Genomic DNA, 56,666 nt, shown 5'->3' on the forward strand with positions numbered 1-56,666 from the left:
GCGATTGAGGCGCGGGGGTCCGGGGGGCGGAGCCCCTGGTGGGCCGCGCCCCGGGCCCGGCGTCCTCAATCGCCGGACGGGCTTGAATTCACCCCCGGCGTCCGGGGGCGTATACATGGCGGGTATACACACCGTGTACAGTGCAGCGCATGTCAATCGGTCACACCCTCCTCGGGCTCCTGGAGTCCGGCCCCCGCCACGGTTACGACCTCAAGCGCGCCTTCGACGAGAAGTTCGGGCACGATCGGCCGCTGCACTACGGTCAGGTCTACGCGACCATGTCCCGCCTGCTCAAGAACGGGCTCGTCGAGGTCGACGGGGTCGAGACGGACGGCGGGCCCGAGCGCAAGCGGTACGCCATCACAGACGCCGGCATCACCGATGTCGCCACCTGGCTGGCGCAGCCCGAGAAGCCGGAGCCGTACCTCCAGTCGACCCTGTACACCAAGGTCGTCCTGGCCATGCTCACCGGCCGCAGCGCCGCCGACGTACTGGACGCGCAGCGCTCCGAACACCTGCGTCTGATGCGCCTCCTCACCGACCGCAAGCGCAAGGGCGACCTCGCCGACCAGCTGATCTGCGACCACGCCCTGTTCCACCTCGAAGCCGATCTGCGGTGGCTGGAACTGACCGCCGCCCGGCTCGGCAAGCTCGCCGAGGTGGTGGCCCCGTGATCCCCGCCGGCTCCCTGCTCACCGCCCACGACCTCCACAAGGCCTACGGTTCGACGCCCGCGCTGGACGGCGCCTCGTTCTCCGTCCACCCCGGCGAGGTCGTCGCCGTGATGGGCCCGTCCGGCTCCGGCAAGTCGACCCTGCTGCACTGCCTCGCCGGGATCATCACCCCCGACTCCGGCACCGTCACCTACGCCGGACGTGACATGTCCTCGATGTCCGACGCCGAGCGCAGCGCGTTGCGCCGCAGCGAGTTCGGCTTCGTGTTCCAGTTCGGCCAGCTCGTCCCCGAGCTGACCTGCGTGGAGAACGTCGCCCTGCCGCTCAGGCTCAACGGCACCCGGCGCAAGGCCGCCGAGCGCACCGCGCTGGAGTGGATGGAGCGCCTGGAGGTCGACGACCTCGGCGCCAAGCGCCCCGGCGAGGTCTCCGGCGGCCAGGGCCAACGCGTCGCCGTGGCCCGTGCGCTGGCCGCCTCCCCGAAGGTGATCTTCGCCGACGAGCCGACCGGCGCCCTGGACTCCCTCAACGGCGAGCGCGTCATGCAGCTGCTCACCGACGCGGCCCGCTCCGCCAACGTCGCCGTCGTCCTGGTGACGCACGAGGCCCGCGTGGCCGCCTACTCCGACCGCGATGTCACCGTCCGCGACGGCCGGGCCCGCGACCTGGAGCACGCCGTATGACGCTGCTCGACCGGAAGGAGGCCCCGGCCGTCCCGGCGGACCCGCCCGGCCCCTCCCGTACCCCCGCCTGGCTGCGCGACCTCGCCCTCGGCGTCCGCTTCGCCGCCGCCGGCGGACGCGAGGGCTGGACCCGCACCCTGCTCACCGCGGTCGGCGTCGGCCTCGGGGTGACGCTGCTGTTCCTCGCCGCCTCCGTGCCGCACGCGCTCGACGTGCGCAACGCCCGCGACCAGGCCCGCAGCGAGACCAAGATCTCCGAGAACCCCGACGCGCAGGCGAAGAAGTCGGACAGCACGGTCCTGCGGATCTCGTCGGACACCGAGTACCACGACCGCTCCATCACCGGCTATCTGATGCGCGCCGACGGCGACCACCCGGTCCTCCCGCCGGGCATCGACGCCATGCCCGCGGCCGGCGAGATGGTGGTCTCCCCCGCCCTCAAGGCCCTCCTCGACTCCCCGGACCACGCCCTGCTCAAGGAGCGTTATCCGTACAAGGTGACCGGCACGATCACGGACGAGGGGCTGCGTTCCCCCGGCGAACTGTGGTTCTACGCCGGCAGCGACACCCTGACCACGGCCACGGGCGGCCACCGGGTCACCGGATACGGCGACCCCGGACCGAACCCCCCGCTCGCGCCGCTGCTCATCGTGCTGGTGATCGTGGTCTGCGTGGTGCTCCTGGCGCCCGTCGCCATCTTCATCGCCACCGCCGTACGCTTCGGCGGCGACCGCCGCGACCGCCGTCTGGCCGCGTTGCGGCTGGTCGGCACGGACATCCGGTCGACCCGCCGGATCGCGGCCGGCGAGGCCCTCTTCGGCTCGGTCCTCGGCCTTCTCATCGGGCTGGCGCTGTTCCTGACGGGACGCCAGTTCGTCGGTTACGTGGAGATCTGGGACGTCAGCGCCTTCCCCGCCGACCTCGCCCCCGACCCACGGCTGTGCCTGCTCATCGCGCTCGCCGTCCCGCTGACGGCGGTGCTGGTCACGCTGACGGCGATGCGCTCGGTGGTCATCGAGCCGCTCGGCGTCGTACGCAACAGCCGGGCCCGCAAGCGCCGCCTGTGGTGGCGACTGCTGCTCCCGCTCGCGGGACTCGGTGTGTTCGGGCTGACCGGCAAGGCCGGCGAGTACGAGGTCGTCAACCCGTACGCCATCGCCGGCGGCGCGGTCCTGGTCCTCGTCGGGCTCGCCCTGCTGCTGCCGTGGCTGGTCGAAGCCTGCGTGAACCGGCTGCGCGGCGGCCCGGTGCCCTGGCAGCTCGCCACCCGCAGGCTCCAGCTGAGCAGCGGCGCGGCCTCCCGCGCGGTCAGCGGCGTCACCGTGGCGGTGGCCGGCGCGGTGGCCGTGCAGATGCTGTTCGCCGCGATGAACGCCGACTTCAACAAGGCCACCGGGCAGGACACCACCCGCGCCCAGTTCTACGCCTCGTCGGAGCAGGTCAGCGGGGACGCCGCCATGCGGACGATCAAGGAGTTCCGCGCCACCGAGGGCGTCACCCAGGTCATCGGCATGGTCGAGGCGTACGCCACCAAGCCGGGGAAGTACGCCGAGGACGACATCCAGCCCACCACCTCGTTCAGCGTCGGCGACTGCGCCACCCTGCGCGAGGTCGCCCGCATCGACTCCTGCGAGGACGGCGACACCTTCGTGGTGCACCCCAGGGGTGACAAGGAGATGGCGGGCTGGGTGGACCAGACCGCCCGCAAGGGCAAGGTGGTCCAGTTCGACTCGGGCAGCGGCGCGTCGCTGCGCTGGACGCTGCCGGCCGACGCGAGGACCGTGCTGAGCCGGAAGGACCCGGTCGGCGAGGACCGCTGGGGGATCATGGTCACCCCCGGGGCGATCGACGCGACCACCCTGCCGGGCGCGAGCACCGTCTCGCAGATCCGCATCGACGACAGCGTCCCGGACGCCGCCGAGCACGTACGCAACACGGCGGCCCGCATCGACCCCGGCATGCGCCTGGTCACGATGACGTCCGTCGAGCGCGACCGGCAGTACGCGAGCATCCAGACCGGCCTCCAGGTGGGCGCCACCGCCACCCTGTTGCTGATCGCCGCGTCCATGCTGGTCTCCCAGCTGGAGCAGCTCCGTGAGCGCAAGCGGCTGCTGTCGGTCCTGGTCGCCTTCGGCACCCGGCGGGCCACCCTCGGCTGGTCGGTGCTGTGGCAGACCGCGGTCCCGGTGGTCCTAGGGCTCGCGGTGGCGGTGGCCGGCGGCCTCGCCCTCGGCGCCACCCTGTGCTGGATGGTCCGCAAGGAGGTGTCCGACTGGTGGCTGTTCCTGCCGCTGGCGGGCGCGGGCGCGTCGCTCATCCTGCTGGTCACCCTGCTCTCCCTGCCGCCGCTGTGGCGCATGATGCGCCCCGACGGGCTGCGCAGCGAGTAGCGGTCGGCGGAGGGCGGCCGGACCGTGGTTCAGGTCCGGCCGCCCTCCGCCACGCGTACCGGCAGGGTCCCCATCGCCCCGCGCAGCGCGGCCGCGAGCTCCTCGAACTCCTCGTGGCGCGCCGAACCCGTCCGCACGGCCAGCGCCACCTGCCGTGAGGGCGCCGGGTCCGTGAAGTACCCGGTGGACAGGGCCTCGTTCCGCCCGGTCTCCACCGTCACCGCCGTACGCGGCAGGAGCGTCACCCCGAGCCCTCCCGCGACGAGCTGGACCAGGGTGGAGAGCCCGGCCGCGGTCGTCGTCACCGGCGCCCCCTGGGTGCGCCCCGCCTCCCGGCAGATGTCCAGCGCCTGGTCACGCAGGCAGTGCCCCTCGTCGAGCAGCAGCAGCGGCAGGTCGCGCAGCGTCTCGCGCGGCAGGGCGGTGCGCCCGGCGAGAGCGTGCTCCTTCTCCATGACGAGCACGAAGTCCTCGTCGAAGAGCGGGAGTTCCGTGACCCCGGGCACCCCGAGCGGCACGGCGAGCAGCAGCAGGTCCAGCCGCCCGGCGGCCAGCCCCTCCAGCAGCGAGGAGGTCTGCTCCTCGTGGACCTGGAGGTCCAGGTCCGGGTAGCGCTCATGGACCAGCCGGAGCACGGCCGGCAGCAGATACGGCGCGACCGTCGGGATCACACCGAGCCTGAGGACCCCGGTGAACGGCGCGCGCACCGCCTCGGCCTCCTCCATCAGCTCGCCGAGCGCCTCCAGCACCACCCGGCTCCGCACCGCGAGGCGCTCCCCCGCCGGTGAGAGCAGCACCTTGCGCGTCGTACGCTCGATGAGCTGGACACCCAGTGCCACCTCCAGCGCGGACACCGCTCCGGAGAGTGCCGGCTGACTCATCCCGATTGCTGCCGCCGCATCCCGGAAGTGGAGATGCTCCGCCACGGCCGCGAAGGCGCGCAGCTGCGCGAGGCTGGGCTGCTTGACCCTAATAGCCTGATTTACATACGCCACTGATAGGCACCTCCGATCATCCCGACCGAGTGTAGCTATTTCCGTGATCAATGCACTCTGTGCCAAGGTGGGGGCAGTCCAACCCCCAGGAACGCCCCCAAAAGGGGATTTCCTATGCAGCAAGGAGTGCGCGTGCTCACTGTCGGTGACAAGTTCCCCGAGTTCGACCTGACCGCTTGCGTGTCGCTGGAGAGCGGCAAGGAGTTCGAGCAGATCAACCACAAGACCTACGAGGGTCAGTGGAAGATCGTCTTCGCGTGGCCGAAGGACTTCACCTTCGTGTGCCCCACCGAGATCGCCGCCTTCGGCAAGCTGAACGACGAGTTCGCCGACCGTGACGCGCAGATCCTCGGCTTCTCCGGTGACTCCGAGTTCGTGCACCACGCCTGGCGCAAGGACCACCCGGACCTGACCGACCTGCCCTTCCCGATGCTGGCCGACTCGAAGCACGAGCTCATGCGTGACCTCGGCATCGAGGGCGAGGACGGCTTCGCGCAGCGCGCCGTCTTCATCGTCGACCAGAACAACGAGATCCAGTTCACGATGGTGACCGCCGGTTCCGTGGGCCGTAACCCCAAGGAGGTCCTGCGGGTCCTCGACGCCCTGCAGACCGACGAGCTCTGCCCCTGCAACTGGACCAAGGGCGAGAACACCCTCGACCCGGTCGCGCTCCTCTCGGGCGAGTGAGCTGATACGACATGGCACTCGATGAACTGAAGTCCGCCATACCGGACTTCGCCAAGGACCTGAAGCTGAACCTCGGTTCGGTCATCGGCAACAGCGAGCTCCCCCAGCAGCAGCTGTGGGGCACCGTCCTGGCCTGCGCGATCGCCTCGCGCTCGCCGAAGGTGCTGCGCGAGCTGGAGCCGGAGGCCAAGGCCAACCTCTCCGCCGAGGCGTACACCGCGGCGAAGTCGGCCGCCGCCATCATGGCGATGAACAACGTCTTCTACCGCACCCGGCACCTGCTGTCGGACCCCGAGTACGGAAACCTCCGTGCGGGCCTGCGGATGAACGTCATCGGCAAGCCGGGCGTGGAGAAGGTTGACTTCGAGCTGTGGTCGCTCGCCGTCTCCGCGATCAACGGCTGCGGCCAGTGCCTGGACTCCCACGAGCAGGTGCTGCGCAAGGCGGGCGTGGACCGTGAGACCATTCAGGAAGCCGTCAAGATCGCCTCGGTGATCCAGGCGGTCGGCGTGACCCTCGAAGCCGAGGCCGTGCTCGCCGAGTAGTACCCCATGAACGAGAAGGGCCCCGAGGACGACCGACCGTCCCCGGGGCCCTTCTTATGTCACTTCTCCGGCTCGTCCACCGGGCGCTCGTCCCCGCCCGCGGGCTCCTCCGTCTGCCGGGCCGAGGGCGGTTCGGTGGGCGGTATGGCCGACAACGCCGTGGCGCCGTGCGGCCCCGGCCCCTGGAGCACGGCCGGGTCCTGTCCGTACGAGCGCAGATAGCCGACCACCGTGTTGGTCACCGCGACCAGGGGTACGGCGACGACCGCACCGCCGATGCCGGCGACCATGCCGCCCGCCGCGACGGACAGCACGACGGCCAGCGGGTGGACGCGTACGGCGCGGCCGAGGATGAAGGGCTGCAGGATGTGGCCCTCGATCTGCTGCACGGCGAGCACCACGATCAAAACCATCAGCGCGGTGAACACGCCCTGGGTGACGAGCGCGACGACCACGGCGAGGGCGCCGGAGACCACCGCGCCGACCAGGGGGATGAACGCGAAGAGGAAGATGAAGACGGCGAGCGGCACCGCCATCGGCACGTCGAGGAAGTAGATCCCGAGGCCGATGAAGATCGCGTCGATCAGGGCCACGATCACCGTGCCCCGCACATAGGCCGTCAGCGTCCGCCAGGCGCGCGGCCCGGCGCCCGCGACGCCCGGCCGGGCCTGGGCGGGGACCAGCTTGAGCACCCACTGCCAGATGTGCTTCCCGTCGTACAGCAGGAAGAGCGTCGAGAACATCGCCAGCAGCATCCCGGTGAGGACCTCGACCATCACGGTAACGCCCTGGAGCCCCGCGGAGGTGATCTCCTCGGTGTTGGTGCCGATGGTGTCGCTGAGGTTCTTCGCGATGTCGTTGATCTGCGACTCGGTGACATGGAACGGGCTGTCGAGGAGCCAGCGCTTCAGCTCGTCGATGCCGTCACGCACCTTGTCGGAGAGCGTGTCCAGGTTGTCCATCACCTGCCACACGACGAACCAGCCCACCAGGCCCATCACGACGAAGCCGAGCACCGCGGTGACCGCGGTGGCCAGACCGCGCGGCAGCCCGGTCCGCCTCAGCCGTACGACGGTCGGCTGGAGCAGCGCGGTCACCAGCAGGGCGGCGACGAACGCGAGGACGACCAGCTGGACGGCGCTGATGATCCGCATGAGCACCCAGAGCGTGCCGGCCAGGACCAGCAGCCGCCAGCCCGCCTCGGCGGCCACCCGCATCCCCCAGGGGATCGCGGCGACCGGGTCGGGCTTCGCGGCCACGGAGGGGGCGTAGGAGGGCGGGGCCGGGACCTGTTCGGCGACGACCGTGGAGAGCGTCGACGACGAGCCGCTCATGGCATCCGCCTCGGCACGGCGTTCGTCCTCGGCGCGGCGTTCTTCCAGGCGCGCCCCGATCTCGGTGAGTTCGGCGCCCAGCCGGCCGAGCCACCCCGGAAGTTTCGACATGGATCTTCCCTTCCCCCATTCGCCCCGCGCACGCCCCCGGGGGTGTCCGGACGACCGTACACGCGGGAAGCCCCGCACCGTAGGACGGTGCGGGGCTTCCCGGAGTTGAGCGAACCTCGCGGGGTTCTAGTACCAGTTGTTGGCCTGCCAGAAGGACCAGGCGCCGCACGGGCTGCCGTAGCGGCCGTCCATGTAGCTGAGGCCCCACTTGATCTGGGTGGCCGGGTTGGTCTGCCAGTCGGCACCGGCGGACGACATCTTGGAACCGGGCAGCGCCTGGACCAGACCGTACGCGCCCGAGGAGGGGTTGCTCGCCTGGTAGTTCCAGCTCGACTCGTGGTTCACGATGTTGCTGAAGCACTGGAACTGGTCGGCGGGGATCATCTGGCGGGCCATCGCCTGTACGTCGGCCACGCTGTAGGAACCCTGCGCCGAGAACGAGGTGGCGTCCCGGACGGAGTCGCGGCTCGCGCGCTCGGCGTCGTCCTTGGCCTTGCGCTCCGCCTCCAGCTTGTCCTCGGCCGCCTGCTTCTTCGACTTGGCGTCCTTGGCGGCCTGGATGCGGGCCGTCTCCTCGGCGGACTTCTTCGCCGCCGCGTCGGCCGCGGACGCCTGGGCGTCGGCCTGCTGCGTCAGCGAAGCGGTCTGAACCTGGGCCTGCTGGCCCGCGGGGATGTCTGCGAGCAGCGTGGTGTCGGCTGCGGCCGCCTCGAAGTTGTTGTCGTCCGCAGCGGGAGTGCTGCCCGACGCAACGCCTACGACGGCGCCTACGGTGGTGACCGCGGTGGCAGATGCCACGGCGAACCCCCGGACCGAGATCCGGCTCACACGGTGTCCTTCCAGCATCGCCCGCTTAGGTGACCTCGCGGGCGCAATCGTGCCCCTGACACTGGCCTCCCTACTGCTTGGGTCACGGGAGGCACGGGCCCGGTGGGCGACTTCCTCTCGGAAGCGCCGCGTGGTTCTCGCGGGCGGCATACGGACGGCGTTTGTTGAGTTGTGTGGTGCGTGGCGCCTCTGGAGGTGCCCAAGTGCCGTATGCGGGGCCTGACGGAAGCAAGACTCTGCCGGACGGACACGGCCTGTTGCAATTCTGTGTTGCGTGGGAAAGGTCACACCCCGTTTGGCGCACCACTTTTTCGGAAATGACGGCGCAGCACAATGCCGCCCGGCTAAGCTCCTTGGCTCGCCGGGCGGCATCTATGGGGTGTTACGGGTCAGATGTGACCGTCCTCCAGCATTTCGGTCACCAGCGCCGCGATCGGCGACCGCTCGGAGCGGGTGAGCGTGACGTGCGCGAAGAGCGGATGCCCCTTCAGTTTCTCGACCACGGCGACGACTCCGTCGTACCGGCCGACCCTGAGGTTGTCCCGCTGCGCCACGTCGTGCGTGAGCACCACCCGCGAATTCGCCCCGATACGGGACAACACGGTCAGCAGGACGTTCCGTTCCAGCGACTGCGCCTCGTCCACGATCACGAACGCGTCGTGGAGCGAACGCCCCCGGATGTGGGTGAGCGGAAGGATCTCCAGCATCCCGCGCCCCAGCACCTCTTCGATGACCTCGCGCCCGGCGACCGCCGACAGCGTGTCGAAGACGGCCTGCGCCCAGGGGCTCATCTTCTCGGCCTCGCTGCCGGGGAGATAGCCGAGCTCCTGCCCGCCGACCGCGTACAGCGGACGGAAGACCATCACCTTCTGGTGCTGACGGCGCTCCAGCACGGCCTCCAGGCCCGCGCAGAGCGCCAGGGCCGACTTGCCCGTGCCCGCCCGGCCGCCCATGGACACGATGCCGACGTCCTGGTCGAGGAGCAGATCGAGGGCGATGCGCTGCTCGGCGCTGCGGCCGTGGATCCCGAAGGCCTCCCGGTCGCCGCGCACGAGACGCACGTTGCCCTCGGCCGTGACCCTGCCGAGCGCCTTGCCCCGCTCGGACTGGAGGACGAGCCCCGTGTGCACGGGGTACTCGGCCGCCTCGGGGATGAACAGGCTCTCCTCACCGAACAGCAGGTCGACCTGTTCCGCGGCGAGGGTGAGCTCCGCCATCCCGGTCCAGCCGGAGTCGGTGACCGCGAGCTCGGCGCGGTACTCCTCGGCGAGGAGGCCGACCGAGGACGCCTTGATCCGGAGCGGCAGGTCCTTGGAGACGACGGTGACGTCGTACCCCTCGGCCTGCAGATTGCGTGCGACCGCGAGGATCCGTGAGTCGTTGTCCCCCAACCGGTAGCCGGCGGGGAGCACGCCGGGGTCGGAATGGTTGAGTTCGACACGGAGCGACCCGCCCAGATCCCCGAGCGGGATCGGGGCGTCCAGCCGGCCGTACCTGATCCGGAAGTCGTCCAGCAGACGCAGGGCCTGCCGGGCGAAGTATCCGAGCTCGGGGTGGTGCCTTTTGGCCTCCAGCTCCGTGACCACGACGATCGGCAGCACGACTTCGTGCTCGTCGAACCGGGTCATGGCTTTGGGGTCGGCCAGCAGGACGCTGGTGTCGAGAACATAGGTGCGCCTGTCGGGCATGCGGCGCTTAGTGCTGGTCACCACGGAAGGACGTACCCCCTCGGACGAGGTCGGGGAGTGCGACGGACGCCGCGCAACTTCCCGAAGGGAGAGGACGGACCGGGTTCGGGCCCCGTGCGCGGGCCGAACACCGGCCCTCCGCGTCGGCCGCACGGTGTGCGGTCCTTCGTGTGCAAAGGGCCTCCCGGGCGAGCGGGCTGGGTGCCGCTCACTTGGCTGCGACGTCCGCCCGGTTACTGACCGGACGTCGACCTGAGAGCTGTATTCCCTCGAACACGCGAAGCCATGCCCCTGCCTGCGACAAGGGTCTTCCGTTTGGATCAGCCCGGACCGGGGGACCGGGGGGCGGCCCGGCGCCGCTCAGGCGCCGTAGCGCCGGTGGCGCGCCGCGTAGTCACGCAGGGCGCGCAGGAAGTCGACCTTGCGGAAGGCCGGCCAGAAGACCTCGCAGAAGTAGTACTCCGAATGGGCGCTCTGCCAGAGCATGAAGCCCGACAGCCGCTGCTCCCCGCTCGTACGGATCACGAGGTCCGGGTCGGGCTGTCCGCGGGTGTAGAGGTGCTCGGAGATCAGATCCGTGGAGACGACCTCGGCGAGCTCCTCGAAGGTGGTGCCCCGGGAGGAGTGCTCCAGCAGGAGCGAGCGGACGGCGTCCGCGATCTCCTGGCGCCCGCCGTAGCCGACGGCGACGTTGACGATTATCCCGTCGACGCCCGCCGTGGCCTCCTGGGCCTCCTTGAGGACCGTCTGGGTCCTGGAGGGCAGCAGATCGAGGGTGCCGACGTGGTGGACGCGCCACCGGCCGTCGGACGCCAGCTGGCGCACGGTGTTCTCGATGATGCCGAGCAGCGGGATGAGCTCCGCCTCCGGCCGGTCGAAGTTGTCCGTGGAGAGCAGCCAGAGGGTGACGACCTCGACATCCGTCTCGCTGCACCAGCCGAGCAGCTCCGAGATCTTGTCCGCCCCGGCCTGGTGTCCCTGCACGGCCGAGCCGCCGGACGCCTTCGCCCACCGCCGGTTGCCGTCGAGGATGACTCCGATGTGCTTGGGCACCTGGTCGTGGTCCAGGCGGCCTCCCACCCGGCGTGCGTAGAGCCCGTACACCAGGTCGCGCAAGTTCACTGAGTTCACCCTCTCGGTTCCGTACGGGCCCTGGCCCGTCCTCCCCCTCACGGGGGGTCCGGGGCCGCCCCCCGGGGGATCGCCGCGCGGTCCGCACACCGCGCGTCTCGCGCAGCGGATCGGCATGTCCCGAAGCCGCCACATTACTGCGGCGGGGTCACAGGGGCCCAACCCGGTCTGTCACAACTCCGTGATAAGGAGTGAAACGTGACTGATTCCTTCTCCTACCTCCCCGAAGCGTCGCGCTACGACTCCATGGAGTACCGCCGCACCGGCCGCAGCGGGCTCAAGCTGCCGGCCGTCTCACTCGGCCTCTGGCACAACTTCGGCGACGACCGCAGCCTCGGCTCCCAGCGGGCGATCCTGCGCCGCGCCTTCGACCTCGGCGTGACCCACTTCGACCTGGCCAACAACTACGGGCCGCCGCCCGGCTCCGCCGAGCTGAACTTCGGCAAGCTCTTCCGCCAGGACTTCGCCCCGTACAGGGACGAGCTCGTCATCTCAACCAAGGCCGGCTATCTGATGCACCCCGGCCCGTACGGGGAGTGGGGGTCCCGCAAGTACCTGCTGTCCTCGCTGGACGCCTCCCTGCGGCGCATGGGCCTCGACCACGTCGACATCTTCTACTCCCACCGCTTCGACCCCGCCACCCCGCTCGAGGAGACGATGGGTGCGCTCGCCTCCGCCGTGAACCGGGGCAAGGCGCTGTACGCGGGCGTGTCCTCCTACAACGCGGAGCAGACCGCCGAGGCGGCGCGGATCCTCAAGGAGATGGGCGTGCCCGCCCTGATCCACCAGCCGTCCTACTCGATGGTCAACCGCTGGGTGGAGGCCGACGGGCTGCTGGACACGCTGGAGACGGCCGGGATGGGCTGCATCTCCTTCGCACCGCTCGCCCAGGGCCTGCTCACCGGGAAGTACCTGGCGGGCATCCCCGAGGGGTCGCGCGCCAGCCAGGGCAAGTCCCTGGACCCGGACCTGCTGTCCGACGAGATGGTGCGCCGGCTGCGGGGGCTGAACGAGATCGCGCGCGGGCGTGGGCAGTCCCTGGCGCAGCTGGCGCTCAACTGGGTCCTGCGCGACAGCCGTATGACGTCGGCGCTGATCGGCGCGTCGAGCGTGAAGCAGCTGGAGGAGAACGTGGCCGCGCTCGGCGCCCCGGCGCTGACCGCCGCCGAGCTGAAGGAGATCGACACCTTCGCCGTGGACACCGCGAGCACCAACATCTGGGCCAACCGAGGCTGACCCGGGGCGCCCCGGCCCGGGACCTGGGTCCGGGCACAAAAAAACGGGCCGGTCCGTGGGGGGGGGTACGGACCGGCCCGAGGGGGGGTTTCCACCATAACCCTTCGTAAGTGCTGCTGCGTGCCACGCCACGAAATAATCACTCTCCGAATTCGCCGGACTGCGCTGCGGGCACACCCCACGGGGTCTTTCCAGGTGCCGGGAGGCGGCCTACAGGACAGTTTCCGTCCTGTACGTCTCCTACATTCGGCCCATGACGACACGAGCCCGCACGACCACCGTCAGCTGGAACGGGGCGAACGCCCGGCGCCTGGACCGGCAGTTCCTCTCCGGCGGCGCCCCGTCCACCGGCTCCCCCGCCCAGGACGTCACCGCGGCCGTCGCGGCGATGCTCGGGGCGCACGCGCAGGTGCTGTCGGCCGCCGAGCTCTCGGCCGGGCTCCGCGCGCCGGGAACGACCCGTACGGATGTGCGGACGGCGCTGTGGACGGACCGGTCCCTCGTCAAGACGTTCGGCCCGCGCGGCACCGTGCACCTGCTGCCCGCCGAGGACCTGCCGATGTGGACGGGCGCCCTGTCGGCCGTGCCGGCGGGCAGCAGCCCGTTCTCCAAGGACGCCCGGATGACACCGGAGCAGGTCGAGGCGGTCGTCACCGCCGTGGGCGACGCCCTGACGGGTGCCGAGCTCACGGTCGACGAGCTCTCCGACGAGGTGATCGCCCGCACCGGCCCCTGGGCGGGTGACCTGGTGATGCCCGCGTTCCAGGGGATGTGGCCGCGCTGGCGCCAGGTGCTGCACCTGGCGGGCCACCGGGGCGCCCTGTGCTACGCGCCGAACCGGGGCCGGAAGGCCACGTACACCAACCCCGGGACCGTCCCGATGCCCGCCCGGGAGGCGACGGCCGAGCTCGTACGGCGCTATCTGCGGGCGTACGGTCCCGCGACCCCGGTCCACTTCGCCCAGTGGCTCGCGGCACCGCGCGGCTGGGCCGGCCGGGTCTTCGAGGAGCTGGCCGGGGCCGGCGCGATCGAGGAGGTGGAGTTCGAGGGCTGGGGGGCGGCCTGGGTGGCGGCGGGCGACACGCTCTTCCCCTCGGCCGCGCCGCGCGGTGTGCGGCTGCTCCCCTACTTCGACGCGTTCGGCATCGCCTCGCGGCCCCGCGAGCGGCTCTTCCCCGGGGCGGCGTACGGGCGGGCGCTGGCCGGCGGCCAGGCGGGCAACTTCCCGCTGCTGCTGGTGGACGGCACGGTCGCCGGGGTGTGGCACCAGCGCCGCTCGGGGAGGCGGATCGCGGTGACCGTGGAGCCCCTGAGCCCGCTGGACGCGGGGCGGACACGGGCGCTGGAGGAGCAGGTGGCGGCGGTGGGCCAGGTGCTGGAGGGGAATCCGGAGCTGACGGTGGGAGAGGTGACGGTGGGCGGCCACGCGTAGGGGCTGGGGCTCCCGGAACGCCGTGCGGGGCGCAGCGCCCCGGCACTCAGCAGGGTACGAAGCGGATCGCCACCGTGTCGCCGCCGACGATCACGAAGTCCCCGTTCTCGCACCGCAGCACCGCCTCGCGCACCTCGCCGTGCTCGTCGCGCCGCTCCCGCGTGCCGACGACGGTCCACGCCCCGCCGTAGGGAGGGGGAGGCAGCCTGCTCAGCTGCTCGAACTGCCACTGGCCGGCCGGCACACACCAGTCGGGGAGGCCGGGCCAGGCACCGGAGGTGATGCTCAGCGTGTGGTCGGAGGCGCAGGTCAGCAGCACCGACTGGCCGCCCTCCAGCACGAATTCGACGGCTTCCGGCTCCCCCGCGCGCCCCTCGGGACGGTAGAACAGGCCCTGGACGGAGGTGATCCGCGCACCCGTGAGCCAGTCGGCCTTCCCGTGGCGCGGCCGGCCGGCCGGCGGGCTGATCTCTCCGCCCGGCATTTCCCTTCCCACCGACATGACCTGCTCCTTCACTGTGCGCTCAACCACCAGGGTCGCACTACTGATGGGTAGGACGGAGGGGCAGGTGATCCCGTTGCATCCGGCCGGTGAAGCCGCCCTCAGCGTAGGCCCGTTGACGGCCGGCCAGTTTTCCGGGCCTCGATCAGGAAGCGCGCGCTGTACGCGACGAACGGCCCTTCCTCCTCGATCTTCCGGTGGAGGGACCGCAGTTGGGGCAGGTAGGCGTCGACGGTGAATCCCGGCACCATCCAGATGACCTTCCGCAGGAAGTGGACGACGGCGCCGATGTCCAGGAACTCGACGCGCAGCCGTTCGGCGCGCAGATCCGTCACCTCCAGCCCGGCGGCCTCCGCGTCGTCCCGGGCGCGTCCCGGGTCGCGGGCGCCGCGTTCCTCGGGGGTCCGCGGGCCGAGGAACCACTCGACGAGCTCGAACACGCTCGCCGGTCCGACCTGCTGGGAGAAGTACGTCCCTCCGGGGGCCAGGACCCGGGCGATCTCGTCCCACCACGTCGTCACCGGATGCCGGCTGACGATCAGGTCGAAGGCGCCGTCGGCGAAGGGCAGCGGCGGCTCGTCGGAGTCCGCGACGACGGCGGCGCCGCGCGGATGCAGCAGGGCGGTCGCACGGGCGACGTTCGGCGGCCAGGACTCGGTGGCCACCGTGAGCGGCGCCAGCACCGGCGCGGAGGCCAGGACCTCCCCTCCCCCGGTCTGGATGTCGAGCGCGGCCCCGGCCCGGGCCAGCCGGTCCGCCATCGCGCGCGCGTACCCCCAGGAAGGGCGCTGCTCGGTGGCCCGCCCGTCGAACCACGAGAAGTCCCAGCCGTCGACGGACGCGGCGGCGGCCTCCGCGACGAGGGCGTCGAAGCGCGCCTCGGAAGCGGAGGACGAGGAGGACGAGGAGGAACGGGGGGAACGGGGGGTACGGGGGGAGGGCGGGTCTGAGGGTGCGGACGATCCGGTCATACGGGAAGGGTGTCAGCCGGCCGGCACCGGGCGCGACCGGATATTCCGTACATCCGTGTGCCGGGTGAGGTGCGGGGGGTGCGGGGCGGTGTCATGCGGCGAGGCCTCCGAACAGCAGGCCGGTCAGCGCGCCGGCGATCATGAACGGGCCGAACGGGATGCCCGTCTTGCGCCCCGCGCGCCGCACCAGCATCAGCCCGGTCCCGTACAGCGCGCCGAACAGGAACCCGGCGAAGCCGCCCGCGCAGAGCACCCCCCAGCCGTACCAGCCGAGCGCGATGCCCAGGGCGAGGGCCAGCTTCACGTCGCCGAAGCCCATGCCGTTCGGGTTGATCAGGAAGAGCAGCAGGTAGAAGCCACCGAGCGCCGCGCCGCCGAGCAGGGCCGACGTCCAGGACCCGCCGTGCTCGGGCAGCAGCGCCGCGCCGCCCAGCAGCACGGCGGCGGCCCCGGCCAGGGGCAGCGTCAGGGCGTCGGGGAGCCGGTGGACCCGGCGGTCGATGACGGCGAGCAGCACGGCGACGGGGGCCAGCAGGAGCCAGACGACGGCCTCGGGGCGGGCCCCGGTGGCGGCGGCGAGGGCCACGCAGGCGAGCACGGTGACGACCGGGGCGAGCACGGCGGGGGCGTAGCGGCCCCGCACGGCCGGTCCCGGGGCCTCGGGGGCGGCGCCGTCCGGGAGCGAGGGGACGGTCACGGCGCACGCCGCGCACCTGGTGGGGCCGAGCCACCCCCCGGCCGGCCCCGTGAGCGCGTGCCCGGCGGGGCAGGCGTCCCTCCAGGGCTCCTCGGGCTCGACGGAGAAGCGGTACGCGGCGCGCGGGAGAAGCAGTCCGGCGGCGGCGCCCCAGAGCGCGGCCACGGCAATCAGTGTGGCGTCCACGGTGGCGACCCTAATCGGGGCCGCACGGCGGGGTCTTGGGCCCGGGGGCCCACTGCCGGCCGTTCCGGACCCACACGCCGGCCGCGCCCGCTACGGTCGTCTCCCATGGGGAAATGGCGGGACGGCGGCGGGACACTGACGGTCGGGGCGGACTCCGAGGTGCGGGAGGTGCCGCTGCGCATCGCCGCCTCGTACCGGGCGCGGACACGGGGGCTGCTCGGCGCCGACGGCGTCGAGGGCGCGCTGCTGATCACCCCGTGCGGGGGTGTCCACACCTTCCGGATGCGGTTCACCATCGATGTGGCGTACCTGGACCGGAAGTTCAACGTGCTGGCGGTCCGCACGATGAGGCCGGGCCGGCTCGGGCTGCCCAGGATCCGTGCCCGTCATGTGGTGGAGTCGGAGGCCGGGGCGATGGAGCGGTGGGGCCTGCGGCCCGGGACGCGGGTGCGGGTCTCCGTACCGGTCACGGAAGTTTCGCCGCCTGCGCGGTGACGAGCGCGGCCGGGACCTCCGGTGCCGTCTCCGTCAGGAAGTTCGCCGCGTAGAAGGTGACGACCGTCGACCCGGTCCGTACGAGGTGGAAGACGAGCGGCACCCTGACGCCCTCCAGGCTGCCCGTCACCTGGTAGGCGAACGACTCCTGGCCCGCCCCGGGCGCGGGCAGCGTCTTCACCCCGGTGTAGGTGGACGGGCCGTCCTCGCTCGTCGTCCGGAACCCGCCGGCGCAGGCCCGTGCGGCCTCCCGGACCGAGCGCAGCAGCTCCTCGGCGCCGCCCTTCGGGTGCGAGGTGAGGATCTCGGTGACGACGGTCTGGTCGTCCTTGCCCTCCTCCGCCGTGTCCATGGCCGTACGGAAGACGGTGGCGGCCGGGGCGGGTTCGGGCGAGCCGTTGATGATCGCGGCGATCGGCCGGCAGGCCTCGTCCTCCGGCTTCTCGGTGCCGCGTTCGTCGGTGCCCTCCAGGGGCGCGACCTCGTAGCCGGGCACCTCGCCCGTGGTGAGGGCCACCTTCGCGAGTTCGGCCTCGGTGAGGGTCCTGCCGTCGCTGGTCGGGGTGGGAGAGGCGGCGGCCTCGGGCGCGGCGGCGGAGGCGGAGGCCGGTGGCTGCGAGGTGGCGGCCTTCCCGGACCCCTTGCCGTCCTTGTCGCCCGCGCCGTCGTCGCCGCAGCCCGCGACCGCCAGGCAGAGGACGAGCGCGCTCGCCGCCACGACCGTGGTCCGTACCCTCATCGCTCACCGCTCCTGACCGACGTGCACCGGACCAGCACGCTAACAACCGGGCCGGTCCCGGCGCGTGGGCCCGTGGGCCCAACTCACGGCGGGCCGGGCCCCAGCAGCGTCCAGGCACCGTACGCGGCGGAGCCGACGGCGAGCGCGGCGAGCACCGCGCCCGTACGCACCGTCGTGCGCAGCCCCGCCAGTGCGACGGCCGGCGGCAGGAGGAGGGGGAACGCGGGCATCATCAGGCGGGGCCTGGACCCGAAGTAGCCGGAGCCGATGAGCGAGACGACGACGATCGCGATGCCGTACACCAGCACGGGCAGCGGCTGTCGCTGCCGTACACACAGGAACACCAGCCACCCCAGCAGTCCCAGCGCGGCGCAGAGCCCGAGCGCGGCGGGGAGCGGCAGCCCGGCGATGAACCCGGCGAGCGCCCGGCCGCCGTCGATGCTGTTGCCCCACTGCGCCTGGACCTCGAAGTACGCGAACGGGCCGCCCTGCCGTACGGCGACGAACACCACGTAGGCCAGCCACCCCAGCGGCGCCAGGCAGACCCCCAGCAGCATGCGCCCGTTCCTGCGCAGCAGGCCGCGCCGGCCGCCGGCGCGCCCTTCCCGTACGAGGACGGCGGCGGCGGTGAGCGCGAGCGCCGCGATGAGCGCGGCCGCCGAGGGCCGGGTCAGCCCGGCCAGGACGCACAGGGCACCCGCGGTGATCCAGCGGTCCCTGAGCACGGCGTACAGCGACCAGGCGGCCAGCGCGGTGAACAGGGTCTCGGTGTACGCCATCGACTGCACGAACGCCGTCGGGTACGCGCCCCACAGCGCGGCCAGCACCACTCCGGTCCGCCGCCCGTGCAGCCGGGCCCCGACGGCGTAGATCCCCCAGGCGGCGAGGAGCCCCGCCAGCCAGGCGACTGCGATCCCTGCGCCCTGCACGGTGAACGGGGTGACGGCGGCGAGGCCGCGTTCCAGGGCCGGGAGGAGCGGGAAGAAGGCCAGGTCCGGGTGGACGCCGCCGTCGGGGAGGGTGACGGTGTGGCCGTAGCCGTGGGCGGCGATCCGCTGGTACCAGACGGAGTCCCAGCGCCCGCCCAGCAGGTGCAGGGCGTCCTTCCCGGCGGCCGAGGCCCACACCTGGAACACGAGGAGCCCGACGGCCCTGACCGCCGCGTAGGCGCCCAGGGCGGGCGCGGCGGCGGTGAGCAGGGCCCTGGCGCGGGGCACGGCGGCGCGGGTGTCGGGCGCCGCCGGGCGGGGGCGCGTCTGCTGAACGGGCATGCCGCTGATTATGAGCCCGCCGCCGGGACGGACCACGGGCCGGGCCCCGCGCGCACCACCGGGCGGGGGCGTCACCTGTCACGGCGGGCGTACGGGGACGGCGGTGCGGGCCTTCACGCGGGGCGGAGGTGAGGGCCGTGCGGGGTCACCAGGCCGGGGCGGGTGGTGGGCCTCCGCCGGCCCGCAGGACCTCCGTGTGCGGTTCCTGCCGGGTGCCGAGGCCCCGGCCGACCAGCGGGCTGACCGTGCGGATCAGCTTCAGCTGCGCCGAGCGCAGGACGCGCAGGGTGGTGTCGTCGGGCCAGCCGGTCGTGGTGGACCATTCGTATCCCGAGCCGACCAGCTCGCTGACGAAGGCCAGCTCGGTCGCCAGCAGGGCCCGCGCCCAGTCCATCGGCTCCAGCGCCGCCCTCTCCGCGAGGGCGCTGCGGATCGACATGCCGCGGAGACTCAGGTCCTGGGCGCTGTCGAAGCCCATGGCGACGGCGAACTCCTCCGTGCAGCGGGCGGGGCCGCACCATTCCATCAGCCCTTGCTGGAGGAGACGGGACTCCTCGTCGGTCAAGGTCAGCTGCTCAGCCGTGGGCACGCGCCGTCACCTTCCGGTTGCGGCCCGGCCCGGCGCCGTGGGGGTGCGCCGGGACGGGCGTCGATCACCTGCGGCACAGACGCTAGGGGTACGGCGGCGTCCCGTCTTGGGCCCAGGGGCCCAAGACGGGGCCTCAGCCGTCCTGCCGGGCTTCGACGATGCGCTCCACCCGGGCCCATGGCAGCTGGGCGACTGCTCTCTCGACGGCGTCGACGGTGAAGACGGGGCGCCCGTCCCCGTCCGTACCCCCGTCCAGCACCCGGGCCCGTGTCCTGATGCCGTCCGGAGTGGCGGCCCAGTACGCCGACGGGCGCACCCCGTGGGCCGGATGGAGCACGGTCGTGCCGAGCCGGGCCGCGAGCCGCAGGGCCGCCTCGGCCTCGTCCGGCGGCGGGGGCTCGACACGGGGTGACACATGGACGTCCCAGGCGAGCGCCAGGTCACCGGCCAGACTCATGCGGTCCCACAGCACCACGGCCGCCCAGTCACGGTGTCCCACCGACTCGTCGGCGACGTCCACATCGGCCGCCGTCACCCCGACCGCCCCGGCCAGGGCCACCGCCATGGCGGCCGCCGAGGGCTGGTGCACGGTCAGGAAGGTGTACCCGGCCACCGGCGATCCCCCTCAGCGCTTCGTCAGGCCCGCGGGCCGGCCTTCCCGATCTCCGCCAGCGACTCGGTCGCGGTGCGGCGGATCTTCTTCGTCCTGCCGTGCCCGGCCAGCAGCTCCAGGACGTGCCGGTGGCCCTCCGTACGGGTCTGCGCCACACGCAGCTGCAGCCAGTCCGACCAGGACCCGACGTCCTCGGCGCCGTAGCCGGCGGCGTGCCGGTCCAGGGAGTCGAGCACCGCCAGTTCCTCCGAGCGCCGTTCGGCGAACTCCCGGACCTCGGGATCCAGGGCCGCGGTCCAGCTGCCGTGCTCCGCGACGGGCGTCCTCTCCAGCATCAGGACCACGACGGCCGAGGAGAGGGGCCCGTCGCTCTCCGCCCGTACGGCGTCCAGGAGGAGCGCGTGTGCCGCGGGCTGCTCCGCGGCCCGGCGGTAGAGCTCCCACCGGGCATGGCCGTCCTCCCAGGAGGCCTTGCCCGGGGGTGCCGTGTCCCCGTTCACCGCCGCGTCCAGCGCGGACAGACGTGCCGGCAGATCGTGCTCGGACTCAGCAGCCACGGTTCACGAGTCCGGCCCGTACCTCTGGGTCAATCGCCCTCCAGATGGAGTTCCGTGGAGGAGTCCTCCTGGCAGATCCTGGCCAGACGACCGACCTCGTCCAGAGCCGCTCGCTGCGACGCCTCGGTGACACCCCTGCGCGTCGCGTCGATCTCGGAGAGCAGTTGCGCCATTTCGACGGCTGTCAGGACCAGTGTTCCGTAGGGGTCGACCCGGGACAGCATCGGCAGACCGCTCCCGGTACAGAGCCGCGCGAACAGGTCCGCTTCGTCCACGAAGACATCGACCTGGGTCAGCCGGCGCCGTCTCGGACCGGTGCCGGGCTGTTCCACCCGCATCAGCACTGCGTCGACGCCCATGGGCCACCTTCGTCTCTCATGTCTCACCGTCAGAGTCATCGTCACGGGCCCGCCCTACGGCGCTGCGGACGGGAACGCGGTGATGAGTTTCCCATCACGCACGACCACTCGGATGTAGTACTGGGGATCTCCCGACGCAGTCTTGCCGATGGCCGAGTTGAACTTGTGGTAGTACGTCCCGTCGCGTGTCTCGCCGTTGAGGGCACGCTTGATCATCTTCTCGATCTTGGGCTTGCTCGTGGTGGTGAACTTGCTCTTGTTCGGGTACTTCGACCGATTCACATGGCGATCCCAGATGTGGTCCCATCGCCCCTTCGAGATCGGAACGCCACAGTCGGTGTTGTGCACCAGGACCGCCTCGGACCCGGCGACCACGTAGTACGTGTGGATGCCGGAGACGGTGAGGTCGTACGTCGTCCGCCGCTCCGTGTAACGGGAGACGGAAGCCACCGTCAGCGTGGTGCCGTCCGCTGTGCGCAGATCTGCTCCGGGCCGGATGTCTCCCGCGTCGAGCCACCGCCCCTTGTCGAGCTGCCAGAAGGGGTGGGTGTCGGTCGCCGTGACGACTGCGGGACCTGCCGGCGTACGGAACGTCAGCCGGGTGAAGTGTTTGTCGTCGTGTGTGGTGATCAGCCGCTCGACAGCACGGGGCTCGGACAATCCGGTGTCCGGGTCCGTCGCGTACACCAGGGAACCGGCGGTGACCTTCTCGATCCCGATGCGACGACCGTCCGCCAGCAGGACCCGCGTTCCCGGAGGGAAGCTGTGTGCTGCCGGGCACGTGGTCGGTTTGCCGTCCGGCTTGTCGTCCTTCTTCGGCGGGTCCTTCTTCTCGGTGTCGAGCTTCTTCTTCGCGTCGGCGAGCTTCTTCTCGGCGTCCTTGACCTTCTTACGGTTCTTGACCAGGCCCTTCAGCCCGTCGTACAGGTCCCCGCCGTGCTTCTTGAGGGCCTTGATGAGCTTGGCGGCCTTCTTCCACTTCCACGGGGCCCCGTACTTCGCCGCGAGTTTCCCGACCGCGCCGCCGATCAGGCTCAGCAGCACGTTGATCAGCGTCTCCGTGCAGGCGCCCATGTCGCCCTTGGTGATGCAGTCCAGCGCGTCGGTGATCCCCAGCTCCTCGGCCAGGATCTTGGCGAGCTCCTTGGCCGCCTCCAGCGCCTTGTCCGAGCTGGTCTTCTCCGCGCTCTGCGCGTCCTGGAGCTCCTTCAGCGCGGCGTCGTAGTCGATCTGCGACTGGGACTTGGGCGTGCCGTCGTCGGCCAGGGGCTTGCCGTCCCCCGGGGAGTTCTGCGCCTCCGGGTTCCCGCCGCCACCGCAGTCGCCGCCCCCGGTGACCCGGCAGATCTGTACGCCGATCTTCTCCGAGAGCTCCGCACCGATCCCCGTCGCCACCAGCGCACCGACGATCGCCGCGACGACCATGACCAGGCCGACGTACTCGATCGCACCCTGACCGCGCTGCCCCCCGCGCGCACGCCTGAGCCCCAGCAGGCGCACCCCCGTTCGCGGCACCTTCTTCCGCGACCAACGGCGCAACCGACGACGCACATCCCCCGGACCAGTCATACCCGCGACGCTAATGACCGTACGGCTCCCAGGTCTTGGGCCTGCGGACCCAAACCGGCCCCGCCCGCACCCAAAGGCGCCTCAGGGGCCACCTCACCCCAAACCGCCGTCCGTGCAGCCCCGTTGGGCCCGTCTTTGGGGCCGAGGGCCCAGGTCAGGCGTGTCGCCCGGCCGTACATTCACCCCCGAGAGGCAGCAGGGCAGGTGACGGCGAGAGGGTGAACCGTGAGTGGTGGCGGCGGCTGGGGGGACAGGAGCACGGGCCATATACCGCCGAGCGCTCCAGGTGGCGGGTGGTTCTTCCCGCTGAGCCGCAGCTGGGCGGCCGGCGCGCTCGTCTACGTCTTCGGCGGGTACCTGATGGCGCGGGCACTCGTCGAGACCCTCGCGACCGACGAACGGCTCGAACTCTTCGGCTGGCGGCTGGCGCTGCTGCATCTGCCCGGCGTCCTCGTCACCGTGCTGACGGTCCTGGCGGCCGCCCGCACCCTCCCCGCCCGCCACCGGGACTCCCGCCTGCTGTACCTCCTCGGCTCGCTCGCCGTCCCCGTCGCAGGGCTCGCGTACGGCTATGCCGTGGCCTGGGACGTGGTCGGCGCCGAGGGCCTTGTGATGCCCGCGGTCGCCATGGTCACGGGCGCAGCCGTGGGACTGGCCCTGGACCGGCTCATCGAGGACCGGGACGACGACACCGCGAACCCGTCGGCGTACACACGCTCGTACGACTGGCGTGACGGCGGGGCCACGGCGACCGAGTACCTCGGCGTCATCGTCCTCGTCGTCGCCCTGATCGGCGCGCTCGCCCTGGCCGGGCTCGGAGGGCGGATCGGGGACGGCATCCGCTGCGCCATCAGCTCCCTCACCGGGGAGGGCGGCGGCTGCGCGGCGGGCGGGGACGGCACGGCGAAGCCTAAGACCGACGCCGACTACGAGCCCAAGCTCTGCCAGATCTCCAACGTCTCCGACACCGCCGGCGGCAAGGTCAAGATCGGCTGGTTCGAGTGGGGCGAGGAGTACGGCTTCCAGCAGAAGGTCTCCCAGGCCAACACCGATGTGAACGGGGACGGCAAGGTCGACGAGAACGACAAGCTCGTCCACATGACGTTCACCGACGCCGCCTCCGCCGGCGTCAACGCCAGCACACCGGGCGTCAAGCTCGGCAGCCTGGGCAAGGCGGATGTCGACATCGGCGGCGGCATCAAGATCACCAACGGGGACACCTGGGTGTTCAAGAGCGAGGCCGAAGCCCAGAAGATGCGGGACGACATCGAGGAAATGAAGATGTGGGAGACCTCGATGAAGCACAGCGGCGGCTACGGCGGCGGCTGGTACTCCGGCATGAAGTGGGCCGAGAAGAAGGAGGACATCGAGAAGAAGATCGGCGACAAGAAGATCTCCTACTCGACCGTCGGCATCAACGTGTACGCCGACGGCGGCCTCTCCATCAAGGCGGGCGACGAGGACAAGCTCGGCGCCAAGCTGGGCGGCAAGGCCAAGTTCTCGCCGGACGTCACGATCACCAAGGACGACGTCAACGGCAACGAGTCGTACACCTACACCGCCAAGCTGGAGATCGAGGGCAAGGTCGGCGGCAACGCCGGCCCGCTGGGCGGCACCGCCGGGGCCAAGGACTCCCGCACCGGGGCGCTCACCGTCACCCGCGACCAGAAGACCGGCAAGATCGTACGGATCGACATGACGAAGACCGTGGAGAAGACCTCGACCTCCGACAAGGGCGAGGTCGGGGGCGACAACGGCCAGAAGGGCTCCGACAAGCGGGGCGGCAAGGGCGGCATCACCGACTCCTCCGGGGACACGGGCATCGAGGTGCAGACGAACTCGATCGTCTTCGGCAAGGAGACCGACAAGGCCACCGAGGCCAAGCGGTCCCTCGCCGAGGAGTGGCTCGACGGCTCCGGCGACAACACCGCCCCGTTCGCGTACATGTTCGGCGATCATTCCCTGGAGGCGAAGCCCGCCGGGACCGACGCCTTCGACCAGCTGATGTACCAGGACGGCCTGTCCAGCACGATGCGGTACCACGGCGAGACGGACGCGCAGGAGTTCGGCTTCGAGGTCTCGCTCGGCATGAGCCTCGGGCTGTCGATCTCCGACGAGCACAAGAAGGAGACACTGACGGACGCACAGTTCCTCGGGGCTCCGCAGGGTGACAAGCGGACCTATCTCCCGTACAGCTACTGCGCGCAGTGACCGCAGTTACCGACGTGAACCCCCACCCGGCACGGAAGAGGCGATGACGTTGACGAAGTCCAGGACGCTCGGCGCGGCCGTCGCCGCCACTCTCGGCCTGACGCTCCTCGGCGGCTGCGGCGGCACGGACGCCGCCGCCGTCCCGGACGGCTGGGGCACGCTCGACACGAAGAGCGTGTCCGTGGGCTACCCCGAGGACGAGGGGTACGCCCCGCAGCCGGCCGCCGAGCGCAGCGAGGCCAACGCGGCCGTCGCGCTCAAGGAGGAGAAGGGCGTGCGCACCGGCATGGTCTCGGTCCAGCTGGACTTCGCCACGGGCGTCAGCGACGCCGGGGAGGCCGCCGCCGCGGCGGGCGCCGGGATCGGCCTCGGGACCACCCGCAAGGGGACCCGTGACGTGACCCTCGCGGGTGAGGAGAGCGCCCGTGAGGCCCGCAGGATCGACTACGAGTTCACGTCCACGGGCGAGGAATCGACGCCGGCGGAGGGGACGCGGATGACGGGGGTCGTGGTGGCCGGGGTCGACTCGAAGGACGTACCGTTCGCCATCCGGATCAATGCGGTGAAGGACGCGCTGAGCCAGGCGGACCTCGACGCGTTCGTGGGGTCGATCACCGTCAAGTAGGCCGCTCGCACGTCAGGTCGGCCTTCGCCGTCACGTAATCCGTACCGGAGCCTTGTTGATGGACGTACTGCCCGGTGGCACGGCCACCTTCCTGCTGCTGTTCGGCCTGTTCCTCGGGGCGTTCGCGGTCCGCTCCGGTCTCCGGCTGGTCCGCGTGCTGCGGCTGGTCCGGCACGGCGAGCGGGCCGAGGGCCGGTGCGCGGACCGGCGGGTGGAGGACCGCGGGACCGGGACGGAGAACCGTTACCGCACGGAGTACGTCTTCGCCTTCCGCACCCCGGACGGCCGGGAGGTGGAGTTCACCGACCATGCCCCGGGCCCGTTCGGCTTCGAGGTCGGGGCCCCGGTACGCGTCTCCTACGACCCGGCGGCCCCGGACCTGCGGGCCACGGTCGCGGGGCCGGGGGCGTGGGGACCGCTGCTGATGCCGGCGGTGTTCGCGACGGTGCTGGGCCTGTTCTCGCTGGGGCTGCTGGCGGGGTTCGCGGTGATGGGCTGGTGACGGGCTTCTGACGGGCTGGTGAGGGGCTGGTGAGGGGCTTCTGACGGCGGTCGGTGGCCGGGAATGGCGGTCGGTGGCCGGGAACGGCGGTCGGTGGCCGGGAACGGCGGCCGGTTCCGCGGTGGTGCGCTTCGAAGGCCGACCGTCAGAGCTTGTCCCGGTCGCGGGGCGTGGCGAGTGGCTCCAGCGCGCCCGTTTCCCGCAGCGTCGCGTTGACGTCGATCACGGTCCCGGCCGACGCGGTCCGCGTGCCGCCCCGGGTCAGGTCGATGATCAGCCCGCCGTTCGCGACCGGGGTGTACGCACCCGGCAGCCCCTCCGGGGCGAGCGCGGCCCGCCGCTCGGAGAGGAACACCGCCCTGCCGCAGCGGGGGTCGGAGTTCTCCAGACCGAAGTGGTCCGCCACCGCCCTGTACAGCGCCTTGTCGTAGACCTGCCCGGCGTCGATGTCCCACTCCTCGCCGAGGACCGCCAGGATCTCGGGGGTGCGCCGGATGACGTCCGCGTCCTCGTCCACGGTGCGCGACCGGAACGAGACCGAGACGGAGTGGGTGACGTACGGCGACGAGCCCCCGGCGCGGAACGCCGACGTCACCTTCGCCGCACCCGCGTTGTGTGCCCACAGGGACGCCCCGTACCCCACCACGTCGAGGTCCGGGCCGGTGTTCTCCCGTACGACGTAGTCGGTCAGCGCGGCGACGGAAGGCGTCAGCAGCGGGTCGGCCGGAACACCGTCCCCCGCCTCGTGCCACCCGTGGAACGTCCCGGCGTCCAGCTCCCTCAGCCGCACCAGCGTGGCGTACCACCGCTCGGCGATCGCGGGCGGGCCCTCTTCGCGGACGCCCCAGAAACCGTTGACGACGACGTTCAGCACGACGCTCTCCTCGCCCTTCTCCACGCCCGCTTCCACGCCCGCTTCCACGCCTCTCCACGCCCTTTTCCATCGCGCAGCCGGTAGGCGCTCCCGCCGGAGCCTCAGCCCGTCACATCACCAGGCGTGTTGATGACCTTAACGTTGATGCCCCGCTCCTCGAAGAGGTCCCGCGCCGCCTCGGCGACGTCCGGATCGGACAGGTGCCACTCGACGGGCTTGCCCCGGGCCGCGTCGACCTGCCGGGTCGCCTGATCCGCCCAGCGCTGCTGGACCTTCGGGGTGAGCTCCCCGGTCTCGGCGTTGTAGAAGTCCTTGCCCCGGTAGCCGTACTTGGCCTCCAGGTAGGTGCCCCTCGCGGCGTCCCAGCCGTCGAAGTCGACCGGCTTCCCCGTGAGCTTGTCGAGCGGGACCTGGTACTCCTTGCCGCGGGCCACCTTGGAGATCTGCTCCTGGTAGCGCGCGCCCATCTCGGTCGGGTAGTTCCAGACGCCAGGCTTGATCTTCGTCCAGGTGCCGGTGCCGCCGTCCTTCGAGCCGGCCCGGGGGTTCTTGAGATCCTTGTACCAGGCCGGTTTCGGCGCGTTCCTGGCCCGCTCGAGCTCCTTCTTCCGCTTGGCCTCGGCGGCGGCCTTCTTGGCCTCGTCGGCCTGCTTCTGCGCCTCTTCGGCGGCTGCCTTCTTCTCGGGGTCGACCTCGTCGCACCGCTCGGTACGGAACCCGACGCGCACCGAAGCGTGCGCGGCCGCCATGACGCCGGTACCGCTGCCGGGGACCCCGACCGTGCCGGTGCCGGTACGTGCGCCGGGACGGCCGTTCCCGCCTGTCCCGCCGTCGCCACCATCGCCGTTGTCAGCGCCGTCGGCGTACGGAACGCGCAGGAGGCCGCCCAGTCCGACGGTGCAGCCGGTCAGGCCTGCCTCATCCGCCGCGTCGTCCGCGTGCTTCTGCGCGTCGGCGGCGGCCTTCTCGGCGCCCTCCACATCACCGGCCTTGGCGGCCTTCTTGGCCTTCGCCGCAGCCTCGGATGCCTTCTGGGCGACCTCGCCCAGCTTGCCGAGCTTGCCCAGTTTGCCGAGCTTCCCCACCTTGCCGACGAGCTTGGCCTCGCCGTAGCCGGGGATGAAGAGGGAGCCGATGTTCCACAGGCCGGTGCCGATGGCCTGGCCCTCGTTCCCGTCCTTCCACTGGTCGCGCACCTCGTCGCCGATGAAGACGTCGTCGAGGACCTTCAGGCCGGTGCCGCCGCTGGCCTTGGTCCAGTCCCAGGCCGCCCCGAGGTAGTCACCGTCGGACCACTTGTCGCCGGCGCCCTTCGAGTCCTTGGACCAGGTGTCGCCGAGGCTCTTGCCGTAGTCCATGAGGCCGTTCCACGCCTTGACGGGGTGGATGACCGTGTCGAACGTGCCGGTGACGTCGCCCCAGAGGCCGTTGGCGAACACGCCGGTGAAGAACCCGCCGGTCTGGTGCCCGGCGCAGGAGAAGAACGCGCCCACGCCCGAGGTGCAGCTCTCGCCGCCCTTCTCGTCGTCGCCACCGCCGTCACCATCGCCCGGATCGCCGCCGTCCGCGCCGCCCGAGTCGTCCACGTCGTCGCCGCCGTCCCCGACCTGCACGGCCCCGGGGTCACCGCTGGAGCCGCCGCTGACCTCGCCGCTGGAGCCGCCGGTTCCGCCGGAGCTGCCGGTCGCGTCGCCGCTGGTTCCGCCGGTTCCGCCGCTCGCCCCGCCGGTTCCGCCGGTTCCGCCGCTCGCCCCGCCGGTCGCCTCCCCGCTGGAACCGCCGCTCGCGCCCCCGCCGTTGGTGCCCGCGTCCGTACCGCCGGCGCCCGCGTCCGTACCGCCGGCGCCCGTACCCCCTGAGGCCGCGCCCCCGCTCGTCCCCGTACCGCCGGAATCGCCGCCCTCGGAACCGCCCTCGGAACCGCCATCGGTACCGCTCTCGGGCCCGTCGCCCGCGACAACCTCACCTCCGCCCGGCGCAGGGCACGCGCTGCCGGTCAGTTCGCAGATCGCACTGCGCATCCCCCCGGCCAGCTGGCCACCGATCCCGGTCGCCAGGAGGCCGCCGATGATCGCGACGACGATCACGATCAGGCCCAGGTACTCCGTCGCCGTCTGGCCACGGTCCCGGCGCCACCGGATCATCCGCGCGAGGCTGAACGGCCGGTGCGCGACGCGCTGCGCGACCGGCACATCGAACCAGTCGCGCGAGCTACGGCGCAGCAGCAGTATCAGGCCCACGACCGGAATCACCAGCTGCGGTACGCCCCGCGGGTCGCCGTCCCCGCCCAGTGTCGCCAGCGCGCCGAGCAGGAACCACGTGTGTACGGCGACGAGCCCGCGCCAGATCCAGATGTCCCCGGAGCGTACGTACGCCGACAGCGCGAGGCCCGCCGCGCCTGGCAGCGCCGCGTACAGCAGGAGCCCGAGCAGCTCACCGTCGATGGCGTCGAGCGACGCGGCCTGGAGGAGTACGCCGACGCCCCCGACGACCGTGAACACGAACAGTGTGCGGACGAGGAGCAGCACCACCCGGAGCGGCCGTGGCAGCGGGACTCCACCCGCCGGAGCCGGCAGCCCGCCGATGCCCCCCGATGCCGCAAATCCCCCTGTACCAGACACTCCGGCCCCCAACCAGGCGCTGCATGGCGAGAGTTCACCCGCCCGGTCCATCGGACCACGGCGGGGTGGCCGAAAGCATGGGCCCCAGGGCCCAAAAGAGCCGGTTATCCACAGCCTTGTGCGGCTCTCGCCCGGATCATGGATCGTTGACCCATGAGCCGTACGGAAGCCTGGAGCCCGCCGCGCGCACAGGAGACGCGCCCCCGGCGCCGTGACCGCGAGTTACGGGAGCTGGGCGCCCTGGCCTCCGGCGGCATCCTCCTCGTCGCGGAGGCGGTGGAGGCCGGCTGGCCGCCCCGCCTGCTGAACCGGCGCCTGCACACGGGCGGCTGGCAGCGGGTCCATCAGGGCGCGTGGGCGGCTCCCGGCCGGCTGGTGGACTGGCTGACCCGCGCCTGGGTCGCGCAGAAGCTGCAGCCGCAGCTGGTCTGCAGCCACCGGACCGCTGCCGCACTGCACCTGGTGGAGTTGCTGGGACGGCCGTGCGCGGAGGCCCAGTTCACCGACCCGCGCCGTGGTGTGTACCGCCGCCCGGGCATCCGCGTGCACTGCGCGGCACTCGGCCCCGCCGACCGGACGGTGCGGCGGGGGCTGTGCACGACCAGTCCGGCCCGCACGGTCGGCGACCTCATACGGTGCCTCCCGCGCGACGAGGCCGTCACCGCCGCGGACTCGGCGCTCAGCGCCCGTACGGTGCGCGGGGTCCGGCGCCCCCCACTGCTCGACGCGGCCGCCCTGCGGACCGAGTTGGCCACCCACCGCGCGGGCGCCGCCCGCGCCCGTGCCTGGCTGCCCCTTCTCGACCCCCGGTCCGGCTCCCCCGCCGAGACCGTCGCGCGCCTCCGCCTGCACGACGCGGGCCTGCACCCCGCGACCCAGGCCGTCCTCCGCACCCCGTCGGGCCGCACTCTGCGCCCCGACTTCCTGTTCCCCGCCCAGGGCCTGGTGGTCGAGGTCGAGGGCTGGGCCTTCCACGGGTCACGCGAGGCCCACGCCGCCGACCTGCGCCGCTTCAACGCGCTGCAGAGCTGCCCGGAGGTCCGCCGCATCCTGCGGTTCACGGCCAACGAGGTCTTCCACCACCCGGCCCGCTTCATCACCGAGGTCCGCGCCGCCCTGGCGCTGGCCGGATTGGAGGACTGACGTACGGAGACGGGCGGGCGAGCGGGACCGGGCGGAGGCCCTTCGGTGGGGCGGCATACGGATTCGCCGACTGCTGGAGCGTCTCGCGCGCAAGCGCGCACAGCGGCGGCAACGGCGGGGGTGGGCAGCAGGCCCGTCGCCACCCGCGGGTCCCCAGCCGCCGGGGGCTCCGGGCCGCCCCTCCCCCGCGCAGGGCCCGCAGAGCAGTGCTACGGAGGGAGAACTGCGAAAGTATTAGGGGTTTCGGCACTTCGCGAACAATCCCCCCTGAAGCGCTCGGTCCGAAGTCCCTGTGCTTTCAGTTACTGGGGCAGCACCACCCACGAGGTCACCCCCGTGTCCCGGGCGTGGGCGGCGCGGAGGCCCCAGTCGCCGCCCCAGTCGTCGACGACGGCCGCCAGCAGCCAGAGGGCCCGGCGGCGCCGGACCTCGCAGAGGGCGAGGGTGTCCGGGTCCGTGTGGTGGGGGTGCTGGTCCCGGAGGACCAGGCGGAGGGTGCCGTCGCGGCGGCGCAGCGAGAGGTAGAGGTCGCGGCCGGGGGTCAGCGCCGCGTTGAGGGCGATGAGTTCGGTCACGACGTGCGTGACGGGCCAGGTATGGGACCGGAGCCCGTGCGCGGAGAGCGCAGCAGTGACCGCGTGCCGCCCGACGGAAGCGCTCCGGGGGTTGCCGGGCAGCGTGAGGCTGAGGACGAGCCCTGGGGGCGGGTACGGGGGCTGCGCCCTCGCGGGGCACAGGGCGGTGCGTTGGGGTGGGGGTGAGTACGGGTGCATGGGTGACTCCCGGGTGCGAGGGCCGAGTTGACGGTCACCGCCGCTGCGGCCGAGCTGTGGCCTGTCTCCCTGACGCGGACCCGCCCCTCCCAGGGCAGGAGTTACGGGCAGGACCGCGCGATGCACTTCGGCTGGGCGCGCAGTGGTTGCGGTGCGCTGCTCACTGTAATGAGCGTGGGGCAAAATTGCCCTCGCCAAGGGAGAAGTGAACCCTTTCGTGGAAGAGTCGCGTGGGCAGGCGGCAGACTGCCGGGGACCGCATGCGGAGAGGAACGGTATGGCAGCGAGGACGTCCCCCACCGAGCGCCAGAGGCGACTTGGGGCGGAGCTGCGGAGAATGCGCACGTCAGCCGACGTCTCGGCCGAGTTCGCGGCGGGGCTCCTCGGCGTCGACCGGGGCAAGATCTCGAACATCGAGTCGGGTGCGCGGCCCATCAGCCCGGACCGATTGCGCACCCTGGCCTACAACTGCGCCTGTACGGACGACACGTACGTTGACGCGCTCGTAGAGATGGCGCAGCCCCATGGCCGGGGCTGGTGGGAGAAGTACCGGGGTGAGCTGCCGCAAGGACTGCTGGACATCGCAGAGTTGGAGGCTCACGCCCTGCGTATGCGAGCGGCCTACGCGATGCACATGCCTGGCCTGCTTCAGACGGCCGACCACGCGCTGGCCCTGTTCCGTGTGGTCATTCCCCAGCTGCCGGAGCGCGAGATCGCCCTGCGCCTGGCCCACCGTGTGGAGCGTCAAGCCGTACTCGACGGCGATGCGTCGCCTCCGTACACCGCCGTCGTCCACGAAGCGGCTCTGCGCATGCAGTTCGGCGGCCGTGACGTGGCGCGTGCCCAGCTCGGGAACCTGTTGGAGAAGTCCGAGCAGCCCAACATCACTCTGCTGGTCATCCCCTTCGTCGCGGGGTCGTTCCCTGGCGCCGGGCAGACGGTTCTGTACGCCGAAGGAGCGGCGCCGCAGCTGGACACCGTCCAGATCGACAACTCGCACGGCCCGGTCTTCGTCCACTCCGAAGCCCAGCTGGCGAAGTACCGGGCGCACCTGGACTGGATGGAACGCATCGCCCTGCCGCCTCGCGAGTCGAGGGACTTCATCCGCGCGATCGCGCACCAACTCTGAGGAGAAGACGCATGTCGGACGTCCAGTGGGAAGACCCGTTCTGCGGTGAAGGAAACTCCTGCTTCCGCATAGGGACCGATGCGGAAGATAACGGGTACGTCGCCCTCGTGGGGGCGGAGGATCGTTACCTCACCGACAGCCGAGAAGCCCTCCAGCAGATGATCCGGGACATCAAGGCCGGCAAGGCCGATCACCTGCTGTAGGCGGCGTTCCCCTCCGCATGCCCGACGGCCGGGCGCCTGCGACGGCTCACGAGCTGCCAGGCGCCCAGGCCCAGGACCAGCACCGTGCCGAGGCCGATCCCCGCGAACCCGATCGCCCGCATGGTGGAGTTCGGACCGCTGCCGGGGACGCTGCTCCCGAGCCCGAACCCGGCCGCCTCCGCGTCACCGTCGTACGGGGGTCCCTGCTTCGCCGTGCCCTCGACACCGACGTTCAGCGTCATGGGGACGCTGCTGGGCACCTTGGGGTCGAGGGTGACCTGGACGTAGTACCAGCCCTGGAACCGCATCGCCGCCGCCCCGTCCGTCCCCGCCTCGAACCGGTTCGCGTACGCGGCCGGGGCCGTCCCGAGGTCGACCCCGGTGGGCGCGCCCGTGTAGCCGGTGCTCTTGTCGGCGACGGGGCCACGGGCGGTGTTGTACAGCGAGAGGCGCAGCCCGTTGACGGTGAAGAACGACGCGTCCGAGGTGGCGTTGGCCAGCTGGGCCCGCAGGAAGAGCTGCTGGCCCCAGGCGACGGGCACCCGGTAGAAGCGGCTCTCGCCAGGCCGGATGTCGTCCCTCCAGGCGCCGCCTTCCACGGCTGCCGCGTCGTTGAACCCCGTGCCGCCGCTCACCTTCTGCGGAGAGCCGCCGCTCGGCGACGGGGCCTTCGAGCTCCAGCCGGTCGGGGCCCCGGGCTGATCGGCGCCGGGCTTGAGGCCGGGCTCCGCCATGTACGTCAGCTCGATCGGCCACTTCGCTCCGCCGCCGGCCTTCGTACCCGCCCAGGCCACGGTGTAGAGGTAGTCCCCGGCCTCCTGGCACGGTGTGGTGCTGTCCTTGATGCGCCGCGACGCGTAGCTCGCGATCGTACGAGCGGTCTCGCCCCCGAAGTACGCGGCCGGGCTGGACCCGCACGTCGTGCCGTCGGGGGAGGTCAGGGTGACCTGGATGCCGTCGAGGATGGCGCTCTTGCTGCCGGGGGGCGGGGCGAGCACGGTGGAGACGTACGCGTGGGACGTGTCGTCCAGCCGGACCCGGTAGTACTTCTTCTCGCCCGGCGCGATGGTGTCCGAGTAGATCTTCGCCCGCTCCAGCTCGGGGCCGTCCACGCTCGACTCCGCGCCGGTGACCGGCACCGATCCCTCAGCCGGCCGGTACGAGCGGGCCGCGCCTCCCGGGGCGTCGTCCGCACGGGGCGCCGCCGTCGCGGCGCTCGGCAGCAGCAGGACACAGAGTGCTGCCGCCACCCCGGCGGCGGCACCGCCTCGGGGCCTCGACACGATTCCGATTCCTCTCGTCGGGCGCGGTGGCCCCGTTCGTACGGGGTCCGGTGCCCGACCCTACGGCCGCTGGCACCGAACCCCCAGACTGCGTGTCGACTCTACGAGCCTTCGGTGCGCGGGAAGGACACCTCCACGCGACGGTTCTTCTTGCGGCCTTCTTCGGTGTCGTTGCTGGCGATCGGGTACTGCTCGCCGTAACCGCGGATCTCGAACGTGACGCTCGGGAGCTTGGTGGCCAGCACCCCTTGCACGGCGTTCGCCCGCTGCTTGGACAGGACGTCGCCGTGGGCGGACGACCCGAGGTTGTCCGTGAAGCCGAAGACGCGCACCTTCGGGGCGTTCTGGGTCTGGATCTCCGTGGCGATCGCGTTGATACGGGCCGTGGCCTCGCTGCTCAGCTTGGCGCTGTCCTTGCCGAAGAGGACCTCGGCCTGAAGGGCGAAGGTGATGTCGGCGTTGGTGTCCTCGCGGCGTTCCTCACCGCCCATGTCCTCGACGATGGACTTGATGTCGAGCACGCGGACGTCGCCGAGGGTCGCCCCGTCGCCGAGCATGAGCCCGGGCGAGTTGGCGTCGACCTCGACGGGGGGCGAGGCGCTCGGCACGGCGGTGGGGTTGTCGTCCGCCGAGGCCGAGGTGGCACCCCAGAGAGTCGAGGTGCCGAGGACGACCGCCGCGGCGGCGCAGAGACCGATGCGGCATCGGAGTGCGCCGCGGGGTGCGGCTGGTGTGGGGGTGAGTGGCTGCATGGCGGTCGTCACCCCGAGATCTTGATCGTCGCGGTGGGCATGGTCGGGATCTGGAAGTCGACCTCGGTGGTGCTCTGCGGCGGGGCGGGGAACTGGACGAAGAACGGCGCGGTCTTTCCTGGCGCAATGCCTGTGGTGAACGCCGTGCAGAGGCACCTTCCGTCCGTGTCCCGCAGAGTCAGGTAGCGCTTCTTGCCCGCCTGATCCACCAAGGAAGCACCGGCAACGGAGGCGCCGTTGCTCACCATTTCCTGCTCGGTCCCCTGCCAGCCCGGAGCGGTGAACTGTTGCTTCGAACCGTTCGTCACACTGCCCTTGACCGTGACGAATCCGCCGGAATCCCTCTCGGCCGAGTTGACTACCAGCTCGATTTCGCCCGGTCCCTTCACGCTAGCCAGGACAACTGAGGGGTCGGCGCTTTCCTCCGTGTCCGGGGACTTCGGCTTCTGCGACGCAGAGGAATTGGACTCTTTCTGCTCACTTCCCGGCTTGTCCGAACCGTCATCGCCACCACAAGCCGTCAGGACGACAGCCATGGCTACGGAGGCGGCAGCGACGGCGGCCCCCTTGAAGCGAATCCGGGTCATGGCTGCACGCATCGGCGTGTTCCTCTCGGTGACGTTCACTTACTTGTCGGCCAGGTGGACGGAGAACAGGTCTGCCAGGTCCGGCAGGAGGTTGAGGTTCTTCGGGTCGATATCGAAGTCCAAGTCTTCGTCATCGCATACGGCTTTGTACGCCTTCTGCCCCTCGGACTCGTCCGTGTCGCCGTCATCGTCATCCGCCGGGAGGCTCGGCGCGGGACGTGTGTCCTCTTCGATGCGGCAGCGCGGCTCGATCACCGCCCTGGCGGTGGCTTCGGCCTTCTGCGTCTTGGTGCTGGCGATCACCGAGCTGCCGACGGTCCGATTGGTCTCGACCTTGACCGTGTACGACGCCTCCGGCCAGTAGTCCGCGTCGCACGTGACCGTGCGGGCGTCGTTGGCCGCCGCGAGCCGGTCGGCTGCGGAGCACGACCCCAGTTTGATGTCCCGGCCGCTCAGCAGGTCGTCCCACGCGTCGAAGTCGAAGGCCCCAGGCCAGCTCCACTCGTCCCGTGCGTCCTGGGCCGCCGCCAGAGCCGCGGCGTCGGCGGCCGTCCGGGCCTCGTTCTTCTTCATCGACGCCTGGCCGACGGCGAAGTAGGCGAACGCAAGGAAGAGCAGGCCCGCCACCACCATGATGTAGATGGGGAAAGCCTGCCCTGCCTCGCTGGTCCCTCTGGCGATTACTCGCCGCCTTCGCCACCGCCCGTGATCTTGCCGATCTGCGTGGTGATCGCGCCGGCGATCGCACTGCCGAAGTTCGTCGTCATGAGCACCCCGATGATCGCCACGACCACCACGATGATGCCCAGGTACTCCACCGCGCCCTGCCCGCGGTCCGCCCGGGCCTTCATGCGCTCGACGGACGTGTTCGCCCAGACCTTGGCGTTGACGGACGCCTTCAGCATCAGCTTGCTCATGGTGTTCCCCTCCGGGTTCGGCCGACCGTGTGCCGGCCGACGCGTAAGTCTCTGTGGTGCCCCCTGCGTTACCGGCTTCCTCCTGGCCGGTGCCGTCGGTGACATGAGAAACGTACGGCCGGACACCCCGTGCGGCGCAGGGCCCCAGGGCCCAAAGCCGGGCCCAAAGCGCGCGTTGGGCCCGTCCCCTCGTTCTCCCCCGTTCAGCCATGGCGGCCTGTCCCCCTCGTCCCAGGTCCCGGGCCCGGCGCCGTGCCGAGCCAGCGGGCGATCGCTTCGCTGCGGCTGGTGCTGTGCAGCTTGGTGAAGATCCTGTTGATGTGGTTCTTGACTGTCTTCTCGCTGATGAAGCAGGTGGCGGCGATCTGGTGGTTGCTCATCCCGGACGCGATGAGCTCCATGACCTCCGCCTCCCTCGAACTCAGGTCGTACTGCTGCCTGTTGGGCGTCGGCAGCCGGTGAGAGCTTCCCTCAGTCGAAGACTGTGCCACAACAGGTTGCAGTTGCGAAAGGCTTTCCGGTGGGCCCGCAGGTCGCGCGCCGGGCGGGCCGGCCGGCGGTGCGGTGTGCGGGGCGCTCCCCGGTGCCTGCGGCGCGTGGCCGGGGCTTCCGTGGGGGGCGCCGGGCGCCAGCGCCGTCCCCAGGCCTTCCGGGAGGTTCCTCGGGGCCTGGTCGGGGCCTTGGCGCATATGGGCGAGCAGGGCGTTGGCCGCGGTGGTGGTGAAGGGGGCCCGGCCGTTCTTCGTGTCCCGTACGGACTGGACGAGCTCGTCCGCCGTGAATTCGCCGTGGACCAGGTAGCCGCCCGCGCCCAGGCGCAGCGCCTCGTGGACGATGTCGCTCTCACGGCTGTAGGTCAGCATCATCACAGGTGCAACCTGCACCAGGTGGGGCAAGGCGGAGATGCCGTCCACCCCGGGCATCCGTACGTCGAGCAGGACGACGTCGGGCCGGTGGCGGACGGCGGCCTCGTAGGCCTGGCGGCCGTCCGCGGCCTCGGCGACGACCTCGATGTCGGCGCGGCCGCTGAGCAGGACGCCCAGGCCGGCGCGTACGACGGGGTTGTCGTCGGCGACCACGACCCGCAGGGGGCCGGGGGACGGCACGTCGGGGCCGCTGGGGAACGGGGGCATAGATTCGGCTGCCGGGGCGTGCGGGGCGGCCGGGAATCCGGGGGAGCTGCACTCCGTGCTGAGGGGGTTGGAGTGCGGGGAGGTGTGCTGGGAGACGTGGTTCTGCGAGGCCCAGTTCTGGCCCGAAGCGCGGGAGACGTCGTCCGGCATTCTGCGACCTCCTCTCAGGTGTGGTGGGGACGAAGGAGCGGGGAGCGGAGCAGGAGCGGTGGGGCGGTCGAGCGGGTGCGGTTACGGGCTTGCGGCCGGGCCCGGCCCTGGAGCAGAGGCGGTCACCGGGGGCGGCGACAGGGCCGCGACGGGGAGTTCCAGGCGGACCTCCGTGCCCTTGGCCGCCCTGCCCTTGCCGATGCGGATGCGGGCCCCGATGGAGGCCGCGCGCTCGACCATGCCGACGAGGCCGAAGTGGCCGGCCCGTCGGAGGTCGTCGAGGGTGGTGCCGGCGGGGAGGCCCCGGCCGTCGTCGTACACGCTGACGCGCAGGACGTCGCCCTTGATGCCGGCCAGGACGGCGAGGTAGGTGGGGTGGGCGTGCCGGTGGGCGTTCTCCATGGCTTCGGAGGCGACGGTGAGCAGCTGGCGGGCGACGATGTGCGGTACCGGCGGGACCGGGGTGTCGCCAAGGGTGCGGAAGACGGTGCTCGTCCCGTGGCGGCGGGAGAAGTCGTCGGCGCGGGCGCGGAGTTCGGCGACGATGTCGACCCCGCCGTCCAGGCCGGACTCGCGGCGCAGGTCGGAGAGGAGTTCGCGGGATTCGGCGGCGGCGCGGCGGGCCGAGCGGGCGACCAGTTCGGCCTGGTGCCGGACGGTGAGAGGGTCCATCCGGTCGGAGGAGTGGGCCAGGCCGTCGGCTGCCAGGGCCAGGCCGTGGAGGGTCTTGGCGACGGAGTCGTGCATCTCGCGGGCGAGGCGGGCGCGTTCGTCCTCGACGGCCACGCTGACGGCGAGGCGGGCGCGGGTCTCGGTGAGGGCCTGGCTGGCCGCGCCGACGCGGAGCATCAGGTTGCGCAGGGCGACGCCGACGGCTCCGGCGAGGACGCAGAAGCCGGGCAGCAGGAGCACGGAGGCCAGGCCGCCGGCCTGGAGCTTGTCCTCCGCGCCGTAGGCCGCGGCCAGGATCAGGCCCTGTACGGCGGCGAAGACGCCGGCCGCTCGCCAGCCGTAGAGCAGTCCGGCCAGGAGGGGCGTGCAGACGACGGCGTATCCGAGGGTCGAGTCGGGTGTGGCGGTGAACAGGAGCAGGGCGCCGAAGACCGTGTCGGCGCCGAGCAGGAGCGGGGAGCGTACGAGGAGCGGCCCGAAGCGTTCCCAGTCGCGGTAGAGGGCGTACGAGCCGACGAAGGTGACCAGGACGGCGGAGGCGACCAGCCAGCTCGCGAGGCCGGGTGCGGTGTTGTCGAGGGCCTGCGGGGTGCCGATGGCGATCATGGCCAGCCGGAAGAGGAACACCTGGCGGGCCAGCGCCGAGAGGGCGTTGACCTGGATGGAGACCGTGGGTGTCGGACCGGCGGGGGTGGAGAGGGCGGCGTGTCGCGATTCCTCGGCGCCCGGGTGCAGGGAGATCGTCATCGGCGGCCGCTCACTCCCCTGTGAGGGATCCGAGGTTGGTGTCGGATCCGAGCAGCATGGCCGCGCCCATGAGGATCATGGTCGCGGGGATCATGAAGGTGGTGACCATCAGGGTGGCCTTGGGGACCGCCTTGGCGGCCTTGCGCCGGGCGTTCTGCGCGTCGGTGCGGCGCATGTCGTTGGCGATGGCGATGAGGGTGTCGACGATCGGCGCGCCCAGTTCCTCACCCTGCTGGAGTGCGGTGACGAACATGGCGACCTGTTCGGAGTCGTTGCGTCGGCGCAGTTCGTCGAAGGCCTGGCGGCGGCTGACGCCCATGTCCATCTGGCGCAGGGTGATGCGGAGTTCGTCGGACCAGGGGCCCTGGTACTTCTCGGCGACCCGGTCGAGGGCCTGCCGGAAGCCGAGGCCCGCGGAGACCACGACGGCGAGGACGTCCAGGAAGTCGGGGAGGGTGCGGTCGATGTCGTCGCGGCGCTTGCGGACGGCGGCCCAGATCCCGACCTCGCCCCAGAACAGGCCGAAGGCGATCATGAACAGGGCCATGAAGATCTTGCCGCTGCTGAGCATCGCGAACGCGGCGAAGCCGCCGAGGGCGCTGTAGACGGCGCGGCGGGCGGCGTAGCGGTCGATGGTGAGGCCGCCGGGGTTGCCCGCCATGTCGATCTTGCGGCGTTTCTCGTTGACCTTCTTGGGGCCCATCAGCCGCAGGACCAGGGGGGCCCAGCGCATGCCGAGCCGGTCGATGCCGGAGCCGACGGCGGTGGTGCGGGTCGAGCCGACTTCGAGGGCGAGGGCGAGGTCTCCGGGGAGGGTGGCCTCTGCGCGGTACATCCGTACGCCCTTGAAGACGCCGAACACACTGAGGCCGACGACGAGAGCGAGCAGCAGTTCCATACCGGTCCCCTCCTCAGATATCGATCTTGGAAATGCGGCGGATGGCGATGAAGCCGAGGGCGTAGAGGCCGAGCGAGATGAGGACCGCGATCTGGCCGGCGACGGATCCGGTCATCCGGTCGAGTGCTCCGGGGATGATCGAGTTCACGAGGAGCAGGGCGCCGACCCCGATGGCGGGGACGGCGTACGCGGTGGTGTTGACCTGGGAGAGCTGGGTGCGGACCTCGCGCCGGGTCTCCTTGCGTTCCTCCAGGGTGATGGTGAGGTTGCGCAGGGAGGAGACGACCTGGCCGCCGGCCCGGTTGGAGAGGATCAGCGTGGAGACGAGGACGACGAGTTCACGGGAGGGCAGGCGTTCGGCGAGCTCGCCGAGTGCGTCGTCGAGGGTGCGGCCGACGCCGAGCTGGTCGGCGACCACCCGGAGTTCGTCACCGGCGGGTGCTTCGAGTTCGTCCGCGGCCATGGCGATGGACGTACGCAGGGAGAGCCCGGCCTGGGTGGCGTTGGCGAGCACCCGGGAGATCTCCGGCAGCTGGCTGATGAAGGCCTCGGTGCGTTTGGTGCGGTGCCAGTTCAGGAAGGTGTTGGCGCCCCAGATCGCGGCGAGTCCGGCGAGCGGGCCGAAGAAGGCGGCCAGGACGGAGGCCGCGATGAGCCAGAGGGCGGCCACCGAGGCCAGGACGTAGAGGAAGTACTCGCCCGGGGTGAGGTCGAGGCCGGTGGCCGCGAGCTTCAGCTCGATCCTCTTGCCCAGCTTCGTACGGCGCAGTCTGCGGTCGAGCCCCCGGAAGCGGCGCTGCGGGCCCATGTCGATCTGGCCGGTCGAGGAGAGCCGGTCGACGAGGGCTTCGCGCTGGGCCTTGCCCGAGGTGTAGGCGTGCAGGCCCAGGACGCCGAGTACGCAGCACAGCAGCGTGACGCCGATGGTGAGCGGTGCGAGGTTGTCCATGTCGGGGTACCTATCTGGCCTCTCGGGTGGCGAGGTATTCGTCTGACGGGGCGACCCCGAAGGCCTGGGGGATCGGCTGTCCGGCCATGAAGAGCCGGTCGGCGATGCGGCGCGGGAGCGGGAGGGTGCGGAACTCGCCGTGGATCACGCCGTCGGTGTCCATCGGCCGGGCGTCGAACCGGGCGACGGTGACGATCCTGTACGGGTCGCGTCCGTGGGAGTCGAGGACCGCGATCTCGGTGACGCGCCGGGTGCCGTCGGCGTGCCGGGTCAGCTGGACGATGACGTCGACGGCGCTGTTGATCTGGTCGTGCAGCGCCTCGAAGGGGATCTTGATCTCGGACATCGAGGCGAGGGTCTGGAGGCGCATCAGGGCGTCCTCCGCGCTGTTGGCGTGGACGGTGGCCAGCGAACCGTCGTGGCCGGTCGACATCGCCTGGAGCATGTCGAGCGACTCGCCGCCTCGGACCTCACCGACGACGATGCGGTCGGGGCGCATACGCAGGGAGTTGCGGACCAGGTCGCGGATGGTGATCTGGCCCTTGCCCTCGACGTTCGCGGGGCGTGACTCGAGGCGGATCACATGGTTCTGCTGGAGCTGGAGTTCGGCGGAGTCCTCGATGGTGACGATGCGTTCACCTTCGGGGATGAGCCCGGAGAGCGCGTTGAGGAGGGTGGTCTTCCCGGTGCCGGTGGCCCCGGAGACGATCACGTTGAACTTCGCCTGGACGAGTCCGGCGAGCAGCAGCAGCATCTGCTGGTCGAGCGAGCCGAAGCCGATCATCTCCTGGAGCGAGAAGGACCGGGGGAAGCGCCGGATGGTGAGTGTGGCGCCGGTGAGGGAGAGCGGCGGGATGATGACGTTGACGCGCTCACCGCTGGGCAGGCGGGCGTCGACCATCGGATTGGCCTCGTCCACGCGCCGGTTGACGGTGGAGACGATGCGTTCGATCGTCTGCATGAGCTGTTCGTGGCTGGCGAAGCGCATCGGGAGCTGCTCGACCCTGCCGCCCCGCTCGACGAAGATCTGGTCGGGTCCGTTGACCATGATCTCCGTGATGGAGGCGTCCTCCAGGAGCGGTTCGAGGACACCGAGGCCGAGGGCCTCGTCGACGACCCGGCGGATGAGCTGGGAGCGTTCGACGGTGGAGAGGACCGGGCCCTCGCGGCTGATGATGTGGCCCAGGACGCGTTCGAGCCGGGCGCGGCGGTCGGCGGCGGCCAGCGAGGACATCTCCGCGAGGTCGATCTCCTCCAGGAGCTTGGCGCGGTAGGTGGCGACCAGGTGGCCGTCCTCCCGTCCCCCTCCGCGCTCCTCGGGGGCGGTGATGCGTGCCCGCAGGCTCATGGGTGGTACTCCTCGGATGGGATGGGGGGTGCGCTCAGTCGCGGGGCATGGTGGCGGACTTCTCGACGGTCCGGTCGCCGAGCAGGCCGAGCAGGACGTCCGGGACGGTGACCGTGACCTTCACCGTGACCGAGTCTCCGCCGCTGGGCGGGGCGATCCGGGCCCGCTGGGCGACCCAGCCGGTCATCGACGCCTTGCCGACGCGCTCGTACGATCCGCGCAGGCCGTCCTGCGAGGCGGTGCGGGCGGCGGCTCGCGCGCCGGTGCCCGCCTGCTGGGCGGTGTAGGCGATCAGGCCGAGCTGGAGGCCGGCCATGCCGATGAGGATGAGGACGGGGAGGAAGCCCAGGTACTCGATGGCGGTGGAGCCCCGGTCACCGCGCCTGCGCGCCCGCTGCCGGGCCGCGCGTGGAGACCGGCCCGCCGCCTCGTCCGCGGCCCGCCCGGCCGCGCGTGGAGACCGGCCGGCCGTCTCGTCCGCGGCCCGCCCGGCCGCGCGTGTGGTCCGTACGGGTGCCATGGCACGTCACTTCCCTTCCGCGGCCGCACCGGCCGTCGCGTCGACGGGGATGGGGAGGCTGGCGAAGCCGGGGAAGAGGACGGGGGCCTTCAGGGTGATGCGGACCTTGACCATGTCGTCCCCCTTGGTCCCGCACTCGCGGATCCGCGCGGGTCCGTCCCATGCGCTCGGAAGCCGTTCGTGGACGGCCGCCTCGCAGCTGCTCCGGCGGTCCCAGGCGCCGGAGGCGACGGCTGCGCGTACGCCTTCGTCGGCAGCGCCGCTCGCCAGGGTGAAGGTGTACCCCACGAGCACCGCCTGCCAGAGCAGCACCAGGGTCACCAGGATGATCGGCACCATCCCGGTGAACTCGATGGTCAGCTGCCCCCGGTCGCGTCCCAGCCGTGCCCGTATCCGGCCCGGCTCTCCTCTGCCCGGTGTCATTGTCGGCCTCCCCCGCTGGTCGTGCCGCCCTTGCGCTTGCGGCCCCCGATCGAGCCCCGGTCGCCGCGCAGCATGCCGCCGCGCGGCTCCGCTCCCTGGGAAGGCTTCACGAGTCCGAGCTCGCCCGCCAGGGCCCAGAGGGCCTGTTTCACGGTGGAGCGTGGGTCCAGTTCGTGCATACGGCCCGAATCCACCGCGCCCTGCAGTTCCTTGAAGTTCGCCGGTACCGCCGTGCCCGCCATCCGGGTCCCGGTGATCCGCTGGATCAGGGCGGGCTGGATCTCGGTGTTGCGGTTGAAGCGGTTGACGAGGGTGACCGTCTCCTCGGCCTTGCGGATCTGGAGCCGGTCCCACATCCGTACGATCCGCTTGGCACCGCGCACGGCGACGACGTCCGGTGTCGTCACGAGCACGGCGGTGTCGGCCATCTCGATCGCCGCAGCGTTGGCGCCGCTCATCTGGCTTCCGCAGTCGATGACGACGACCTCGTAGCGGGAGCGCAGGGCGCTGACGATCTGGCGGGCGGCACGGTCGCTGACCTCCTCGCCGCGTTCCCCCTCCCCGGGGGCCAGCAGCAGCGCCAGTCCGGTGTCGTGGGAGAACACCGCGTCGGAGAGGACCCGCGGGGATATGTCGGTGATGGCTGCCAGGTCGACGACGGAGCGCCGGAACTGCACGTCGAGGTAGGCGGCGATGTCGCCGGTCTGGAGGTCGAGGTCGACGAGGGCGGCCGTGTGCCCGGAGGCCTGTGCGGCCAGGGCCAGTTGTACGGCGGTGACGGTCGCGCCGACCCCGCCCTTGGCGCCGGTGACGGTGACGACCGTGCCGCCGGGGCCGGTGAAGACGTCGCCGCCGGACCCGAGGTGGCGCCGTACGCCCGTGGACCACTGCGCGGCGGCCTGCACGCGGTTGGCGAGCTCCTCGTAGCTCAGGGGGAGGGTGACCAGGCCGCGGGCGCCGGCGTCCATGGCGGCGGCGAAGAGGGTCTGGCTGGCGTCTGCGGTGATCAGCACGACCCCGACGGCGGGGAAGCGCAGGGAAACCTCCCGGATCAGCTCCAGGGCGGGCACCGGGCCGATCCGCTCGTGGACCAGCACGACCTCGGGCAGCTCCTCGATGGACTCGCCGGCGAGCCGGGCGAGGGTGTCGATGAGCTGCGTCGAGTCACCCACCGGCGCCGCCGGCTCCGCGTCGGGGAGCTGGCTGAGGAGGGTGGTCACGGACCTGGCCGCGTCGGCGTCACCGACCGCCGGGAGGATTCTGGTGGTCATCCGGGCCCTCACTTGTCCTTGTCGAGCGTGTAGGTCCGGTCGCCCGGCCGGATGGTGCCGTCGCTGCCGGGTGCGATCAGTGCGAGCCGTACGTGCTCGGCGAAGGACTCCGCGTAGGCCACGCGCTGGGTGTCGAGGGTGTTGAGCGCGAAGGTGATCGGCACGGCCTCGGTTGCCTGGTTCCGGTCGTCCTTCTTCGGTTCCAGGGCGGTCAGCTGACCGACGTCGAGGACCTTGGCGTTGGAGACGATGACCTTGGACTGGGAGGCCTCGCCGTCCCGCTCGCCCGCGAAGGTGGCGTAGATGTTCACCTTGTCGTTGGGCCGGATCTTGCCCGCGACCCCGGTGGCGGCGTCGATCATGATGGCGATCTCCTGCTCGCCCGGCCGCAGTTCCGGGCTCCTGACCATCATGTCGGACTGCATCAGGGAGCCCTTCCTGAGCTCGGTGACGGCGATCTTCCCGTCGATCTCGTCGATCTCCGTGACGGCGTTGTCCGACAGCCACCGCTTGGGCATGGAGACCTTCTCGAACTGGTCGGCCGACAGGCTCGTGTACGGGGCCACGTTGTTCTTGAGCCGGTAGGCGTCGACCTCGGGTCCGACCTTCGAGTTGACGTCGCTGATCACCGAGAGCACCCCGGCGAAGGCACCGAAGGCGCACAGGACCGACAGGAGCAGGAGTATCACGCCGCGGCGCTGGCGGGAGTTCATGGGCCGGACAACCTCGTTCGAATCGGATGCGTGGGGCAGCGGACAGAGAGGGATGCGCGGTGTCTGCGGAGAGCCCTGGGCGCGCTAGGTGCGGGGCGGCGCGGGCGCTCCATGGCTCAGGACACCTGGGGAGAGCATTCGGTTCTCCGGCGGTGCCAGCGGGGAGGAACAGAACCCGCAGCGGTCGCCGATGAGCTCCATTCCGCACCAGTGGCAGTTTTCCCGGCGTACGGAGGAAACGAGCTGGTAGATCACGGAGATGTCCGGAAGGAAGGAGGCAAATTCCACCAGCTTCCCCGTTCCCCACCAGCGTGCCGAACCGGAAGGCAGCGCGCACTCCTGAATGGCCTGGACCCCCCAGGCCGGAGCCAGGGTCTGCTGGACCCATTCGGATGTCAACTGGCCCTTGGCGACGAGTAGTTGTGTGGCGAAGGGCGGACCGGCCGGGGGTTCGGCCGTCGGGCCGATCTTGATGAGCTGAGGGTTCGGACCGGCCAGCACGGCGAACTGGGAGCCCGGCACCCAGGACTTGGCGTGGGACTTGAGGCTGACGGGGACGCGGTCGAGCCTGGCCACGGAGTTCAGCAGGGCCCCGGCGTGGATGTAGTGGGCGAGCAGCCGGGCCGCCGAGGCGACCACTCCCGGGCTGAAGTCGCAGATGGAGAGCTGGCGCAGCTGGCGTACGAGCACGGCGACGCCCAGCGGCGGCAGGTCGGTCCTGAGCAGGGCGATGCGGTCGCTCTCCAGGACGGACCGGATGGCGTGCAGTCTGCGTTCATGGGCGGGGCTGATGCCCGTGGGGTAGACCGCGATCACATAGCCGTGCTGCTCCAGGAGCAGGTTCATGTCACCGATCGCGAGATCGAGGGGCTGGGCCTCGGGTGCCTGCAACAGGGCTGCCGTGGGTGTCTGCTGATCGGTCGGAGGTAGCACGAGATCAGCGCTGGTCACTGCTATTGCGGTCGGCACGCTCTTCCCCGTTCGGCCCCGGCCGTCGTCGGGGGTGACTCCGGCCGCAATCGCTCCTGCTCCGTGCTTCTTCCCCAGCACTTTAGCCACGTCGGACCAGGCAGAGAACAGATATCGGAACCCAGTACGAAGACGTGCGGCACAGGCGTTCGCTACGCCTCCGTACGAAATCGGACGAAAAGCAAAGTGGTTAACTTCTGCACCACTGCGCAGAGTTACCCCGGCCGATGGGGTTTGAAATGGGCGGGAATTAATCCGCCCACGTCAGAACGGATTCACTTCCCTTTCCCCGCCCCTCCGCGATATCCGCTCCGTCACATTCCGGCCATCCCCGTGGCGCGACCCGCACCATCACCCGCACTGTCACCCGTGCGAGTGCACACGGGAGGGCCCGGGGCCGTTCACCCGGAGGCGCGCAGGCACCTCTTCGGCCCCTCGCTGGCATCCGGGCCGCCAGAGGTCTTGACAACTTGATTGGTCTGGACCAGTTTATCGGCCAACGGTGGCCACCGTTCCCGCCAGCACCCCCAACTCCCCCACCGGAGGCAGCAAGTGGAACGCTCCGCAGGCAGCAGCAGGCACAGAAGGCGCCGCGTCCGGCCTCTCCTCGGCGGGGCCGTCGCCGTCGTCGCGGCCGGGGCGCTGGGCGTCACCGGGCTCGTCAGCACCGCGCAGGCCGCCGACATCAACGTGGCCAGGAACGCCGGGTTCGAATCGGGGCTCGCCGGCTGGACCTGTTCCGGCGGCTCCGGCGCCACGGTCTCCTCCCCCGTGCACGGCGGCTCCTCCGCGCTCAAGGCCACCCCGGCCGGCCAGGACAACGCCAAGTGCACGCAGACCGTCGCCGTGAAGCCCGGCTCCACCTACACGCTGAGCTCCTGGGTGCAGGGCGGTTACGCCTATCTCGGCGCCAGCGGTACGGGGACGACGGACGTCTCCACCTGGTCCCCCGGCTCCAGCAGCTGGACCCAGCTGCGGACCACCTTCACCACCGGCCCCTCCACCACCTCGGTGACCGTCTACACCCACGGCTGGTACGGCCAGGCCGCCTACGTCGCGGACGACGTCGAGGTGACCGGCCCGGACGGCGGCGGCGGCACCGACCCCGGCCCCTCGATCCCCGGCGCCCCGGCCGGACTGGCCGTCTCCACGACGACCAGCTCCTCGGTCGCCCTGACCTGGAACGCCGTCTCCGGCGCCACCGGCTACACCGTCTACCGCGACGGCACGAAGGCCACCACCTCGACCGGCACCTCGGCCACGGTGACCGGCCTCGCCGCGGACACCGCCTACCAGTTCTCCGTCAGCGCCACGAACGCCGCCGGCGAGTCGGTCAAGTCGGCGACCGTCAGCGGCCGTACGGCGAAGACCGCCACGGGCCCCGGCCCGACGACCTCGGTCCCCAAGCACGCGGTGACCGGCTACTGGCAGAACTTCAACAACGGCGCCGCCGTCCAGAAGCTCAGTGACGTCCCCGCGGACTACGACATCATCGCCGTCTCCTTCGCGGACGCCACGGCCACACCGGGTGCCGTCACCTTCAACCTGGACTCGGCGGGCCTGAACGGCTACACCCTTGCCCAGTTCAAGGCCGACATCAAGGCCAAGCAGGCCGCCGGGAAGAACGTCATCATCTCCGTGGGCGGGGAGAAGGGCGCCGTCGCCGTCAACAGCGACGCCTCCGCCACCGCCTTCGCCGACTCGGTGTACGCGCTGATCCAGGAGTACGGCTTCAACGGCGTCGACATCGACCTGGAGAACGGCCTCAACTCCACCTACATGACGAAGGCCCTGCGCTCCCTGTCGTCGAAGGCGGGCTCCGGCCTCGTCATCACGATGGCCCCGCAGACCATCGACATGCAGTCGACGTCCGGTGAGTACTTCAAGACGGCGCTCAACATCAAGGACATCCTGACCGTCGTCAACATGCAGTACTACAACAGCGGTTCGATGCTGGGCTGCGACGGCAAGGTCTACTCGCAGGGCTCGGTGGACTTCCTCACCGCGCTCGCCTGCATCCAGCTGGAGGGCGGTCTCGCCCCGTCCCAGGTCGGCCTCGGGGTCCCCGCCTCCACCCGCGGCGCGGGCAGCGGCTACGTCGCCCCGTCCGTCGTGAACGCGGCCCTGGACTGCCTGGCCAAGGGCACGGGCTGCGGCTCCTTCAAGCCCTCCAGGACCTACCCGGACCTGCGCGGCGCGATGACCTGGTCCACGAACTGGGACGCCACGGCCGGCAACTCCTGGTCCGGCGCGGTCGGCCCGCACGTGCACGGCCTCCCGTAACGCGAAGGCCCCTCCGGTCCAGCAGCGCCGCCGCTCCCCCGGCGGCGCTGCTGCGTGCGTACAGGGGTACGCCGCCGTCACCAGGGCAGTTCGCGCACCTGCTGGACGCACAGCACGATGAACAGCAGACCCGCCGCGCCCAGCATCCCGTTGCTGAGCCAGCCGTTGCGCCACTCCCTCGGCGTACGGGAGGAGTTGAGCAGCCAGAGCAGGGTCAGGGCCAGGAACGGCATGAAGAACGCGCCCAGGACTCCGTAGCCGATGACCAGCCCGAAGGGCTCGTCCAGCCACAGCAGCGTCATCGGCGGGAACGTCAGCCAGAGCAGGTACGCGCGGAAGGGCACGGACCGCTCCTGCCGGCCGACCGTCCCGCTGCCCGCCTCGTCCACGCCCGTGTCGCCGCGGGCGGCGCGGATCCGGTCCACGAAGTCGGCGAACATCAGGCTCACGCCGTGCCACACACCGATGAGCGACGAGAACGACGCCGCGAAGAAGCCGACCAGGAACAGCTTCGCGGTGCCCGCCCCGAAGCGGTCCTCCAGGACCTTGCCGAGGTCGATCAGGCCCCGGTCGCCCTGGGTCAGGGCGATGCTCGACGAGTGCAGCAGCTCGGCGCCGACGATGAGCATCGCCACGACGAAGATGCCGGTGGTGATGTAGGCGACCCGGTTGTCGATCCGCATCACCTTCATCCAGGAGGTGTCGGACCAGCCCTTGGCGTTCACCCAGTACCCGTAGGCCGCCATGGTGATGGTGCCGCCGACCCCGCCGATCAGCCCGAGCGTGTAGATCAGCGAGCCGTCGGGGAGGACGGGGAGCAGCCCCGCGAAGGAGGCGCCGATGTCCGGGACCACGCGGATCGCGACGTAGACCACGACGACGAACATCACGCCGATCAGGACCGTCATGACCTTCTCGAAGACGGCGTACTGGTTGAACCAGACGAAGACCAGGCCGATCAGCCCGGTGATGATCGCCCAGGTCTTCAGGCCCGGCCCGTCGGGGAAGAGCGCCACGATGGGCAGGGCGCTGGAGGACATGGCCGTGGCGCCGTACACGAAGCCCCAGACGACGACGTACACGGCGAAGTAGCCCGTGGTCCACCCGCCGAGGGTGCGCCAGCCGTCGAAGAGGGTGCGGCCCGTCGCGAGGTGCCAGCGGCCGACCGCCTCCGCGAGGGAGATCTTCACGAGGCAGCCGATCACGGCCGCCCACATGAGGGTGTAGCCGAATTTGCTGCCCGCGATGAGGGTCGCGACCAGGTCTCCGGCTCCGACACCGGTGGCCGCGACGACGATGCCGGGTCCGATGTAGCGCCAACTGGACTTACGTGGTGGGGAGCCCAGCTCCCCCGCTTCTGTGGTCTCGCTTGTCTCCGCCATGTCGATCAACGAAGCGCATCACGGGACATCGCACAAGGGGGCGCGTCATACCGCCGTGAGGCCCCCTCGGGTCGCGGACACCTGTGGACGTCCGGTGACAGGAGGGGGCTGCGGGGCGAGGTGGACGGGTTCCGTCCGGATCGGGCCGTCCGCCCGATCCGGACCGGAATGCTCTAGATGACCAGGCTCAGCGCGGCGGCGACGACGAAGCCGGCGACCGAGAGGACGGTCTCCAGGACCGTCCAGGTCTTCAGGGTGTCCCGCTCGGAGATGCCGAAGTACTTGGAGACCATCCAGAAACCGCCGTCGTTGACGTGCGAGGCGAAGATGGAGCCCGCCGAGATCGCCATGATGATCAGCGCGAGGTGGCCCTGCGACATGCCCTGGTTCTCGACGAGCGGGACGACGATGCCGGCGGTGGTGACGATCGCGACCGTCGCCGAGCCCTGGGCGACCCGCAGGACGACGGAGATCAGCCAGGCGAGCAGGATGACGGGCAGGCCGACGTCGTTGAAGGTGTCGGCGAGCGCGTCCGCGATGCCGCTGCCCTTGAGCACGGCTCCGAAGATGCCGCCCGCGCCGACCACCAGCAGGATGTTGCCGACGGGCTTCAGCGAGGACGTCGAGACCGACTCCAGGGACTTGCGGGACCAGCCGCGCCGGATGCCCAGCAGGTAGTAGGCGAGGAGCAGGGCGATCGTCAGCGCGACGAACGGGTTGCCGAAGAACTCGATGACGGAGCGCAGGGTCGACGGGTCGAGCGCGATGGAGGAGAACGTCGCGGCCAGGATGAGGATCAGCGGCGTACCGATGATCGCGAGTACGGTGCCGAGCGGGACGGGCTTCTCGTGCGGCGTGACACCGGCGGCCTGCTGCTCGGCGACGACGGCGGCCTTGGCCTCGGCGGCGGCCTCGACCATGTCCTGCGGTACGTCGACGAAGATGCGCTTGCCGATCCAGGCGGCGTAGCCCCAGGCGGCGAGGACGGACGGGATGCCGACGAGGGCGCCCATCAGGATGACCCAGCCGAGGGAGACGTTGAAGAGGCCCGCTGCGGCGACCGGTCCGGGGTGCGGCGGCAGGAACGCGTGGGTCATGGAGAGGCCGGCCAGCAGCGGCATCGCGTAGAGGATGATCGACTTGCCGGAGCGCTTGGCGGCGGCGTACACGATCGGTGCGAGGACGAAGATGCCGACGTCGAAGAAGACCGGGATGCCGAAGATGAGGCCGGTGAGGCCCATGGCGAGCGGGGCGCGCTTCTCGCCGAAGAGGTTCAGCAGGCGGGCGCTGAGGACCTCGGCCCCGCCGGACACCTCCAGGATCGCGCCGAGCATCGTGCCGAGGCCGATGATGATCGCGACGTGCCCGAGGATGCCGCCCATGCCGGATTCGATGACCGAGACGGCCGCCGACTTCTGGACCGTGCCGAAGAGTTCGGTGACGGAGAGACCGGCACCCAGGCCGACGGCTATGGACACGGCGAGCAGCGCGACGAACGGCTGGAGCCTGGCCTTGATGATCAGGACGAGCAGGAGTGCGATCCCGAGGGCGGCGACGGTCAGCAGACCGGGCGTACCGCCGATCAGGAGGAGCAGTCCACCGGTGTGGGGTGGCGCCTCGGTGGCGGGGGCGGCGGCGAGCAGCATGAGCGGTCAACTCCGTTGGTGACGGGGTCCTTCGGGGCAGGGGGGAGCGCGGTACGGCGCCCCTCGGGGGAAGGGACGGGGCGCCGTGCCGTGGGTGAGCGGTTCGGGGAGCCGGCTCTCCGGGGGCGGAGCGCCGGCTCGGCGGATCAGGTGATCAGCCGAGGACCGCGAGTGCGTCGATCTCGATGAGGAGGCCCTTGGGCAGGCCGACGTACACCGTCGTACGTGCGGAGGCGGGGGCCTTGAGGCCCTGCTCCTCGAAGTACTCGTTGTAGATGGCGTTCATCTCGGCGAAGTGGTCGACGTCGGTGAGGTAGACGCGCATCATCATGACGTCGTCCCAGCTCGCGCCGCCCTCCTCCAGGATCGCCTTGACGTTGGCGAAGGTCTGGAGGGTCTGCTCGCGCAGCGTCGGACCGGCCGGGGTGGGGGCCTGGCCCTCGACGGCGGGCAGGAAGCCGACCTGACCTGCGACCTGGAGGATGTTCCCCTTCTTCACGCCGTGCGAGAACTTCGCGGGCGGGGTGGTGTGGGTGCTGGGGGTGAGGGCGGTCTTCTCGGTCATGGTGGTTCAGGCTTTCTTGGTGGGGGTGGTTCCGGAGTACTCCCGGCTGATGGTGTCCGCGGTGCGGCGTACCAGGGGGAGCAGGGTGAGGAGTTCCTCGGCGGTGACGACCACGTTCGGTGCGGACACCGACATGGCGGCGACGACCCGCCCGTCCGCGCCCCGGATGGGGGCGCCGACGCAGTTGATGGACTCCTCGTGGCCTCCGAGGTCGGTGGCCCAGCCCTGTTCGCGTACGACGGCGAGTTCCTTGAGGAAGGCGCCGGCGTTCGGGAGCGAACGGGACGTGTACATGGGGTAGTCGAGCCGTTCGGCGATGGCGCGCCGTTCGGGCTCGGGGAGGTCGGCGAGGAGCAGCTTGGCGACCGCGGCGACGGTGATCGCGACGGGTTTGCCGATCCGTGAGTACATCCGGACCGGGTAGCGGCTCTCGACCTTGTCGATGTAGAGGACCTCGTTCTCCTCGTACACGGCGAGGTGGACGGTGTGTCCGCACTGTTCGTTGAGCGCGACGAGGTGGCTGTGGGCGATCTCGCGTACGTCGAGGTTCTCGACGGCTTCCTGGGCGAGCGCGAAGAGCCGGGCGCCGAGGCGGTAGCGCTGGTCCTCCTGGCGGTAGACCAGGCCGTGCTCGTGGAGCGTACGGAGCAGGCGCAGCGCCGTGGACTTGTGGACACCCAGTCGCTCGGCGACCTGGCCGAGGTCGGCGGGGCCCTGGGCGAGCAGCGGCAGGATGCTCAGCGCGCGGTCGACGGTCTGGCTCATGTGACTCGTACCTCCTCGTTCGCCCCGGCGGTGACGGTCCAGCCGGGGCCGAGACGAAGTGTGCCCCAGGCCTCGTCGTCGAGGGCGGCGAGCCGGTCGGCGTGGTCGCGGGGCGGGGGGCCGGTGAGGTCGCCGGGGACGGTGAGGACGGCGGCGGCCATGAGGTGGCCGTGCCGGGCGCGGTCGCGTACGGGGAGGTCGCGGAGGGTGGCGGAGAGGAACCCGGCGGCGAAGGCGTCGCCCGCGCCGACGGCGGCGACGACGTCGACGTGCAGGGAGGGGACGGTGGTGACGGTGTCCGCCGCCGTGCCGCTGCCGGTCCGGCCGGTCCTGGAGAAGACGGTGACGCCGTCGGAGCCGCGCTTGACGACCAGGACGCCGGGTTCGGGCAGGGCGGCGCGGATCGCCTCGGTGCCGTGGACGCCCCAGGCCTCCTCGGCCTCGTCCTCGCCGACGAAGACGAGGTCGCTGCGGCGGGCGAGGTCGAGCAGGACCTCGGGGCCGGCCTCGCCGTCGCGCCAGAGGCCGGGGCGGTGGTTGACGTCGAAGGAGATCAGGGGGCGGTCCTCACGGGGTGCGGTGAGGTCGCGGAGGAGGGCCAGGCAGTCGGCGGAGAGCGCGGCGGTGATGCCGGAGAGGTGCAGGACGCGGGTGTCGAGGAGGTCCTCGTACGGCACGTTCTCCGGGGACATCGCGGAGGCCGCGGAGCCGGCCCGGTAGTACGCCACCTCGTGGGTGTCGGTGGCCCGGTCCGTCGCGGTGCGGAAGTAGATGCCGGTGGGGCGGCCGGGGTCGCGGCGGACGGCGGAGGTGTCGACGCCGTAGCCGGCGATGGTGTCGACGAGGTGGTCGCCGAAGCCGTCGGCGCCGACCCTCCCGACCCACTTCGCCCGGTGGCCCGCGGCGGCGAGGGCGCAGGCGACGTTGGACTCGGCGCCTCCGATGCCCCGGCCGAAGGAGGGGACGTCGGCGAGGCGGCCCGGCTGCGAGGGCAGGAACGTCACCATGGACTCGCCGAGGCAGACGACGTCCGCGGTGGCTGTCCTGGCTGCGGATCCGGGCACTCTGGGCTCCTCGTGGTCGGCCTTGGGCGCCGGTGGTCACCATTGACCCGGCATCGGCTCGGATGTTAGACAGCCTTGAGCGATATACGCAACGCCTGTTGCACACAATGCAACGACTAGTTCCCGAGGAGACCCCCTTGGCCGCCGAGCAGTCCCCCGAACAGTCCGTGACGGCACTCGCCGGCGAACGGGTCGACCACCGCTTCAAGGCGCTGCCGCCCGACGCCGAGGGGCTGACCGTGGGCGCGCTGGCGGCCGAGCGCCGCAACCTCTTCACGGGCGGGTTCACCACCCCGGTGCTGGCCCTGTCCGCCGAGTCCGTCGAGGCCAACCTCGCCCTGCTGGAGACGTACGCGGAGCGGCACGGCCTGGCCTTCGCGCCGCACGGCAAGACGTCGATGTCCCCTCAGCTCTTCGCCCGGCAGCTGGAGTACGGCGCGTGGGGCATCACCGCGGCCGTCCCCCACCAGGCCCGGGTGTACCGCGCGTACGGCATCGGGCGGATCGTCCTCGCCAACGAGCTCGTCGACGCGGTGGCGCTGCGCTGGCTCGCCGGTGAGCTGGACGCCGACCCCGGCTTCACGTTCGCCTGTTACGTGGACTCGGTGCGCGGCGTCGAGCTGATGGACGAGGCCCTGCGCGCGGCGGGTGCCGTACGCCCCGTGGACGTCGTGATCGAGCTGGGTGCCGGCGACGGCGCCCGCACCGGCGCCCGTACGGAGGCGGACTGCGCGGCGGTCGCGGACGCGGTGGCGGCCACCTCCACCCTGCGGCTCGTGGGTGTCGCGGGGTACGAGGGCGAGGTGCCGGACGCCTCACCGGAACGCGTGCGGGAGTGGCTGCGCCGGCTCGTCGCACTGGCGGCGGACCTCGACGCGGCCGGACGCTTCGCCGCGCTCGCCGACGGTGAGGAGATCCTGGTCAGCGCGGGCGGCAGCGCCTGGTTCGACGCGGTCGCCGATGTCTTCGCCGAGGTCCCCGCGCTGAGCCGGCCCGTCCTCAAGCTGCTGCGCTCCGGCGCGTACGTCAGCCACGACGACGGCCACTACCGCCACCTCACCCCCTTCAACCGGATCCCCGAGGAGGGCACGCTTCAGCCCGCCTTCCGCCTCTGGGCCCAGGTCGTCTCCCGGCCCACCGCCGAGCAGGCCTTCGTCAACGCGGGCAAGCGCGACGCGGCGTACGACCTGGACCTCCCCGAGGCGCAGGTCGTCCGCTCCGCCCGCGACGGCTCGGTCCGCCCTGCCACCGGCATCACGGTCAGCGGGCTCTCCGACCAGCACGGGTGGGTGCGTACGGAGGCGGGGGCGGAGCTGGAGGTCGGCGACTGGATCGGCATGGGGCTCTCGCACCCCTGCACGTCGTTCGACAAGTGGCAGTTGATCCCGCTGGTGGAGGCGGACGGCACGGTCACGGACTACATCCGCACCTTCTTCTGATCCCTGCGGGGCCTGCTCCCCCGCACCTCTGAAAGGCGAGCTGCACCCATGGACCTGGCTATTCGCCACGCGACCGTCGTCGACGGCACCGGCACCCCCGCCTACCGCGCCGACATCGGCATCACGGACGGCCGGATCACCGAGATCCGCGGGGAGGGCGACGGCCCCCGCCCCGCCGCCACCCGCACCCTGGACGCCGACGGCCTCGCGCTCGCGCCGGGCTTCATCGACATGCACGCGCACAGCGACCTGGCCCTGCTGCGCGACCCCGACCACAGCGCGAAGGCCGCCCAGGGCGTCACCCTGGAGGTCCTCGGCCAGGACGGCCTGTCCTACGCCCCCGCCGACGACCGCACTCTCGCCGAGGTCCGCCGCTCCATCGCCGGGTGGAACGGCGACGGCAGCGACATCGACTTCGACTGGCGCACCGTCGGCGGCTATCTGGACCGCCTCGACCGCAACTTCGGCGGCCAGGGCATCGCCGTCAACGCCGCCTACCTCATCCCGCAGGGCACCGTCCGGATGCTCGCCGTCGGCTGGGACGACCGCCCCGCCACCGACGCCGAGCTGGACCGCATGAGGGAGCTCGTCGCCCAGGGCATGGCCGAGGGCGCGGTCGGCATGTCCTCCGGCCTGACGTACACCCCCGGGATGTACGCGAAGGACGCCGAACTCACCGAGCTGTGCCGGGTGGTGGCGGAGCACGGCGGCTACTACTGCCCGCACCACCGCTCGTACGGGGCGGGAGCCCTCCAGGCGTACGAGGAGATGGTGCAGCTCACCCGCGACGCCGGGTGCGCCCTCCATCTCGCCCACGCCACGATGAACTTCGGTGTGAACAAGGGCAAGGCGCCCGAGCTGCTGGCCCTCCTGGACGACGCGCTCGCGTCGGGGTCGGACATCACGCTCGACACCTATCCGTACACGCCGGGCTGCACCACCCTCGTGGCGATGCTGCCCAGCTGGGCCAACGAGGGCGGCCCGGAGTCGGTCCTGACCCGCCTCGCCGACGAGGCGACGGCGGAGCGGATGCGTCACGACGTCGAGGTCGTGGGGTCCGACGGCTGCCACGGCGTCCCGATCGAGTGGGACCGGATCGAGATCTCGGGCGTAGGCTCCCCCGAACTCGCCGGATACGTCGGCCGTACGGTGGCCGAGTCGGCCCGGCTGCGCGGCGAGGAGCCCTGGGTGACGGCCCGCCGGCTGCTCGTCGAGGACCGGCTGGGCACGACGATCCTCCAGCACGTCGGCCACGAGGACAACGTCCGGCAGATCATGCGCCACCGGGTCCACACCGGCGGCAGCGACGGCATCCTCCAGGGCGACAAGCCGCACCCCCGCGCGTACGGCACGTTCCCCCAGTACCTCGGGCGGTACGTCCGGGAGCTGGGCATCCTCTCGCTGGAGGAGTGCGTCGCCCACCTCACGTCCCGGCCGGCGGCCCGGCTGCGGCTGCCCGACCGCGGGTACGTCCGCGAGGGCTACCGCGCGGACCTGGTCCTCTTCGACCCCGCCACGGTGGCCGCGGGGTCGACCTTCGATGAGCCCCGCACCCTCCCCGTCGGCATCCCGCACGTCCTGATCGACGGCCGGTTCGTCATCGAGGACGGCAGGCGGACCTCCGTCCTGGCGGGCCGGTCGGTACGCGGCACGGGCGCCCCCCGGGCCTGAGACCGCCGCCGCCCCGGGCACCCAGCCACCTCGGCCCGCCGGCCCCGACCCCGGCGGGCCGAGGTACGTCACGACCCCAACTCGCTTATGTCCACGAACGGTTCGCATCCGGTCCCGGTCCCCCCACCACGGGCCGCGGATGCTTTACCAGGGAGT

The 56,666-nt window shown here is 71.3% G+C and carries 55 protein-coding genes; 17 read left to right on the plus strand and 38 right to left on the minus strand.

All coding sequences use genetic code 11. The features are described 5' to 3' along the window. Positions 1–149 precede the first annotated feature (149 nt). From JKV81_RS17035 to JKV81_RS17045, 3 genes are read left to right on the plus strand one after another with little or no spacing between them, the layout of a single operon-like run. The gene (locus JKV81_RS17035) at positions 150–674 is read left to right on the plus strand and encodes a PadR family transcriptional regulator (RefSeq protein ID WP_202076620.1); all 525 of its coding nucleotides are present in this window, start codon (positions 150–152) and stop codon (positions 672–674) included. Beyond that, positions 671–1,357: an ABC transporter ATP-binding protein gene (locus JKV81_RS17040; RefSeq protein ID WP_202076622.1), complete on the plus strand. Its 687-nt coding sequence runs from the start codon at positions 671–673 to the stop codon at positions 1,355–1,357. Before JKV81_RS17035 ends, JKV81_RS17040 begins: the two co-directional genes overlap by 4 nt. Further along, complete coding sequence (locus tag JKV81_RS17045) at positions 1,354–3,747, plus strand: ABC transporter permease (protein ID WP_202076624.1); 2,394 nt, start codon at positions 1,354–1,356, stop codon at positions 3,745–3,747. Before JKV81_RS17040 ends, JKV81_RS17045 begins: the two co-directional genes overlap by 4 nt. A gap of 29 nt (positions 3,748–3,776) precedes the next feature. Here the strand turns inward: JKV81_RS17045 and JKV81_RS17050 are convergent, their stop codons facing one another. Continuing rightward, the gene (locus tag JKV81_RS17050; protein WP_202076626.1) at positions 3,777–4,742 is read right to left on the minus strand and encodes a hydrogen peroxide-inducible genes activator; all 966 of its coding nucleotides are present in this window, start codon (positions 4,740–4,742) and stop codon (positions 3,777–3,779) included. A gap of 132 nt (positions 4,743–4,874) precedes the next feature. On the opposite strand from JKV81_RS17050, the gene JKV81_RS17055 reads away from it, so the two are divergent. Next, positions 4,875–5,429, plus strand: a complete 555-nt coding sequence (locus JKV81_RS17055) for a peroxiredoxin (protein ID WP_018100933.1) — start codon at positions 4,875–4,877, stop codon at positions 5,427–5,429. An 11-nt stretch (positions 5,430–5,440) separates the two neighbouring features. Next, positions 5,441–5,974 (plus strand): alkyl hydroperoxide reductase, encoded by a 534-nt coding sequence (locus JKV81_RS17060; RefSeq protein WP_073744727.1) that lies wholly within the window; start codon positions 5,441–5,443, stop codon positions 5,972–5,974. A gap of 59 nt (positions 5,975–6,033) precedes the next feature. Here the strand turns inward: JKV81_RS17060 and JKV81_RS17065 are convergent, their stop codons facing one another. The 4 genes from JKV81_RS17065 to JKV81_RS17080 form a co-directional block, all read right to left on the minus strand. Beyond that, on the minus strand, positions 6,034–7,419 hold the full coding sequence (locus tag JKV81_RS17065) for an AI-2E family transporter (protein WP_129265254.1): 1,386 nt from the start codon (positions 7,417–7,419) through the stop codon (positions 6,034–6,036). A 126-nt stretch (positions 7,420–7,545) separates the two neighbouring features. Then, positions 7,546–8,247, minus strand: a complete 702-nt coding sequence (locus tag JKV81_RS17070; protein WP_129265253.1) for an aggregation-promoting factor C-terminal-like domain-containing protein — start codon at positions 8,245–8,247, stop codon at positions 7,546–7,548. A gap of 389 nt (positions 8,248–8,636) precedes the next feature. Continuing rightward, positions 8,637–9,959, minus strand: coding sequence for an RNA 5'-3' helicase PhoH2 (gene phoH2, locus JKV81_RS17075; protein WP_124274453.1), 1,323 nt, complete (start codon positions 9,957–9,959; stop codon positions 8,637–8,639). A 336-nt stretch (positions 9,960–10,295) separates the two neighbouring features. Continuing rightward, positions 10,296–11,057, minus strand: a complete 762-nt coding sequence (locus JKV81_RS17080; RefSeq protein ID WP_099174712.1) for an isoprenyl transferase — start codon at positions 11,055–11,057, stop codon at positions 10,296–10,298. A gap of 207 nt (positions 11,058–11,264) precedes the next feature. Here JKV81_RS17080 and mgrA point away from each other — a divergent pair, with 207 nt between their 5' ends. Next, positions 11,265–12,302 (plus strand): L-glyceraldehyde 3-phosphate reductase, encoded by a 1,038-nt coding sequence (mgrA, locus tag JKV81_RS17085; protein WP_124274452.1) that lies wholly within the window; start codon positions 11,265–11,267, stop codon positions 12,300–12,302. Between the two features lie 253 nt (positions 12,303–12,555). Next, entirely contained in the window at positions 12,556–13,734 is a 1,179-nt protein-coding gene (locus JKV81_RS17090) for a winged helix DNA-binding domain-containing protein (protein WP_202076628.1), read from the plus strand. Positions 13,735–13,780: 46 nt separating this feature from the next. Here the strand turns inward: JKV81_RS17090 and JKV81_RS17095 are convergent, their stop codons facing one another. The 3 genes from JKV81_RS17095 to JKV81_RS17105 form a co-directional block, all read right to left on the minus strand. Continuing rightward, the gene (locus JKV81_RS17095; protein WP_129265251.1) at positions 13,781–14,236 is read right to left on the minus strand and encodes a hypothetical protein; all 456 of its coding nucleotides are present in this window, start codon (positions 14,234–14,236) and stop codon (positions 13,781–13,783) included. Positions 14,237–14,337: 101 nt separating this feature from the next. Further along, positions 14,338–15,207, minus strand: a complete 870-nt coding sequence (locus JKV81_RS17100) for a class I SAM-dependent methyltransferase (protein ID WP_202076629.1) — start codon at positions 15,205–15,207, stop codon at positions 14,338–14,340. A 91-nt stretch (positions 15,208–15,298) separates the two neighbouring features. Then, on the minus strand, positions 15,299–16,090 hold the full coding sequence (locus JKV81_RS17105; RefSeq protein WP_202076631.1) for a prepilin peptidase: 792 nt from the start codon (positions 16,088–16,090) through the stop codon (positions 15,299–15,301). Positions 16,091–16,195: 105 nt separating this feature from the next. Between JKV81_RS17105 and JKV81_RS17110 the strand changes: the two genes are divergently transcribed. Then, positions 16,196–16,585: a DUF192 domain-containing protein gene (locus JKV81_RS17110; protein ID WP_099174717.1), complete on the plus strand. Its 390-nt coding sequence runs from the start codon at positions 16,196–16,198 to the stop codon at positions 16,583–16,585. Here JKV81_RS17110 and JKV81_RS17115 read toward each other — a convergent pair. From JKV81_RS17115 to JKV81_RS17145, 7 genes are all read right to left on the minus strand, one after another. Further along, complete coding sequence (locus JKV81_RS17115) at positions 16,557–17,324, minus strand: hypothetical protein (protein WP_202076633.1); 768 nt, start codon at positions 17,322–17,324, stop codon at positions 16,557–16,559. The two genes, JKV81_RS17110 and JKV81_RS17115, sit on opposite strands and share 29 nt — an antisense overlap. A gap of 83 nt (positions 17,325–17,407) precedes the next feature. Continuing rightward, positions 17,408–18,595: a putative hexosyltransferase gene (locus tag JKV81_RS17120; RefSeq protein WP_202076635.1), complete on the minus strand. Its 1,188-nt coding sequence runs from the start codon at positions 18,593–18,595 to the stop codon at positions 17,408–17,410. 145 nt (positions 18,596–18,740) lie between these two features. Beyond that, positions 18,741–19,184: a hypothetical protein gene (locus JKV81_RS17125; RefSeq protein ID WP_241522797.1), complete on the minus strand. Its 444-nt coding sequence runs from the start codon at positions 19,182–19,184 to the stop codon at positions 18,741–18,743. A gap of 133 nt (positions 19,185–19,317) precedes the next feature. Continuing rightward, positions 19,318–19,797, minus strand: coding sequence for a hypothetical protein (locus JKV81_RS17130; protein ID WP_307820560.1), 480 nt, complete (start codon positions 19,795–19,797; stop codon positions 19,318–19,320). 23 nt (positions 19,798–19,820) lie between these two features. Continuing rightward, entirely contained in the window at positions 19,821–20,354 is a 534-nt protein-coding gene (locus JKV81_RS17135; RefSeq protein ID WP_202076637.1) for a hypothetical protein, read from the minus strand. A 29-nt stretch (positions 20,355–20,383) separates the two neighbouring features. After that, on the minus strand, positions 20,384–20,713 hold the full coding sequence (locus JKV81_RS17140; protein WP_129265245.1) for a hypothetical protein: 330 nt from the start codon (positions 20,711–20,713) through the stop codon (positions 20,384–20,386). Between the two features lie 54 nt (positions 20,714–20,767). Beyond that, entirely contained in the window at positions 20,768–22,213 is a 1,446-nt protein-coding gene (locus JKV81_RS17145; protein WP_202076638.1) for a Hint domain-containing protein, read from the minus strand. A gap of 294 nt (positions 22,214–22,507) precedes the next feature. Here JKV81_RS17145 and JKV81_RS17150 point away from each other — a divergent pair, with 294 nt between their 5' ends. From JKV81_RS17150 to JKV81_RS17160, 3 genes are read left to right on the plus strand one after another with little or no spacing between them, the layout of a single operon-like run. Beyond that, positions 22,508–24,493, plus strand: a complete 1,986-nt coding sequence (locus tag JKV81_RS17150; RefSeq protein ID WP_202076640.1) for a hypothetical protein — start codon at positions 22,508–22,510, stop codon at positions 24,491–24,493. Between the two features lie 43 nt (positions 24,494–24,536). Then, on the plus strand, positions 24,537–25,118 hold the full coding sequence (locus JKV81_RS17155) for a hypothetical protein (RefSeq protein ID WP_202076641.1): 582 nt from the start codon (positions 24,537–24,539) through the stop codon (positions 25,116–25,118). 58 nt (positions 25,119–25,176) lie between these two features. Then, positions 25,177–25,620, plus strand: a complete 444-nt coding sequence (locus JKV81_RS17160; protein ID WP_129265241.1) for a DUF3592 domain-containing protein — start codon at positions 25,177–25,179, stop codon at positions 25,618–25,620. 145 nt (positions 25,621–25,765) lie between these two features. Here the strand turns inward: JKV81_RS17160 and JKV81_RS17165 are convergent, their stop codons facing one another. Together JKV81_RS17165 and JKV81_RS17170 are read right to left on the minus strand one after the other, a co-directional pair. Then, entirely contained in the window at positions 25,766–26,542 is a 777-nt protein-coding gene (locus JKV81_RS17165; RefSeq protein WP_307820561.1) for a hypothetical protein, read from the minus strand. 53 nt (positions 26,543–26,595) lie between these two features. Beyond that, positions 26,596–29,022 carry a Tox-REase-5 domain-containing protein gene (locus JKV81_RS17170; RefSeq protein WP_307820562.1) on the minus strand — a complete coding sequence of 809 codons (2,427 nt, stop codon included), beginning with the start codon at positions 29,020–29,022 and terminating at the stop codon, positions 26,596–26,598. A 246-nt stretch (positions 29,023–29,268) separates the two neighbouring features. Between JKV81_RS17170 and JKV81_RS17175 the strand changes: the two genes are divergently transcribed. Beyond that, the gene (locus JKV81_RS17175; RefSeq protein ID WP_202076644.1) at positions 29,269–30,258 is read left to right on the plus strand and encodes a PDDEXK family nuclease; all 990 of its coding nucleotides are present in this window, start codon (positions 29,269–29,271) and stop codon (positions 30,256–30,258) included. A 302-nt stretch (positions 30,259–30,560) separates the two neighbouring features. Here the strand turns inward: JKV81_RS17175 and JKV81_RS17180 are convergent, their stop codons facing one another. Continuing rightward, positions 30,561–30,833: an ATP-binding protein gene (locus JKV81_RS17180; RefSeq protein WP_202076646.1), complete on the minus strand. Its 273-nt coding sequence runs from the start codon at positions 30,831–30,833 to the stop codon at positions 30,561–30,563. A gap of 475 nt (positions 30,834–31,308) precedes the next feature. Between JKV81_RS17180 and JKV81_RS17185 the strand changes: the two genes are divergently transcribed. Further along, complete coding sequence (locus JKV81_RS17185; protein WP_129265237.1) at positions 31,309–32,160, plus strand: helix-turn-helix domain-containing protein; 852 nt, start codon at positions 31,309–31,311, stop codon at positions 32,158–32,160. 11 nt (positions 32,161–32,171) lie between these two features. Continuing rightward, on the plus strand, positions 32,172–32,363 hold the full coding sequence (locus JKV81_RS17190; RefSeq protein ID WP_202076648.1) for a hypothetical protein: 192 nt from the start codon (positions 32,172–32,174) through the stop codon (positions 32,361–32,363). Here JKV81_RS17190 and JKV81_RS17195 read toward each other — a convergent pair. The 15 genes from JKV81_RS17195 to JKV81_RS17265 all read right to left on the minus strand — a co-directional run bounded on the left by JKV81_RS17195 (position 32,351) and on the right by JKV81_RS17265 (position 45,659). Continuing rightward, entirely contained in the window at positions 32,351–33,646 is a 1,296-nt protein-coding gene (locus JKV81_RS17195; protein WP_307820563.1) for an Rta and bZIP domain-containing protein, read from the minus strand. The two genes, JKV81_RS17190 and JKV81_RS17195, sit on opposite strands and share 13 nt — an antisense overlap. A gap of 101 nt (positions 33,647–33,747) precedes the next feature. Then, positions 33,748–34,398: an OmpA family protein gene (locus tag JKV81_RS17200; protein WP_129267108.1), complete on the minus strand. Its 651-nt coding sequence runs from the start codon at positions 34,396–34,398 to the stop codon at positions 33,748–33,750. A gap of 8 nt (positions 34,399–34,406) precedes the next feature. Then, the gene (locus tag JKV81_RS17205; RefSeq protein ID WP_202076650.1) at positions 34,407–34,997 is read right to left on the minus strand and encodes a hypothetical protein; all 591 of its coding nucleotides are present in this window, start codon (positions 34,995–34,997) and stop codon (positions 34,407–34,409) included. A 27-nt stretch (positions 34,998–35,024) separates the two neighbouring features. Next, positions 35,025–35,666 (minus strand): pilus assembly protein TadG-related protein, encoded by a 642-nt coding sequence (locus JKV81_RS17210; RefSeq protein WP_202076706.1) that lies wholly within the window; start codon positions 35,664–35,666, stop codon positions 35,025–35,027. Next, positions 35,666–35,902, minus strand: coding sequence for a hypothetical protein (locus JKV81_RS17215; RefSeq protein WP_202076651.1), 237 nt, complete (start codon positions 35,900–35,902; stop codon positions 35,666–35,668). Before JKV81_RS17215 ends, JKV81_RS17210 begins: the two co-directional genes overlap by 1 nt. 203 nt (positions 35,903–36,105) lie before the next feature. After that, positions 36,106–37,185, minus strand: coding sequence for a response regulator (locus tag JKV81_RS17220; RefSeq protein ID WP_202076653.1), 1,080 nt, complete (start codon positions 37,183–37,185; stop codon positions 36,106–36,108). Positions 37,186–37,266: 81 nt separating this feature from the next. Then, positions 37,267–38,604: a sensor histidine kinase gene (locus JKV81_RS17225; protein WP_202076655.1), complete on the minus strand. Its 1,338-nt coding sequence runs from the start codon at positions 38,602–38,604 to the stop codon at positions 37,267–37,269. A gap of 10 nt (positions 38,605–38,614) precedes the next feature. Next, positions 38,615–39,502 carry a DUF5936 domain-containing protein gene (locus JKV81_RS17230; RefSeq protein ID WP_099174739.1) on the minus strand — a complete coding sequence of 296 codons (888 nt, stop codon included), beginning with the start codon at positions 39,500–39,502 and terminating at the stop codon, positions 38,615–38,617. Between the two features lie 13 nt (positions 39,503–39,515). Continuing rightward, positions 39,516–40,451, minus strand: a complete 936-nt coding sequence (locus JKV81_RS17235; RefSeq protein WP_124274428.1) for a type II secretion system F family protein — start codon at positions 40,449–40,451, stop codon at positions 39,516–39,518. 10 nt (positions 40,452–40,461) lie between these two features. Then, complete coding sequence (locus JKV81_RS17240; RefSeq protein ID WP_124274427.1) at positions 40,462–41,799, minus strand: TadA family conjugal transfer-associated ATPase; 1,338 nt, start codon at positions 41,797–41,799, stop codon at positions 40,462–40,464. Between the two features lie 34 nt (positions 41,800–41,833). Further along, positions 41,834–42,319: a TadE/TadG family type IV pilus assembly protein gene (locus JKV81_RS17245; RefSeq protein ID WP_124274426.1), complete on the minus strand. Its 486-nt coding sequence runs from the start codon at positions 42,317–42,319 to the stop codon at positions 41,834–41,836. A gap of 6 nt (positions 42,320–42,325) precedes the next feature. Next, entirely contained in the window at positions 42,326–42,742 is a 417-nt protein-coding gene (locus tag JKV81_RS17250) for a TadE/TadG family type IV pilus assembly protein (RefSeq protein ID WP_129265230.1), read from the minus strand. Next, positions 42,739–44,013 carry a CpaE/TadZ family protein gene (locus tag JKV81_RS17255; RefSeq protein WP_099174744.1) on the minus strand — a complete coding sequence of 425 codons (1,275 nt, stop codon included), beginning with the start codon at positions 44,011–44,013 and terminating at the stop codon, positions 42,739–42,741. Before JKV81_RS17255 ends, JKV81_RS17250 begins: the two co-directional genes overlap by 4 nt. An 8-nt stretch (positions 44,014–44,021) precedes the next feature. Then, entirely contained in the window at positions 44,022–44,726 is a 705-nt protein-coding gene (gene cpaB / locus JKV81_RS17260; RefSeq protein ID WP_124274424.1) for a Flp pilus assembly protein CpaB, read from the minus strand. 84 nt (positions 44,727–44,810) lie between these two features. After that, positions 44,811–45,659 carry a hypothetical protein gene (locus tag JKV81_RS17265; RefSeq protein ID WP_124275994.1) on the minus strand — a complete coding sequence of 283 codons (849 nt, stop codon included), beginning with the start codon at positions 45,657–45,659 and terminating at the stop codon, positions 44,811–44,813. A gap of 588 nt (positions 45,660–46,247) precedes the next feature. On the opposite strand from JKV81_RS17265, the gene JKV81_RS17270 reads away from it, so the two are divergent. After that, entirely contained in the window at positions 46,248–47,978 is a 1,731-nt protein-coding gene (locus JKV81_RS17270; RefSeq protein WP_129265229.1) for a chitinase, read from the plus strand. A gap of 77 nt (positions 47,979–48,055) precedes the next feature. Here the strand turns inward: JKV81_RS17270 and JKV81_RS17275 are convergent, their stop codons facing one another. The 5 genes from JKV81_RS17275 to JKV81_RS17295 form a co-directional block, all read right to left on the minus strand. Beyond that, complete coding sequence (locus JKV81_RS17275; protein WP_202076668.1) at positions 48,056–49,360, minus strand: Nramp family divalent metal transporter; 1,305 nt, start codon at positions 49,358–49,360, stop codon at positions 48,056–48,058. 173 nt (positions 49,361–49,533) lie between these two features. Further along, a complete protein-coding gene (locus tag JKV81_RS17280; RefSeq protein ID WP_129265227.1) occupies positions 49,534–51,006 on the minus strand; it encodes a GntP family permease in 1,473 nt (490 codons plus the stop codon). A gap of 154 nt (positions 51,007–51,160) precedes the next feature. Further along, the gene (locus JKV81_RS17285; protein ID WP_099174748.1) at positions 51,161–51,571 is read right to left on the minus strand and encodes a RidA family protein; all 411 of its coding nucleotides are present in this window, start codon (positions 51,569–51,571) and stop codon (positions 51,161–51,163) included. A 6-nt stretch (positions 51,572–51,577) separates the two neighbouring features. Further along, entirely contained in the window at positions 51,578–52,336 is a 759-nt protein-coding gene (locus JKV81_RS17290) for an IclR family transcriptional regulator (RefSeq protein ID WP_099174749.1), read from the minus strand. Continuing rightward, on the minus strand, positions 52,333–53,400 hold the full coding sequence (locus tag JKV81_RS17295; protein WP_129265226.1) for a sugar kinase: 1,068 nt from the start codon (positions 53,398–53,400) through the stop codon (positions 52,333–52,335). The genes JKV81_RS17290 and JKV81_RS17295 overlap by 4 nt, the downstream gene beginning before the upstream one ends. 107 nt (positions 53,401–53,507) lie before the next feature. On the opposite strand from JKV81_RS17295, the gene JKV81_RS17300 reads away from it, so the two are divergent. Both JKV81_RS17300 and JKV81_RS17305 read left to right on the plus strand, forming a co-directional pair. Continuing rightward, the gene (locus JKV81_RS17300) at positions 53,508–54,839 is read left to right on the plus strand and encodes an alanine racemase (protein ID WP_202076670.1); all 1,332 of its coding nucleotides are present in this window, start codon (positions 53,508–53,510) and stop codon (positions 54,837–54,839) included. Positions 54,840–54,887: 48 nt separating this feature from the next. Next, entirely contained in the window at positions 54,888–56,510 is a 1,623-nt protein-coding gene (locus JKV81_RS17305) for an N-acyl-D-amino-acid deacylase family protein (protein ID WP_202076672.1), read from the plus strand. Positions 56,511–56,666: the final 156 nt, after the last annotated feature.

The organism is Streptomyces silvae (assembly GCF_016745505.1).
In the GTDB taxonomy this organism is placed as follows: domain Bacteria; phylum Actinomycetota; class Actinomycetes; order Streptomycetales; family Streptomycetaceae; genus Streptomyces; species Streptomyces silvae.

Coding starts and splice junctions, on each gene's coding strand:
- JKV81_RS17065 (WP_129265254.1), bottom strand. CDS start 7,419: ATGTCGAAACTTCCGGGGTGGCTCGGCCGGCTGGGCGCCGAACTCACC.
- JKV81_RS17285 (WP_099174748.1), bottom strand. CDS start 51,571: ATGACCGAGAAGACCGCCCTCACCCCCAGCACCCACACCACCCCGCCC.
- JKV81_RS17235 (WP_124274428.1), bottom strand. CDS start 40,451: ATGGACAACCTCGCACCGCTCACCATCGGCGTCACGCTGCTGTGCTGC.
- JKV81_RS17305 (WP_202076672.1), top strand. CDS start 54,888: ATGGACCTGGCTATTCGCCACGCGACCGTCGTCGACGGCACCGGCACC.
- JKV81_RS17280 (WP_129265227.1), bottom strand. CDS start 51,006: ATGCTGCTCGCCGCCGCCCCCGCCACCGAGGCGCCACCCCACACCGGT.
- JKV81_RS17160 (WP_129265241.1), top strand. CDS start 25,177: ATGGACGTACTGCCCGGTGGCACGGCCACCTTCCTGCTGCTGTTCGGC.
- JKV81_RS17140 (WP_129265245.1), bottom strand. CDS start 20,713: ATGGGCGTCGACGCAGTGCTGATGCGGGTGGAACAGCCCGGCACCGGT.
- JKV81_RS17230 (WP_099174739.1), bottom strand. CDS start 39,502: ATGGAACTGCTGCTCGCTCTCGTCGTCGGCCTCAGTGTGTTCGGCGTC.
- JKV81_RS17255 (WP_099174744.1), bottom strand. CDS start 44,013: ATGACCACCAGAATCCTCCCGGCGGTCGGTGACGCCGACGCGGCCAGG.
- JKV81_RS17205 (WP_202076650.1), bottom strand. CDS start 34,997: ATGCGTGCAGCCATGACCCGGATTCGCTTCAAGGGGGCCGCCGTCGCT.
- JKV81_RS17100 (WP_202076629.1), bottom strand. CDS start 15,207: ATGACCGGATCGTCCGCACCCTCAGACCCGCCCTCCCCCCGTACCCCC.
- JKV81_RS17275 (WP_202076668.1), bottom strand. CDS start 49,360: ATGGCGGAGACAAGCGAGACCACAGAAGCGGGGGAGCTGGGCTCCCCA.
- cpaB (WP_124274424.1), bottom strand. CDS start 44,726: ATGAACTCCCGCCAGCGCCGCGGCGTGATACTCCTGCTCCTGTCGGTC.
- JKV81_RS17115 (WP_202076633.1), bottom strand. CDS start 17,324: ATGAGGGTACGGACCACGGTCGTGGCGGCGAGCGCGCTCGTCCTCTGC.
- JKV81_RS17240 (WP_124274427.1), bottom strand. CDS start 41,799: ATGAGCCTGCGGGCACGCATCACCGCCCCCGAGGAGCGCGGAGGGGGA.
- JKV81_RS17225 (WP_202076655.1), bottom strand. CDS start 38,604: ATGACGATCTCCCTGCACCCGGGCGCCGAGGAATCGCGACACGCCGCC.
- JKV81_RS17245 (WP_124274426.1), bottom strand. CDS start 42,319: ATGGCACCCGTACGGACCACACGCGCGGCCGGGCGGGCCGCGGACGAG.
- JKV81_RS17220 (WP_202076653.1), bottom strand. CDS start 37,185: ATGCCGGACGACGTCTCCCGCGCTTCGGGCCAGAACTGGGCCTCGCAG.
- JKV81_RS17095 (WP_129265251.1), bottom strand. CDS start 14,236: ATGTCGGTGGGAAGGGAAATGCCGGGCGGAGAGATCAGCCCGCCGGCC.
- JKV81_RS17290 (WP_099174749.1), bottom strand. CDS start 52,336: ATGAGCCAGACCGTCGACCGCGCGCTGAGCATCCTGCCGCTGCTCGCC.
- JKV81_RS17120 (WP_202076635.1), bottom strand. CDS start 18,595: ATGCCCGTTCAGCAGACGCGCCCCCGCCCGGCGGCGCCCGACACCCGC.
- JKV81_RS17250 (WP_129265230.1), bottom strand. CDS start 42,742: ATGACACCGGGCAGAGGAGAGCCGGGCCGGATACGGGCACGGCTGGGA.
- JKV81_RS17190 (WP_202076648.1), top strand. CDS start 32,172: ATGTCGGACGTCCAGTGGGAAGACCCGTTCTGCGGTGAAGGAAACTCC.
- JKV81_RS17185 (WP_129265237.1), top strand. CDS start 31,309: ATGGCAGCGAGGACGTCCCCCACCGAGCGCCAGAGGCGACTTGGGGCG.
- JKV81_RS17060 (WP_073744727.1), top strand. CDS start 5,441: ATGGCACTCGATGAACTGAAGTCCGCCATACCGGACTTCGCCAAGGAC.
- JKV81_RS17200 (WP_129267108.1), bottom strand. CDS start 34,398: ATGCAGCCACTCACCCCCACACCAGCCGCACCCCGCGGCGCACTCCGA.
- JKV81_RS17155 (WP_202076641.1), top strand. CDS start 24,537: ATGACGTTGACGAAGTCCAGGACGCTCGGCGCGGCCGTCGCCGCCACT.
- JKV81_RS17215 (WP_202076651.1), bottom strand. CDS start 35,902: ATGAGCAAGCTGATGCTGAAGGCGTCCGTCAACGCCAAGGTCTGGGCG.
- JKV81_RS17035 (WP_202076620.1), top strand. CDS start 150: ATGTCAATCGGTCACACCCTCCTCGGGCTCCTGGAGTCCGGCCCCCGC.
- JKV81_RS17175 (WP_202076644.1), top strand. CDS start 29,269: ATGAGCCGTACGGAAGCCTGGAGCCCGCCGCGCGCACAGGAGACGCGC.
- JKV81_RS17110 (WP_099174717.1), top strand. CDS start 16,196: ATGGGGAAATGGCGGGACGGCGGCGGGACACTGACGGTCGGGGCGGAC.
- JKV81_RS17090 (WP_202076628.1), top strand. CDS start 12,556: ATGACGACACGAGCCCGCACGACCACCGTCAGCTGGAACGGGGCGAAC.
- JKV81_RS17045 (WP_202076624.1), top strand. CDS start 1,354: ATGACGCTGCTCGACCGGAAGGAGGCCCCGGCCGTCCCGGCGGACCCG.
- JKV81_RS17300 (WP_202076670.1), top strand. CDS start 53,508: ATGCAACGACTAGTTCCCGAGGAGACCCCCTTGGCCGCCGAGCAGTCC.